A 43,696-nucleotide genomic window follows, 5' to 3' on the forward strand; every position below is an offset into this window, starting at 1 on the left:
CGGCAGCCGCCTGATCGGTGGCTTACAGGGTCGTAAGGAGGTCCGTACGCGTGAGTGACAGCTCGAAGCAGACGGATACGGCACGGGATGTAGAGATGAGTCAGTACGTGGCTGACCGCTCCCGGGTCAACGAAGACAAGATCAAACAGGACGACGAGATCCTCTCCCAGTTCGGCGACTACAGCTACGGCTGGCATGACTCCGACGCGGCCGGAGAGGCCGCCAGGAAAGGCATCGACGAGGATGTTGTCAGGGCCATATCGGCCGACAAGCACGAGCCCGAGTGGATGCTGGAGCGCCGTCTGCAGGGATACCGGTCCTTCCTGGACAAGCCCATGCCCAAGTGGGGGGTGGACCTGTCCGGTTTCGACGCACAGGACTTCAAGTACTATGTCAAGCCCCTGGATAAGCAAGCCCAGACCTGGGAGGAGCTGCCCGAGGACATCAAGAGCACATATGACAGGCTGGGCATCCCCGAGGCCGAGAAGCAGAGGCTGGTATCCGGCGTGGCCGCCCAGTACGAGTCCGAGGTGATCTACAACTCCATCAGGGATGACCTCAAGGAGCAAGGCGTCATCTTCATGGACACCGACACCGCCCTGCAGGAGCACCCGGACCTCTTCAGGAAATACTTCGGAACGGTCATTCCCGCCGATGACAACAAGTTCGCGGCCCTGAACACCGCGGCCTGGTCCGGCGGATCCTTCGTGTACGTGCCCAAGGGTGTCCACGTGGACATCCCCCTGCAGGCCTACTTCCGCATCAACACACCTAACATGGGCCAGTTCGAGCGTACGTTGATCATCGCGGACGAGGGCTCGTACGTGCACTATGTGGAAGGCTGCACGGCACCCATATATTCAACCGATTCCCTGCATGCGGCCATCGTGGAGATCGTCGTGGAGCCGCATGCTCGGGTGCGTTACACCACGGTGCAGAACTGGTCCAACAACGTATACAACCTCGTGACCCAGCGTGCCTATGTGCGCGAGGGCGGATCGATGGAATGGGTCGACGGCAACATCGGGTCCAAGGCCACGATGAAGTACCCCTCCTGCATCCTGGCTGAGCCATATGCCAGGGGAGAGACCATGTCCCTGGGATTCGCCGGCCAGGGACAATACCAGGACACGGGTGCCAAGATGATTCATCTGGCTCCGCATACGTCCTCCACCATCGTCTCCAAATCCATCTCCCGCAACCTCGGCCGGGCCGCATACCGTGGCCTGGTCAAGATAGTCAAGGGCGCCGAGCACTCCTCCTCCTCGGTGGTCTGTGATGCCCTGCTGGTGGATGACTATTCGCGTTCCGACACCTACCCGCATGTAGACGTGCGCGAGGACGATGTCACCATGTCGCATGAGGCCACGGTCTCCAAGATCTCCGAAGACCAGCTTTTCTACTTGATGAGCCGCGGCCTGAGCGAGGAGGAGGCCAGGGGCATGATTGTGCGAGGCTTCGTGGAACCCATCTCCCGTGAGCTGCCCATGGAATACGCCTTGGAGTTGAACAGATTGGTGGAGCTGCAGATGGAAGGGTCGGTCGGCTGATATGACGGACAAGGCAGAGATTCGGATACCACAGGGGTCGGTCGAGGACCCGTATGCCGCTCCGGCGCGGATGCCCTCGAGCGCGGACCGTTCCATTCGGTCCTACGATCCCGACGATTATGCGACACCCACCCGCAGGCAGGATGACTGGCGCTTCACCCCGGTCGAGCGTTTGGAGGAGTTCTTCCGGCCGTTCGAACCATCGGGGAAGACCGCGCTGACGGTCAGCGCCATGGACGGAGGTCCCCTGGATCCCGCTCAGGTCAGCGTATCGAGTGTGGAGATGGGCCAGGCGCCGACCGGCACGGTCCTCAAACCCAACGACAAGGTGTCGGCCGTGGAGTGGGCCTCAAACAGCCGGGCCCATGTCATCGAGCTGAGAGGCGAGATCAGCCGGCCGGTCCTGGTGAAGGTGGAGGGTGGTGGCCTGGAGCTCGATGCCATCCACCTGGTCATCCTGGCAGACGAGCGGGCCCATGCGGACCTGGTGGTGGAGCATGGTGGCGACGCCCGTCTGGCGGAGGGTGTGGAGATTCGCACCGGTGCCGATTCCCATATCTCCACCACCTTCATCCAGGAGTGGGGACCGACATCCAAGGAGGTGGCCAACCATCGCATCCATCTGGGAGCGGGGGCCAGCCTGCGGCATTCGGTGGTCACCCTGGGCGGCGACGTGGTCCGTATGCGCATGGACCAGGAGTTCGGCGGCGAAGGCGGGGATCTGAACATGCTGGGCATATATTTCGTGGACCCCGGCCAGCATATGGAACACCGTACGATGGTGGTGCATAACCACCCCAATTGCAGGTCGCGCGTGGTATACAAAGGCGCACTGGACGGACCCGGGGCGCACTCAACCTGGGTGGGTAACGCACTGATCCGGCCGACGGCACCGGGCACCGACTCCTACGAGCTCAACCGCAACCTGGTGTTGACGCCGGGTGCGGTGGCCGATTCCGAACCCAACCTGGAGATCGAGAACGGCGACATCATCGGTGCCGGACACGCCTCCTCGGTAGGCCGTTTCGAGGAAGAGGAGCTCTTCTACCTGGAATCGCGCGGTATCCCCGAACAGGAGGCGCGCAAGCTGGTGGTTCGGGGGTTCTTCGGCGAATTGGTCGAGGAAATCGGTATTCCCGCTGTCTCAGGTCATCTTATGGATGTCATCGACAGGCGGCTGTCCAAAGGGGAGAGCGAAGAGATGAAGCACGTTTTGGAGGGTAACTGATATGTCGACACTGGAAATCAAGGATCTGCACGTCTCCGTGGAGACCAAGGAGGGGCGCAAGCAAATCCTCAAGGGCGCCAACCTGACCGTCAACTCGGGTGAGACCCATGCGATCATGGGGCCCAACGGCTCAGGCAAGTCCACCCTGGCATACACCTTGGCCGGTCACCCAAAGTACCTTGTGGATTCTGGGCAGGCCCTGTTGGACGGTGAGGACATCCTCAGGATGACCCCTGATGAGCGTGCCAAGGCCGGGCTGTTTCTGGCCATGCAGTATCCGGTCGAGGTGTCCGGCGTGTCGATGACCAACTTCCTGCGTACCGCCAAGACGGAGATTGACGGCAAGGCGCCGGCGATTCGTACCTGGAGCAAGGAACTGGGCCAGGCCATGAAGAATTTGCGCATGGACCCCAAGTTCGCCCAGCGATCGGTCAACGAAGGCTTCTCCGGCGGCGAGAAGAAAAGGGCTGAAGTATTGCAGCTGGAACTGCTCAGACCGAAATTCGCGATTCTGGACGAGACTGATTCCGGCCTGGATGTGGACGCGCTGCGTGTGGTGTCCGAGGGGGTCAACCGGGCGAAGGAGAACACCGCCTTGGGGATCCTGATGGTCACTCATTACACCAGGATTTTGCGCTACATCAAACCGGATATCGTGCACGTATTCTCAGACGGCCGCTTCGTCAAGACCGGTGGGCCGGAATTGGCCGACGAACTGGAGGAGACCGGCTACGACCAGTACCTGCCGGAAGGTTCTGATTCGGAGTCGGCCCTGGCCTGAGGACGGTACGGCATGTAAGCCGACGTACGGACCGATGTTTCGATAAAGGAGGGATGATGGTGGATTTCACCGCGATACGGGAGCAATTCCCGATTTTGGATCAGGAGATCCACGGCCATCCCTTGGTCTATCTGGACTCGGCGGCCACGGCCCAGAAGCCGCAGGTGGTCATCGACGCCGAGTCGCGCTTCTATGAGCGGGACAATGCCGGGGTCCACCGTGGCGCCCACGAGCTGGCCGCCCGTTCCACCATGGCCTTCGAACATGCCCGGGCCAAGGTCGCCCGGCTGGTGGGCGCCCAGGCCGAAGAAGGCCAGGAGGAGATCGTCGTCACCGCCGGAGCCACGGCGTCCCTGAACCTGCTGGCCACGGCCTTCGGCAATGCATCCCAGGGGAGGGGAGGACAGGCGGCCCGACGCTTCGCCCTGGGGCCCGGCGATGAGGTGGTGGTCAGCCAGGCCGAGCATCACTCGGTCCTCCTGCCCTTCCAGGAGCTCTGTCAGCGCACCGGGGCCAGCCTCAAGTGGTTCGGCCTGGATGAGCAGGGCAGGATCCGCTCGGACACCGCCGAGCAGGTGATTGGCGAGCGGACCAAGGTTGTTGCCATAACCCACGTGTCGAATGTGACCGGAGCTATCACCGACCTGGCACCGATCGTGGAACGCGCCCACCAGGTGGGCGCCCTGGTTGTCCTGGACGCCTGCCAGTCCGTCCCCCACCTACCCATCGACCTTCACGCCCTTGATGTGGATTTCGCGGCCTGGTCGGCCCATAAAATGTACGGCCCCACCGGCGTCGGCTTCCTCTACGGGCGGCGGGAGCTCCTGGAGGCTCTGCCTCCGGCCTCCTTCGGCGGCTCCATGGTGGAGCTGGCCTTCCTGGACAAGCCCGCCCAGTACATGGCGCCTCCGGCCCGGTTCGAGGCCGGTACGCAGCCGGTCGCCCAGGTCATCGCCGCCGGTGAAGCCGCCGATTGGATGCGGGATCTGGGCATGGAGCGGGTCGCGGAACATGAGCGTGCCATCACGGCTGAGCTTTTGAACTTGAATGAGGTCGAGGGCGTACGCATCCTCGGCCCCGTGTCTCCAGAAGACCGCATCGGCACGGTCGCCTTCGATGTGGCCGGTATCCACCCCCATGATGTGGGGCAGTATGTGGATTCGCGCGGCATCGCCATTCGGACGGGTCACCACTGCGCCCAGCCGGTCCACCGGCACTTCGGCCTGTTCGCCTCCAACCGTGCCTCGGTCGGGGTCTACAACAGCATCGCCGATGCAGACGAACTCCTTGATGCGGTGCGCGGTGTCAGAGGTTTCTTCGGGGCCTGAAGAACCGGAGGGGGCATGCGGTGTCATGGCGGTCGTTGCGGTGTTTCACCTGCGGCGCACGGACTTTGGACAGGACCACAGGATGCAGGTAGGTTGGTGAACATGACAGACGATTACGGCATGAGCGAACAGGAGCTGGAGCAGATGTACCAGGAGGTCATCCTGGACGCTTCCAGGCACCCGCACGGCAGGATTGAGCTGGGCGGCCAGGACGACCCGTCCGCCTATGACGGTTCTTCCGGCGGCGCGCAGACTCTGCGGCTGGAGCACGAGTACTGCGTGCCGGCCCAGTCCCAGCAGTTCAACCCCACCTGTGGCGACACGGCAACCGTGCATGTCGAAGTCTCCGACGGCTCGGACGGCAAGCCTAACAGGATCGAACGGATTGTCTGGGACGGGCAGGGTTGTTCGATCTCGCAGGCATCGCTGTCGGTCATGGTGGACCTGGTCCAGGGGCAGAACGTCGACCAGGCCATGGCACTGGCCGCTGATTTCCATCAGCTGATGGAGTCCAGGGGTGCGGGACTGGACGACGAGGACGCGAACGAGGCGCTGGGGGATGCGGTCGCCTTTCAAGGTGTTTCGCGCTATCCCATGCGCATCAAATGCGCTCTACTGGCCTGGGAGGGCATGAAAGCGTCTGTGGCCCAGGCCCTGACGCGCATCAACGATGGGGTCGGCACAGGCCGACGGGATGAGGGGCAGTCATGAGCGAAGCAACGACGACCGCTGACAGCGGGAGCGCGACGGCCAGCGAGGCCCAGGCCGCGGCGGAGGATGCGATTCCGCTCAAGGCTGTGGACGACATAGGTCGCGCCACAGCCAAGGATGTGCGTGAGGCCCTCCACCAGGTGATCGACCCGGAGCTGGGCATCGACGTGGTGGATTTGGGCTTGGTCTACGGGGTCGAGATCGACGAGCAGGGGCGTGCCATCATCACGATGACCCTGACCACGCCAGCCTGCCCTCTGACAGGGCTGATCGAGGACGAGTGCGCTCAGATGCTGGCCGGACTGGTCGAGGAGTTCCGAATCGACTGGACCTGGTCGCCCCGGTGGAGTCTCAAGATGATCACCCCCGAAGGCAAGGAGCAGCTGGCGGCCATCGGGCTCAATATCGACAATCTGCCTATCGCCCAGTAGAACTGCCGGTGTCATTAGGCTGCCGGTGTGTCGCTCGGAATTGGAACGCTGACTGCGGTTGACCGCGAGCATCAGTCTCTGTCTTGTAATATGATGGGGTTCTCAGTGCGCCGTGACCGGCACGGCGACTGGGAAGAGAGCATACCGTATGTCAATCCTGAACGGTTGGAAACTGCACGGTAACGGGAAATCATTGGCTCCCGGCGATGTGGTGGAGCCAGATGAGCGGCTGACCTGGCCGCGGACGGCGGGGATCGGTGCCCAACATGTGATCGCCATGTTCGGTTCGACCTTCCTGGTTCCGATATTGACGGGCTTCGATCCGTCGACCACTTTGTTCTTTACAGCGCTTTCCACGGCGCTGTTTTTGTTAATGAACGCCAATAAGCTGCCATCATATCTGGGCAGCTCTTTTGGCTTCATAGCCCCGGTCATGGCAGTGACGGCAGCTCATAAGGGGCTGGCGGTCGCCTCCTTCGGCATCATGGTGACCGGCGCCCTGCTGGCGGTCATCGGCGTGGTCGTCCACTTCGCCGGTGCTCGCTGGATCGACATCGTGATGCCGCCGATGGTGACGGGCGCGATCGTGGCCATCATCGGCTTCAACCTGGCGCCCTCCGCCTGGAAGAATTTTAAGGCCGCCCCGCTCACCGCCCTGGTCACGCTACTGGCGGTCATGCTCATATCGGTTCTGTTCAAGGGGCTGATCGGACGGCTTAACATCCTGCTGGGCGTTATCGTCGGCTATATGTTTGCCGTCACACAGGGCGAGGTGGATTTCGGAGCTGTGGAAGAGGCGGCCTGGTTCGGCCTGCCCAAGTTCCACCTGCCCCAGGCGGATCCAACGGTCCTTGCCATGTTCATCCCGGTGGTCCTGGTACTGGTGGCGGAGAACATCGGCCACGTCAAGTCCGTCTCGCTGATGACCGGCCGCGACTATGACCAGCGGATTGGCACCGCGCTCATGTCCGACGGCATCGGCACTTTCTTCGCCGGTCTCGGCGGTGGCTCGGGTACGACCACCTATGCCGAGAACATCGGTGTCATGGCGGCCACCAAGGTCTACTCAACGGCGGCCTACTGGTGCGCGGCCCTGTTCGCCTTCCTGCTGAGCCTGTGCCCCAAGTTCGGCGCCATCATCAACACCATCCCCGGCGGGGTCCTGGGCGGGGTGACCACCCTGCTCTACGGCATGATCGGCATGTTGGGTGTGCGGATCTGGGTGGAGAACAAGGTTGACTTCGGCAAGACGGTCAACATGACGGTAGGCGCTGTCGTGATGATCGTCGGCATCGCCGACTTCACCTTCGCCATCCAGGGCATCTCCTTCAACGGCATCGCGATCGGCTCGGTCGCCACCCTGGTCATGTACCACGGCCTCAAGGCCATCGGCCGCGCCCGCGGCACCATCTCAGCCAACGACTACATCGAAGAGACCCCGCAGGCCTGAGCCCGCAATCTGGTTTTGGGCAGATTCGCACAGCCATCCCGCAATACCGCGGCTCATCCTGTGCGAATCTGCCCAAAAATCGTTCTCCAACCCCATCGGCCCATGCCAGCAGTCGACCTTACCGGCGTTACGGCGTTTTGGGCAGCTTCGCACACTGTCGTGATGGAGGCTGGGCACACGCTGCTCGAACCCGCCCAAGAGCGGATTGCCGGTATCGTCCTGGTACAGGAAGCGCGTCATTCAGGGACTTGAACGGTTTTGGGCAGCTTCGCACGCCTGGCTGCCGGGTTCAACGATTGACGTGTGAGAAAGTGCCCGACAGCGGTTTTGAGGGGTGTGGGAGTGGTCGGAAGTGAGTAGGGAGTAGGGAACAGACGAGAATCGGGTCGGCCGAACGGGGTCAGGATTGGGTGGCGTAGAAGGCTACGGCGGAGGAGGCGGCTACGTTGAGTGAGTCGACGCCGTGGGCCATGGGGATGCGGACCGTCAGGTCGGCGCCGGCGATGGTGGCGGGCGTCAGCCCTTCGCCCTCCGTGCCGAAGATCAGGGCCAGCCGTCCGATCCGCCCGTCGTGCAAGCGTGCCGCCAGCTCCTGCATGCTCAGTGAGTCGTCGCGTAGGGCCATGGCCACGGTAGTGAAACCCAGGTCGTGCAGCTCCTTCAGGCCGCGGCCGGGCCAGTAGTCGCTGTCGTCACCGCCGATCCGGGTCCAAGGGACCTGGAAGACCGTGCCCATCGAGACGCGCGCAGCCCGCCGGTAGAGTGGGTCGCCGCAGGAGGGCGTCACCAGGACCGCGTCCACATCGAGGGCGGCCGCCGATCGCATCAGGGCCCCCACGTTCGTATGGTCGACGATGTTTTCCATCACCGCCACCCGCTTCGCCCCCCGGCAGACCGCCTCGACCGAAGGCAGCGGCCAGCGGCGCATGGCGGAGAGCGCCCCCCGGTGCAGGCGATAGCCGGTGATCCGCTTGAGCTGGGCGGGGGAGGCCACGTAGACCGGCACATCCACACCCCAACCCTGCTCCACCTGGCGGAAGAAGGGCTCCATGCCGGCCAGCCAGGGCTCCTCCACCAGGAAGGAGATCGGTTCCACGCCCGCATCCAGGGCCCGGCCGATGACCTTGGGCGATTCGGCGATGAACAGGCCCTTGGCCGGTTCCAGACGGTTGCGCAGTTGGAGCTCGGTCAGATGCGTATAGGCGTCCAGGCGCTCATCCTCGATCGACTCCACCGGCACGATTCGCATGCTCACCCATCTCCGTTCGCTCCACAGCCGCCTGCTACGGCTCTCATCATAACCGACCCGTCCCACCCCAAGCGCCTGGGCCGGGCCAGGGTCGGTGTAGACAAAACCGGCCGGTCGGAGCGGCTTCATGACAGTATTCTAAAATAAATTGAAATTGGTGTATGGTGTAGTTCAACATTAGTGAAAGGAGGTTGTCATGGGGACCCAAGAGACCCTCTCCGCCCTGTCGGACCCTGCACGGCGGCGTATCCTGGACCTGCTGCAGGAGGGCGGGCTGGAGGCGGGCGCCATCGGCGAGCACGTCGGGCTGCAACCCTCCAAGCTCTCCTACCATCTCAAAAAGCTCAAGGAAGCCCACCTGGTCTCCGGCAGAAGGTCAGGCAACCGCATCGTCTACGAACTCAACCTGACCGCCCTGGACGAGACCATCCTCTGGCTCTACCGGCTGCGGACCGGCGCCGGCGTCGAACGGCACAAAGCCCGTGCCCGGGCGGCCGTCAAAGACTGAGGGCTGCGGACCGGCGCCGATCCATGCGATCGCTAGTGGCGGGCCCAACGCCCAACGCCCGGCCTCCCGATGCCTCCGGCAACCGGTGCGGAAGATACGGAATCATACTGAGAATCGGGCAGGCATCGTGGCACACTACTCCATGGCACACTACTCCAAAGGGGCAAAGATCCCCGAACCGTCAGCTTCCGATGCCTTTCCGGTCGGCTCCGGCCTCTTCGCTGGATGCCTCCAGGCTCCTGTGCGGCCTGATGGGCCTGTGCTTCATCGTCCTGGGCAACTTCATGCCACGGGTCAAACCCAACCATGTGTTCGGCACCCGCCTGCCCGGGGACTACGTCAGCCGGGGATCCTGGCGACGGGTGCAGCGGGCCGGGGGTTGGTCCTTCATCGCCCTGTGCGCCCTGACCCTGCTGGCGGCCCTGACCATTGACGGGGTCCGCGTCCTTGCGGCCCTCATGGCCGGTCTGCTGCTGACCGGGTTCTTCCTGGTTCCCTACAGCGCCTACGGAGGCAGGAAATACGCCGACATGGGCGGTCCCATCTGAGCGAAGGGCGGTCCGCTCGATTCGGGGGAGTGGGAAGACAGAAGGTAAAAACAAATATGGTTGTGGCCGGCGGGAAGGGTATCCCGCCGGCCACAACCGGTAATCAATCGCAGTTAGTCAGTCGGTCGATTAGTCAGTCGGCAGAGGCTCAGGCTTGCGCCTGGGCGGCGGCCAGCTGGTCCTGCTTGGCGATGGACTGGGCGATCTCGCCCTTGGGGCCCAGCTCGGGGATGAGCAGGACGAAGACCACCGAGAGCAGGAAGATCAGGCTCTCCAAGCCCAGGTTGAGCACGTAGTTGCCTCCAGCCACGGCCGAGATGATGACCGGGATGAAGAAGGCGCACAGCAGGCCGATGGTGCTGACCAGGCCGCCGGCGGAACCGGCGTACTTGCCGCGGATGTCGGGCAGGGCGAAGGGCATGGCCTGGACGATCGGCCCGTTGATGGCGCCGAAGGCACCGGAGACGAACATGATCGTCAGCAGGATGGCCAGGGTCGGGGCCTGCTGCATCATGATGACCACGGCCCAGAAGTAGGTCATGAAGCAGGCGCCTACGACGATGGTCAGGACCAGGAAGCCCTTCCACTTGCCCAGGCGGGAGCTGATGGCCGGGCCCACGATGGAGCCGATGATGGAGCCCAGGGCGGCGGCCGAAGCCACCATGCCGGCGGTCTGCGGGGTGAAGCCATTGGAGTTGATCAGCGTCTGCGGAATGAACCCGGCGAAGGCCGTGGAGGCGGCCATCGAGAAGCCGTAGCACAGGGCGACCAGCCACACGTTGCGGCTCTTGGCGGCTACGCCGAAATACTTGAGCGGCGAGTCTGTGGCGGGCGGCAGGGTCACGCCGTCAGGCGCGTCCTTGATCAGGATGATCCACATGATCGTGGCGACCGTCAGGATGATGGCGGCGATCAGGTAGGAGTTGAAGACCGAGAACATGGGGGCGACCATTTGGGCCAGGATGACGCCGACACCGGCGGATCCGAAGAAGAAGCCCATGGCCATCTGGGTCTGGTCACCGAACCAGACGCTGAAGATCTTCACCAGGTTGGAGTTCAGGGCGGCGATACCGGCCCCGAGCAGGAACATGGAGAGGACCTGCATGGGGAAGTTCAGGCCGAAGGTACGCACCCAGGCGCCGATGACGGCGACGGCCAGGCCGGCGAGCACGACCTTCTTGGGGCCGATGCGGTCGCCGTAGGTGCCCATGGGGATGCTCAGGAAGACAGCGGTGAGCATGGGCATCATCATCAGGGTCGAGAAGCCGGTCTGGCTGATCTTGAGCATGGGCATCAGGAAGACGGCCAGGGCCGATATCTGGTACTGCATATAGTTGGACAGGATGCCTACAAGGCATACGATGACCAGAATGACCCAGCGATAGGCCGGTTTTTTCATCTTTTCCATAATCGTTCGTTCTCCCTCCGCTGTCTGCAGCGGATTTCGAACCGAAGGCATGCCGCCTTCGGTTCACTCGCTCTCCAATAGGCATTCCTGGAAGGCGGGGCGCAGCATGTCGATGTTCTCCTTGTTGACATCCTGCTCGAGCTTCCAGCCGTCCTCGTTGATCACCATCGTGTGGTGGGGTTCGCCTGCGCCATAGGGCTCCCAGCTGTCGCCAACGCCGGATACGGGCTTGCCTGTGGCGGCGAAGGAGGCCCAGGCATCGGCCATCTCATCGGACAGGTGCATGGGCGGCACCTCGCCGGTCAGGGTCTTGGGCAAATCGGGCCGCTGGGTGTTGTGCATGACGAACGGGAGCTCGATCGCATGGCAGGAGCCCATGCCCGGGATCTTCGAGGCGTAGGTGAACAGGTATTCGTATGTGTCGCGGTACTGGGACTGGTATTCGGCCATCAGGTCGGTACCCACGCGGAAACCGATCTGGTTGGCATACTCCAGGTAGCTCTCGGCCTGGTCGCCCTCCGTATGGCGGCTCTTCCATTCAGACTCGTACTTGTCGGAGTCCAGCTTGCCGTCGAAGTGGAAGATGGCCTGATGGTGCCAGAAGTCGGGCATCTCGGTGGCGAAGTCCTTGAAGTAGAGCTTCCAGTAGGCGAACTCATCCTCATTGCAGCCGATCATGATGTCTATGTCCTTGGCCGCCCCGTCCTTGAAGGCCTTGAGAGGCTTCTTGGGCAGGAAGTCCCCGTCGCAGGTGGGGGCGAAGATCAGGGAGACCTCGTGGATGTGCTTGGGGAAGAACTCTTCGGTGAACTTCATCATGATGTCACCGACGGGCAGGGCAGCCATCTCCTGGGCGCTCTTGCAGCCGAGCATCTCCATGAACTCCTGGGCGTAGGGGGCTGTGGCCTCGGGCCTGTTGTAGAGCTGAATAGGGCCGGATTCGCCGATTGCACGATGGAAGAGGCCCTTGGCCGAGGGGGCAACGGACAGCAGCATGGTCGATCCGGAGCCGCAGGATTCACCGAAGAGGGTGATGTTCTCGGGGTCGCCTCCGAAATCGGCGATGTTCTCCTTGACCCAGCCGAGGGCCGCGGCCTGGTCCATGAGACCGGCGTAGCCGGACTCCTTGTATTCCGCTCCACCGGGCAGGGAGGCAAGGTTCATGAAGCCGAACAGGTTCACACGGTAGTTGAAGGTCACATAGATGACCTTGTCCCGCCTGACGATGTTGGTGCCGTCGTACATGGGATCCGATGAGCCGCCTTCGACGTATGCGCCGCCATGGATGAAGACCATGACCGGCAAGTCCTTGGACTCGCCGTCAGGACGCCAGATATTGAGTGTCAGGCAGTCCTCATTCTGCTGGCGGCGGGATGCGTACATGACCGGGTCGTACTTCTGCATGGCCGAATAACCATAGTCGGTGCAGTCATGGACACCGCCATTGGGTTCCAAAGGCTGCGGCGCCTTCCAGCGCAGGGGACCGACCGGAGGCTTGGCGAAGGGGATGCCCTTGAAGGACTGGGTGCCATCCGGGCCGTCGGCACCGACCATGGTGCCATACTTGGTGCTGACTTCTACCATCTGTTCATGCTCCTTTGTGCCTTTGTCCAGGCGTGTGTCGGGCGGACTTCCTCATCCGCCCCCTTGTAAGACAGCTACAGGTTATGCCCTTGCCTTGCACCAGGGTCAAGTCGACGCATTGCGGGTTTTTGGTGCCGTCCATGTGCATTGGGTATGCTGGAAACCATTGAATGACACTGTGTGTATGAATGCCCGTGTCGATATGCCGGGCGAGGAAACCCTTGCCTTGCACCAGGGTTGGAGGTTGTATGGAGGGGTTGCGATCCGGCAGTGAAGAGGTCATGCCCGAACCCAAGCGTCTGATCGATCGGGGTTGCTCGATCAAGGAGACCGCCAAGGTCTATGACACCACGATCGACACCCTGTACTATTACGAGCGTCTGGGCCTGGTCGTGCCGGAAAGGAACCCCGCCAACGGTTACCGAATCTATGGCCCCCACGATTTCGCCAAGCTCAATGTCATCTTCGAACTGCGGAGCATGGGCTTCAGCTTTGACCAGATGAAGCGGTATTTCGACCACCGTTCATTCAGCTCCACCATGGAACTCATGGGCTATGAGATGGACCGAATCGACCAGCAGATCGCCTATCTGAGCTCAGTCAAGGCCGGCATCTTCGACGGACTCAAGCTGTACACCCAGGCCGTCGCCCAGGCACAGGCCGATCGGATGACGATCGAGCGCAAACCCGAACGCCCATGTGCGTTGATATCAAGCGAGCTTGTCTATTACGACGACATCCCTTTCGCTTTCGCACGGTACATGGCCGACCACCACGAGAGTCTACGTGCGCTCAGGACCCTCACCTGCTACCGGGTGGACACCAGCTCCATGATCAACGGTTGCTTCCCGGCCAAAGCGATCATGCTCTATTGCGACGCAGATGACTTCCACGGCAACTACCGGCTGCCGGCGGGGCTGTACGCCGGGTACACCTTCAAGGGCTCCTTCGCCGGATGCGTGCCCGCCTACACCAAGCTCAAGGGCAAGATCGAGCGTGAAGGCTACCGGATGTGTGGCGACCCTATCGAATTCTGCCTGATCGGGGAATACGAGTCGGACGACTTCCGGGAGTATGTCAGCCGAATCGAGATCCCTGTTGAGCCGGCCGGTGAATCGGTTGGGGTTGCGCAGGGGTGAGGCCGGGCAACGGCGGACGGCTTACGCGAGCGGGCCGGTCTACGGCATATGTGTTGACGGGCTCTGGACCGGAACCATCGAGCCGGTTTCTGAGTGGTTGCCTGAGTCCTGCGATGCATAGGATTGATTGTGAACGATTGCTTTGGAAAATTGCGGAACAAAGTATACGGAAGAAAGTGTCCGGAGCGGGAGTCGAACCCGCATGCCTGTATAAAATAGGCACTAGCACCTCAAGCTAGCGCGTCTACCATTCCGCCACCCGGACGAGTGCAATGACAACATGAAGACTATAGCACCCAATGTTCCCTTTCGCATGGACAGCATGAGGGCGCGTGTCGTCCTGATGCAGGCGTTCGGCTTGGAACCGCGTCCCATGCCCCCTCCTGTCACCCCGGCTGTCACCCCGGTCGATTCGGTTTTGGGTGGATTCGAACAGCAGATGCCGGGGCTATGGGTTCTGAGTGTGCGAAAGCGCCCAAAAGCCGATCGGCACGGTGGTCGGACCGGCTGCAGGGGAGGGCTCTTCTGGGCTTGTCGCTAGGATAACCTGCATGACCGACCCTCTCTTCCTGTTTGATCCGGCATGTGACGATACGCCGGTCAAGGCCGATGAGTTCCATACCGGCTGGCGGTTGACCCTGCCTCAGCATGTGCGCCGGCACGCCTTCGCCTCCATGCGCCTGGGGGACGGCGACCGATTGCAACTGACCGATGGTGCTGGATTGCGGATCAGCGCTCGCGTCCTCGACCCCCGCGCGGGCCTGGTCGAGGTCATCAAGGTTGGACGGGAGCCCAAATCGGACCTGACCCTGACCCTGGTCCAGGCTCTGGCCAAAGGCGGCAGGGACGAGCAGGCCGTGGATATGGCCTGTCAGATTGGTGTGGATCGTGTGCTGCCCTGGCAGGCCGACCGTTCGATCGTCAAGTGGAAGGCCGGGAAGATGGAGCGTAAGTGGGGTGCCCTCCTTGATGCGGCCAGCGAACAGTCACGCAGGGTCTGGCGGCCTGTTCTGGACCCCTGCCTGACCACGAAGGGCCTCGTCGGCTACTGTGAGCGAGAGAGTGGGCCCGGCTCCATGGTCATCCTTCTCCACCAGGACGCGAACCGTACCTGGGCCCAGGTACGTCGTGGCCTGGAGCGTATGGCCGGAGCCGGTACCGAAGGGCTGCGTGTCTCGGTGATCGTCGGTCCCGAGGGTGGGGTCAGCGAGCATGAGGCCGATGCCCTGACCCATGCCGGTGCCCTGTCCACGACATTGGGCCGCAACATACTGCGGGCCTCGACGGCCGGTCCGGTGGCTCTTACGGCGGTCAGCGACGCCCTGGGGCTTTTCGACCGGTGAACCAGCGTGGGAGCACAATCCGTCCGCCTTCGGCGGTATGCAGCCGCCTTATCCGGCTTGGGCCATAAGATAAGAAGCATGGATGGGCCGTTGATCCTGCTCCGACAGGAGTGCCGGCGGCGCCAGTGAGCGAGGAGCACGCATGAGTGAGAGCACCAGGGATGAGGGCTGCCTGTTCTGCAGGATAGTGGCCGGGCAGGTTCCCAGCGAAAAGGTCTATGAGGACGGTGAACTGTATGCTTTCAAGGATGTCAACCCGAAGGCCGCGGTCCATGTCCTGATTGTTCCCAAGCGGCACTATGCGGATGTGGCCGAGCTGGCGGCGGCCGATCCCCAGCTTCTGGGACGCATGGTCCTCAAGGCCCAGGACATAGCCGATCAGGCCTTCCATGGGGCCTATCGGTTGATCTTCAACACTGGACGCGACGCAGGGCAGTCGGTGTTCCACGTCCACGCACACGTGCTGACCGGAGAGGTCATGGATGAGTAAGGCGGGCGGTGGATGGTGGCTGTGACCAAACGCGCGATCACGATTCCCTCGGGGCTTGACCCCGTGACGGTCCTGGGGCCGTCGGACTCGATCCTGCGAAGGGTGGAGAACGCCTTTCCTGAGGTCTCCATCATGGCCCGGGGCAACCGCATCCTCCTCCGGGCGTCATCCAAGGAGGCCGACGGCCAGGCTCAGCGGGCCCAGGAACTCCTGGAGACCCTCATTGACTCCGCCTACAGTGGACCTCTGAGCCCGCGGACAGTCGAGCGTTTCCTGGACCAGAACAGGCTGAACCAGGACGTGCCCACCCGGCAATCAGAGCGGTTGGCGGCGAACGCGGCCGCCGTGGGCGCTCTGCGGCTTCCTGAGCCGAAGTCCGGGCCGGACGGCCTTTTCGACCAGGAGGCACGACGTCCCCGCCAGCCAGGGGTGATCGCCTATGCGGCCGGACGCCCCGTGCGGCCGAAGACCCGTGGCCAGTCTGGCTATGTCAACGCGATCGAAACCCACACGGTCACCTTCGGCATCGGACCGGCTGGCACCGGCAAGACCTATCTGGCCGTAGCCAAAGCCGTCCAGGCTTTCCGCTCCCGACAGGTCACGCGGATCATCCTGACCCGACCAGCGGTCGAGGCCGGTGAGAATCTTGGCTTCCTGCCGGGCGGGCTCACGGAGAAGGTTGATCCCTACCTGCGCCCCCTCTACGACGCCCTTGGCGACATGCTCGGCGGCGAACGCATGCACCGGCTCATGGAGAGCGGGGCCATCGAGGTCGCGCCGCTGGCCTATATGCGCGGACGCACCCTGAACGATGCCTTCGTGATACTGGACGAGGCGCAGAACACGACCCGCCAGCAAATGAAGATGTTCCTGACCCGTCTGGGCTTCAATTCAAGAATGGTCATTACCGGGGACGTGACACAGGTCGATCTAGGTCTGCCGGCCTCGGGCCTGGTCTCGATCGAGGCAATCCTGGGCGGTGTCGACGACATCGCATTCGTCCATCTGGGCGCAGGGGACGTGGTCCGTCATCAGCTGGTCGGCAGGATCGTCCAGGCATACGACCGCTATGCGGCCTTTCAAGCCGGTGCCGGCCGGGGCCGTCACGAGGCCGTTGACGCGCAAACGGTGGAGGAGCACGCATGAGTGTGGAAGTCACGAACGAGACCCAGTGGTCGATCGAACCGAAGATATTCTCTGACCTGGGCCTGTGGGTGCTCGATCAAATGCGGGTGTCCACCATGTCCGACTTGACCATCATGTTCAATGACCCGGAGCCCATGGCGGTCCTACATGAAAGGTGGATGGGCCTGGAGGGACCGACCGATGTGATGAGCTTCCCCATGGACGAGTTGCGCCCCGGTGATGGGCTGACACTGCCCGAGGGCATCCTGGGTGACATCGTAATCTGCCCCTGGGTGGCGAATCAGCAGGCTGCGGCCGCCGGCCACACGGCCATGGAGGAGATGCTTCTGCTGACCATCCACGGATGCCTCCACCTGCTGGGCTACGACCATGCCAGCCGGGTCCAGGAGCGGCAGATGTTCGGTTTGCAACGCCAGCTCCTCCTCACCTTCCTGGCTGAGCGTCCTGGACCGATGGAACGGGCGCAGCTCCCTGCCGGTGTACCCGATGCCCTGGCCCTGTACGAGCGGGGCCAGGCGGACAGGCGAAAGTCGGGGAGCGGGCCTGATGAGCGTTGAGTTGATCGCCTCTGCGGTGGCCCTGGGGATGGCCGCCCTGCTTCTGGTCTGGCTGTCCCTGGTCATGGCTGCGGCCGAGGGCGCTGTATCCCGGGTGACCAAGTCCAGCCTGAACAACCTGGTCCTGGGCCTGCAGACGGACGGGGAACTCAGCCAGTTTTCACGTATGAAGCGCATAGACAAGGTTCATCGGGTGCAGGGCCTGATCGTGGACCGGCATGCAACCACGGGTTCATGCGCGTTCTTCCGGGTCCTGTGCAACATCATGACCGGGGTTCTGGTATCCAGTATGGCCGGGCTGCTGCGGTTGCCGGTCTGGGCCGACCTGGTCAGCGGATTCGTCTTCTCACTCCTGGTGGCGGTGATTTCGGTCAAGGCCAGGCCCCGGTTCAATGGAGCGCGAAAGCCGCTGGACATCATGCTTCGGCATGCGAGGGCGGTGGCCCTGGCGGTGGCCCTGACCCCCTTCGCCCGCCCATCCAAGGCCGAGCGGGGCGGCGCCGGACGCGACGACGACCTGTCCGACGACGAGGAGCTGGAGAAGATTCAAATCGAGCAAGGTCGGGTCATGGTGGACCAATTGGTCGAAGCCGGTGCATTCGATCCCGAGATATCCGAGATGCTCAACAGCGTCCTCACCCTGTCGACCACACTCACGCGCGAGATCATGGTGCCCCGCACGGATATGATCTGCATCGGTCAGGAGACACCGCTTGCTTCGGCGCTGAAACTGTTCTCCCGCTCCGGTTTCTCGCGTATTCCGGTAATTGGCGAGGATGTGGACGATCTCAAAGGCATCCTGTATCTCAAGGATGTAGTAAAAGCCATCGCCTTCGAGCCGGAGGCCGAGGACAGGGTGGCAGGTTCCATGGCCCGCAAGGCTGTACTGGTTCCCGAATCCAAGCCTGTCGATGACCTCTTCCATTCGATGCAGCGTACACGCCACCACCTGGCCATCGTCGTCGACGAGTATGGCGGCATCGCCGGTCTGGTAACGATCGAGGACGCCATCGAACAGATTGTCGGCGAGTTGGAGGATGAGCACGATCGGATCCAGCATGATGAGCCCCAACGTATCGGCGAGCATACATGGAAGCTTCCGGCCCGCACGCCGATCGCCGAGCTGGAGGACATTTTCGAGATTGACATTGATGAGGATGATGTGGATACGGTCTACGGTCTCTTGACGAAACTCCTGGGCTCGGTGCCGATCGTCGGGTCGTCCGCCGTGACCAGGGGTCTCAAACTGACCGCCGCCGACGCCGCGGGCCGACGCAAGAAGATCGCCACCATCATCGTGGAACCGGCTGGCGGTCCGGACCAGCGTGAAAAGACCGAAGCGGACGGCACTGGGTTGGACGAAGCCCAGGCGTAGGCTTGTAGGTCGATCCCCGGTGCCCATCGGGGATATTGGATCGCAGTGAATGCAGGGAGAGCAATCAGCATGAGTCAGACAGCCAGGGCCAGCCAGGGCGAAGTCGCCTCGGATACAACAGGAAACGCCTACCGGTCGGGTTTCGTCGCTGTCGTCGGTCGGCCCAATGTAGGTAAGTCGACCCTGATCAACGCCCTGGTGGGCCGGCAGGTGGCGATTGCCTCCTCGCGGCCCGAAACCACGCGTAAGGCCATCCGCGGTATCCTGACGACCGAGAAGGCACAGATCGTACTGGTGGACACCCCGGGCATCCACAAGCCCAGGACCCTCTTGGGAAAACGCCTGAACGAAGTGGTGCAGGATTCGCTCTCCCAGGTGGATGCGATCGCTTTCCTCCTGCCGGCGGACCAGGAGATCGGCCCCGGCGACCGCCGTATCCTGAGCCGGCTTCGCCAGGACTTCGCCAGCAAGGGCCAGGACGGTTCCTGGCACTGGAAGCTGCCCCTGATCGCAATAGTGACCAAGATAGACGAGCTGGACCGTACCGACCTGATGTCCAAGCTGGTCGAAATCACCACCTTCGCGGATTTCTCAGACATTGTGCCGGTGTCGGCGCTGGCTGTCGACAATCTGGACGAAGTCAAACGGGTGCTGGTGGATGCCATGCCGGCCGGTCCGCAGATGTATCCCGCCGGGCAGGTCAGTGAAGAGCGGCCCGAGGACACGGTCGCGGAGCTGATCCGTGGAGCCTTCCTGGAAGAGTTGGATGATGAGCTGCCCCATTCCCTGGCCGTCGTCGTCGACGATGTCGAAATGCCGGGGGAGGGGACCGAAGCCGACGGCAGGCCCAATGACAAGGCTTTGGTGCATGTCTCGATTTACGTGGAACGCGACTCTCAGAAGCCCATCATCATCGGAAGGGGAGCCGAGCATCTGGTCAGGGTCAAGAAGCGTCTGCGCACGCGCGTCAACCGGACCTTGGGGGTCAAAGCGAAATTGGACTTGCATGTCAAGGTGGCCAAGAACTGGCAAGGTGACCCCAAGCAGTTGCAGCAGCTGGGTTTCTGATTCGCCCTGGCATCCGTCTCGCGACGTGACCGGACAAGAAGGGCCCCCTCCCTCAACACCAGCAGGTTGTCGGGAAGGGGGCCCTTGTAGCTGTGGAGGGCACTGCCGCTAGGGTTTGGCGGTCTTCTTCTTGGGGGTGTACATGCGCGTGTCCAACAGGTCGCTGTAGTGGTCGATGACCTTGGGGCGGATGACCTTCATCGAGGGGGTCATCAAACCGTTGTCCTGGGAGAACTCAGCTGGCAGGATGATGAACTTGCGAACTGACTCGGCCCGTGAGACGCCTTCATTCGCCTTGTCGACGTATTCCTGGACGGCCGCCCTGACAACTGCGTTCTCTGCGGCTTCCTCCATGGGCATGGAGGCCTCCAACCCTTCCGCACCCAACCAGGAGCGCAGTGCCTGCTCGTCGAGGGTCACCAGTGCGGAGATGAAGGGTCGTTTGTCACCCAGGACAAGGGCTTGGGAGACGATTGGGGAGCGTTCGATGATCTCCTCAATGGGTCTGGGGGAAACGTTCTTTCCTCCGGCCGTGATGATCAGATCTTTCTTGCGACCGGTGATATACAGGAAACCATCGTCGCTCAGGCGGCCCAGGTCACCGGTGCCATACCAACCGTCGGCGGTGAATGCACCGGCTGTGGCCTGCGGGTTCTTGTGGTAGCGATGGAAGACGCAGGTGCCCTTGACCTGAATCTCGCCATCCTGGGCGATGCGGATGGAGAATCCAGGGAATGGTATGCCCACTGATCCGGCCCGGTAGGGTGTGCCCAGGGGGCTGAAGGCGCAGGGAGCGGTGGTTTCGGTGAGCCCATAGCCTTCGTAGACCGGGATTGTCGCACCACGGAAGAAGCCGAGCAGGGTATGGTCGAGTGGGGCACCCCCTGAGACGATCCACTTGGCGCGCCCGCCCAGAACATCACGCAGGGAGGAGTAGACCAGGGGGTCGAACGCAGCGCGACGCAGAGCGTTCTTGCGGGTGGGCCTGCCCCGGCGTGCCACATCATCCATGTAGGCCCGGGCGGCCCGGGCGGCCCGGGCGAAGACGATCCCCTTGGTGCCGTGGCCGGCTTTCTGGCTGGCCGCGTTGAAGATTTTCTCGAAGACGCGGGGTACGCCGATGACGACAGTGGGCTTGGACTCCTGCAGGTCCGCAAGGAGGTTCTTGAGCCCCTTGGAGATGTATACCTGCATGGAAGCCGAGATCACACCGTAGGAAATCGCGCGTGCGAACGTGTGCGCCTGGGGGAGGAACAGGAGGATTGACCCCTTGGGGTCATCGGTCAGGTCAGGGATGAAGGAAGTGAGATTTCGGGCCAGCGTGCAGTAGTGTTCATGGGTCATTTCCACGCCCTTTGGGGCGGCAGTGGATCCGGAGGTGTAGACGATTGAACACAGGTCGGTCTTCCTGACCTCGCGGATGCGCTCGTCGAGTTCTTCGTCGGTGACCGCCTCCCCGTAGGCTTGCAGCTCCGCGAGGGCGCCAGTCTCCAGGCAGGCGATCCGCTCAAGCGTAGGGCATTCCTCGACGGCTCCGTCGGCCTTGTCCCGCATGAGTTTGGTCTGGACCACCAGCAGGCGCGCATCCGAGTTGTTCACTATCAGCCGGATCTGCTCGGCTGAATCCGTGTCATAGATGGTCGCTATGACGCCGCCTATGGCGAGAACCGCCGCGTCGACGATGTCCCATTCGTACGAGGTCTGGCACATGAAGGCAACCGTGTCCCCCTTCTTGAAGCCAGAGTGGATCAGCCCCTTGGCTGTCGAACGGATGTCTGCGAGCACTTCGGATCCGGTGCGATAGACCCATTTGCCGTCTTCGCGGAAGTGAAGCATGGGGGCGTCCGGCTCGCGCTTGGCCCGGTGCTCGTACAGGGTGTAGACGGTCATGTCGTCGGGAATCGAGCCGGCACCGGCTGTGCGTGCGGTGAGCAGCCCTGACTTCTCGTCGATGAAGGTGGTGGTGGGGTAGCCATTGGACCAGTCATGCGTGTTCGGCAAACCGATGCCTTGATCGGCGCCCCACGAATTCGGCTCATCAATCTGTTCCAGCCGGTCGATGTCGGCCGCCTGGTCCGTGTGCCTGACGCGGGCGGTCCGTTTCGCCGCGTAGGACCTTATCGTTTCGAACAATGCCACCTCTGCTCCTTACCGCGATTCAATATTTTCCAGCCTATCCCGGCAGGTGGAGATTCATGTCGGTGGGATGACGGTTGATCGCCGGTGTATGACCCCAGGGTGTTGCCAGTGTGTCCGATATGAAAAATGCCCGGAATCCTTAGGATTCCGGGCGACCCGTGGAGCTAGGGGGATTCGAACCCCCGACCTTCTCCATGCCATGGAGACGCGCTACCAGCTGCGCCATAGCCCCGTTTTGCGAACCTTGGACAGCATACACCCTTGTGACTTGGGCGCGCAAATCAGAGTGTCGCATTGGCATGGCGGACGTTCAGCTGCGGGCCAAGCGTGGGCCGGGCCTTCCGGCCCGTCGGTCCAATCGAGATTATGATGATGGCCATGGATACTCAACAGGTGAGAGGCGCTTCGGCTGTGCCCGCCCGCCATCCGGCACCTCCAAGGCCCGACAGGGTGCATATCATCAACGGATTACCGTTGACCGCGATCGAGCGGAAACGGTTCGAGCGGGCCGCGGACGGGGTAGACCAGCGGTTCATCACCGATCCGTCCACGCGCGACAATGATGTATGGGGGGTTGAGCTCCCCATGGGTATGCGGGACGAGGCGACGGTGATCATCGGCAACCCTCCGCCGGAGCAGGTTGCCGATTGCCGACATCTGGCTTGGCTGCAGACGGCCAGCGCAGGCGTGAACGCATATGAGTCCGATGGGGTCCTTCCGGCAGGGGCCATGCTCTCAGGGGCCTCCGGTGCTCTGGGGCAGTCGGTTTCCGAACATATGTTCGCCATGATGTGGTCCCTGATGAAACGGTTGCCCCGCTACCGGGACCTGCAGGGGCGGAGCCGGTGGGAGGGGCTTGGACGGTCCCTCTCGCCGGTCGGCGCCAAGGTCCTGCTCCTGGGGACCGGTGACCTGGGTTCTCACTTCGCAAGGCTCGTGAAGTCCGTCGGCGCCCGCACGATCGGCGTGCGCAGGGATAGCCACAAACCCGCCGTGGGCGTCGACGAGATGCACGGCTTCGGCGAGTTGGACCATCTGCTTCCCGATGCGGATGTCGTGGCCATGACTCTGCCGGCTGCGGCGAACACTCACCATTTGATGGACGCACACCACCTGGCCCTGCTCAAGTCGACGGCCATTCTGATCAATGCGGGCCGTGGTGACGCAGTGGACTGCCAGGCTCTGGCCACCTGCCTGGAACAGGGTCGGATCTGGGGCGCGGGTTTGGATGTGACCGAGCCCGAGCCACTGCCGCCGGGGCACCCGCTCTGGAAGCAGGAGCGCTGTCAGATCACGCCGCATGTGGCCGGGGGAACGAATTTGGCCGTCAACGCCGATCGTATTGTGGCCATCGCGCTTGAAAACCTGCAGCGATATATGGAAGGTCGTCCCTTGAGAAACCGTGTCCGTTGAGGGGGGAGGGGGCCGACACCGATATGCCGGTGTCCGTCTCCAGGTGCCGGACGGTCACCAGTCGTTACCGGTCCTACGCCTGACCAACGCCGACCGCATACCGGCACCCTGGCATGGATGGGCCACCAGAGGCGGGGCAGACGGTGAAGCTCGACGTGTCGAATTCCCCGGACGGACTATGCTGGGAGGGTTGGCCCGGCTTCGACCGCTCCCGGCGCGAGGGGACCGGCATGGCGGTGACGAAGAATCCGAAGGGGTCCAGGGCCCATGGCGAGAGGCGGTGACGGCGATGATGAGGGTATTCAGCACCATGGGTGGGAAGATCGAACAGATAGAGAACGCCGGCAAAGGCTCCTGGGTCTGCCTATCGGACCCTACAGACGTCGAGTTGGCGGGTCTCGCCCAGGACACGGGCATCGACCTGGCCGACCTGCGCGCACCGCTGGATGATGAGGAGCGAAGCCGCGTCGACGTGGAGGACGACTACACAATGGTCATCGTCGACATCCCGACGGCCGAGGAACGTGACGGGCGGGACTTCTATGAGACAATCCCCCTGTCGATCATCGTGACCGAGGATCTGATCATCACCGTATGCATGCAGGACACGCCCCTGCTCCACCCATTCATGGAGGGCACGATCAGAGGCTTCAACACGTTCATGAAATCCCGCTTCATCCTGCAGATTCTCTACCGCAACGCCAGCATGTACCTGCGTTACCTGCGCATCATCGACCGCGAGTCCGACAAGCTGGAGCTCAAACTGCGCCATTCCATGCAGAACCGCGAGATTCTCATGCTCCTGGAGCTGAGCAAGGCCCTGGTCTACTTCGCCACCTCCCTGAAATCCAATGAAATAGTGCTGGAGAAGATGACCGGTCTTGACCGCATCAAGCAATACCCCGACGACGAGGACCTGTTGGGCGATGTGATCACCGAGAACAAGCAGGCCATCGAGATGGCCAACATATACTCCTCCGTATTGTCCGGAATGACGGACGCCTTCGGTTCCATCGTGTCCAACAACGTCAACAACGTCATGCGCATATTCACGATCATCTCCATATCCCTTTCCGTTCCTACGCTGATCTTCTCCATGTATGGCATGAACTTCCAGGACGGCATGCTCGGTATGCCCTTGAGCGGCAGGCCATGGGGCTTCATCGCCGTCGTCATCCTCTCCACGGTGCTGACCGGTTTCGTTACCTGGATCCTGACCCGCTCCCGGTTCTTCAAATGAGGCCTTACCCATGCAGGGCAGAATGGTCTTAATCACACGGCGGTTGATCGCCCTGCTCACGGTGCTGTCGTTGGCGACGGTGCTGGCGGGCTGTGGCGGTCAATCGTCGACCTATGACGTCAGCTCTATAGGACCCAAGGTCCATATCGGTGTGCTCGCCGATCAGCCCGGACTTGGGTTCACCAGGTCAGGCCAACGTTCCGGACTCGACATAGATGTAGCCAGGTACATTCTCCATGAACTGGGCTTCGTGCCCTCACAGATCGTCTGGTCGGACCTGCTTCCCGCACAGAGGGAGGAGGCATTGGAGAGCGGCCGTGTGGACATGATCCTGGCCGGCTATTCGATTACCGGACCCCGTAGCCAACGGGTCGACTTCGCGGGCCCGTATTTCATTTCCGGCCAGGACCTGTTGATACGCAAGGCCGACAGGCGGATTCGAGGAGTGGGAGACCTGGGCGGGCGCAGGGTGTGCGCGGTTGCCGGCTCCACCTCGGTCGAGGGCATCATACAGCGGGTGCCGCAGGCGCAGGTGCGCGAACGTGATCGGATCGGCGCCTGCGTTACAGCCCTGCTCAGCGGTGACGCGGACGCGGTCACCGGTGACGGCATGGCCCTGGCCGGCGCGTCGGCGGTGATGGGCGGCGGCCAGCTGGCCCTGCTTGGTGCGACGTTCACGAGTGAGCGCTACGGGGTTGCTGTCCGTCATGGGCAACCCGAGCTGGTGGCGGCCATCGACAAGGCGCTGGACCATATGATGACGGACGGTTCATGGATGCAGTCGGTTCGGAATGCCGCCTCTGGCATCGGGTTCGAGATAGACCCCAAGGCAAGCCGTCCCATACCGCCGGTCCATTGAATCGAGCCCTGAGGGCACGGAAGCGTCCACAGAGCGGACACGGACCGTGCCCGTGTCCATGTGAATGTGGATAATCAGTGCCTATGAGTGCGAACGAACACAACGGATCCCAGCAGACAGACGGTCAGAGCGGTGAGCCCGCCTTCCGTTACAACGCCGCGATGGCGCAGTCGATCGAGGGAAAATGGCAGAAGCGGTGGGATGAAGAAGGTGCGTTCTGGGCCGCCAATGTCAAGGGCGGCCTGACGGATGGTCGAGGCCGGCACGCGGAAGGCAGCGATCCATACTTCGTCATCGACATGTTCCCCTATCCCTCGGGCAAGGGTCTGCATGTGGGTCACCCCCTGGGCTATATAGCCACCGATGTCGTCTCACGCTACCATCGGATGAAGGGCGAGAATGTCCTGCATGCCATGGGCTATGACGCCTTCGGCTTGCCCGCGGAGCAGTACGCGGTGCAGACCGGGCAGCATCCCCGTGTCACGACCGAGCAGAACATCACCAACATGCGTTGGCAGCTGCACCGCATGGGGTTGAGCTTCGACGACCGTCGTTCCTTCGCTACGATCGACAACGGCTACATCCGCTGGACCCAGTGGATATTCTCGCGCATCTATGATTCCTGGTACGATTCGGATTTCAGACGCAAGGACGGTGGTCTGGGCTCGGCCCGACCGATCAGTGAGCTGGTCGCCGCCTTCAGGGACGGGTCCAGGCCCATACCGGGGCATGAATCGGACGGTTCCTCATGGAGTGAGTTGGATGCGGCAGAGCGTTCACGAATCCTGAACGATTTCCGCCTGGCCTACATCTCCACTTCGCCGGTCAATTGGTGCCCAGGTCTGGGAACGGTCCTAGCCAACGAGGAAGTCACAGCCGAAGGTCGTTCCGAGCGCGGCAATTTCCCGGTCTTCCAACGTGAGCTCAAGCAGTGGTCGATGCGGATCACCGCTTACGGCCATCGGCTGATCGAGGATCTGGGCATCCTGGACTGGCCGGAGAAGGTCAAGCTCATGCAACGCAACTGGATCGGCGAGTCGCATGGCGCTTCGGTGCGCTTCCGGGTGGAGGGCGGTGACGGCGACCAGGAGATGGAGGTGTACACCACCCGTCCAGACACCCTCTTCGGCGCCACCTTCGCGGTCGTCTCGCCGGAGCATGGCCTGCTGGAACACGTGCCCCAGGTCTGGACTGCTGACATCCCTGATTCCTGGAAAGGCGGGTATGATTCACCCGTCGAGGCCGTGGCGGCGTACCGTAGCATCGCGCAGTCCAAGACCGCCAAGGACAGGTTGAATGATGCGGGCGAAAAGACCGGCGTGTTCACAGGCCTGTATGCGGTCAATCCGATCACCGGCGCCCGCATACCGGTCTTCACCGCCGATTACGTACTTATGGACTATGGCACCGGCGCGATCATGGCCGTCCCCGGTGGAGACCAGCGTGATTACGACTTCGCCAGCAAGTACCAGCTGCCGGTCATCTATACGGTCCAGCCCCTGCCCGAATCGGGCGATGGACTGGACGACTACCGTGGAAAGGCGCCATTCGTCTCCCACGACGGCATCGTCGTCAACTCCTCGGTAGAGACCACATGGGCCAGAGGGGATGCACTGAGCCTTGACGGACTGCGGGTGGATGCGGCCATCGAAAAAGCCATAGCCTGGCTCGAGGAAGCCGGTGTGGGGGAGGGCAGGACCTCCTACCGCCTGCGCGACTGGTTGTTCTCCCGTCAACGCTACTGGGGGGAGCCCTTCCCGGTGGTTTACGATGAAGCCGGCCTGCCCCACCTGATTCCGGACGATCAATTGCCGGTCAAGCTGCCCGAGGTGCCCGACTACAGCCCCAAGACCTTCGATCCAAACGATGCCGCGTCCAATCCGGAGGCCCCCTTGAGTCGCAACGAGGACTGGGTCAAGGTCAGACTGGACCTGGGCGACGGCCCTAAAACTTACTATCGCGATACCAACACCATGCCGAACTGGGCCGGTTCATGCTGGTACTACATGCGCTACATCGACCCGACCGACAACAGGCATATGGTCGACCCGGATGAGTTCGACTATTGGCTGGGCCCCAACCACAACGCGACCGCCGGCGAGTCGGGCGGTGTGGACCTGTATGTGGGAGGTGTCGAACATGCGGTTCTGCACCTGCTATACGCACGTTTCTGGCACAAGGTCCTCTATGACCTGGGCTATGTCAGTTCGCGCGAGCCCTTCCACCGTCTCTTCAACCAGGGCATGATCCAGGCCTACGCCTACACCGACGACCGTGGCCAGTATGTGCCCGCTGCTGAAGTGGAGACGCATGAGGCGGACGGTCGAACCGATTACACCTGGCATGGGGAACACGCCAACCGTGAGTTCGGAAAGATGGGCAAGAGCCTGAAGAACATCATCACGCCAGATGATATGTACGCCACATATGGGGCAGATACATTCCGACTCTATGAGATGAGCATGGGACCCCTCGCCGAGTCGCGCCCGTGGAACACTCGTAATGTGATCGGCGGCATGCGCTTCCTGCAGCGCCTGTGGCGCAATGTGGTCGATGAGGAAAGCGGACAGGTCCGGGTGAGCGAGGAAGATCCCGACGAGGAGACCGTGAAACTCCTGCATCGGACCATCCATGACGTGACCCAGGAAATGGAAGGGATGCGACCCAACACCGCCATCTCCAAGCTGATCGTCCTCAACAATCATCTGACCGGTCTTGCGCGTGTGCCAAGAGCGGCTGTCGAGCCGCTGGTGCTCATGCTCTCGCCGATCGCGCCGCACATCAGCGAAGAGCTCTGGAGCATGCTGGGGCATGGGGAATCACTGGCCCACGCCCCCTGGCCCACTTATGAGCAGAAGTACCTGACCCGGGAGACCGTCACTGCGGTTGTGCAGGTCAAGGGCAAGGTGCGGGGCAAACTCCAGGTGAGTCCGGACATCTCCGCCGAGGAGCTACAGGCCCTTGCCCTTGCGCTTCCCGCCGTTCAGGAGCGCTTGGGCGGTCAGGATCCGCGCAAGGTGATCGTCAAGGCCCCCCGGATTGTCTCCGTTGTGCCCGCCGTCTGACGGTCAGGCACATTCGACCACATCAATCGCCAGGCCTCGGCCGAAGGACCATGACTTTGGCATGATGGGCCCATGCATGATCGAACGCAGGCAATAACTAACGGTCGTCGGTTGGTTCGGATGACGGACCCGCCTCCAAGGTTGGGTCCGCCTCCGCCCCCGCCAGGTGGACAGGACAAGCCTGGCTCCGGTTCCGATGGGCGGAGTGCTTCCAGGCGAGGGATTCGGGGAGCCCATCCCGAAGACGGATCGAACGGAAGGGCGGTCGCCACAGCTCTCGCCGCATTATCGGGTGTTCGTATCGGTGATAGCGCCCAGGATTCCATTCTCACGCGTGGAACGGAAGGTCATAGGGACCGTCCCCGAATTCTGGTCAAGCCGGTCCATGCGGTGATTGCAATACTGATTCTTACCGCAGCCCTGTGCGCCAGTCTGACCCTTTTCATTCAGCAGGCTGCCAGCATCGCCGGCATGGATGCCGGCGGGGGCATCTCGGTGACCAAGGGGGAGCAGGGGAAAGGTCACAGCAGGGCAGGGAACACCCATGCCAATGACGGCTCGGGTGCTCCTTCGCCGAAGGCTCCGGCCGCCCAACAGTCGCCGTCGGCTCCCTCCAGCGGAATGCCGGCCAATGAATTGCCGCCCGGTACGGTTGATTTGAATGCAGCGGATGCCGGCCAACTCGAAAGCATTAAGGGAATAGGACCGGTAACGGCCCGGAAAATCATCGAATACCGCAGCAAAATAGGTCGGTTCAGCTCGACGGACCAACTCCTCCAGGTTGGTGGGATCGGGCCGAAGACCTTGGAGAAGATACGACCCAAGCTGGTGGTTCAGTGAAGCCGGGGGAGCGGATGTGTCGTCCGACGGAAGACTTCGCTTTGCGGACCGGGAAAGAGGAAGCCTCGATTGGAGGATGCTGCCATGCCTTCTTGCTGCCTGGATAACCAGCCTGTCCGCCCAGACACTGTTTGAACGGTGCTGGGATCGGGATCTCGGCGCTTCGGGAGGGCAGGTCCGGCTGGGCTGGATGGGCCGGCCGGCTGACCATGCGGTCGGACATCTGGTGCCTTTGGGGTTGGCGGCCTTCGTCTGTTTGGGGGCCGCGGCCATGGTCTGGTGTGTGCGTCGACGGGATAAGCCGTCCTCTGCCATATACAGCCTCGGTCACAATGTCCGCTGGCCATGTTTGGTGCGCCGTATGCTCCCTTTGATGAGCCTCATGGCCCTGGTGTCCATGGTCGCAGGATCAGCGGCCGTGCTGTCGAGTCTGGTTGTGGTGGAGGATTCGGCTGATTGGCTCATCGGCGGCGGTAATGTGCAGGTAACTGCCAGGGTGCGCGCGCATTCTCCGACCATGGCATCCGATCTCATGGGTCAGGACTGCCGGACGGAGGTCAGCATCATACACCTGGAGGGTGCTGGCCTCTCTCTTGGTTCCAGGGCGAAGGCGCGGCTCTATGCCACAGATGACGGTTGCAATATGCGTCGGGGCGGTCTGTACCAGGTGGAGGGACAGTTGAAGTTGGCAGAAATGGGAGGAGCCAGGTATTGGCTGACGGTTCCCAAGACGTCAAGAGCGAATCGCGAGACGCCGCGCGCGGTTTCAAAGGGGCGGGTCGCTCCGATGCGTATGCTGCGGGAACCGGGGCGTATGGATGCTATGCTTTCATCAATGCAGGAGGCTTTCCTGCGGCAGACCCGATCCCTGGATGACCAAGGGCAGATCCTGGTTCCAGGACTTACCATGGGTGTGTTGGGGCAAGAGTCCTATTTGCCGCCCGACGAGAGGCCGGTCGACCGGGAGCCGCCGTCCCCGGCCTACGCGAAGCGGTTGAAGGATGCTTTCAAACGTTCAGGCATCATGCACCTTATGGCGGTCTCAGGCAGTCACTTCCTGCTTGTAGGGAGCGTGGTCGGCGTTTTGCTGCGACGTTTACGGGTGCCCCGCTGCGCGCAGACGGTGGCCTTGGTCGTCTCTTGCCTGCTCCTCGCCAGGGCCATGTACCCTTCTGATTCCGTACTCAGGGCTCAGTCCATGTGTATGGTCTCCGCACTAGCCCTGGGGTTGGGTAGAAATGGGCAGTCTGTGTCCGCCCTGTGCTGGACCGCTGTACTTACCCTGCTGGTGGAACCGCCGCTGGCACGCTCCTTCGGCTATGCGCTTTCGTGTGCCGCCGTTCTTGGGATCGCCATATGCGGCAGGCCGCTTGCCGAAGCCTGGAAAGGCCACCTGCCTTCCTTCCTCGCCCAGCCCTTGGCGACCACATTGGCCGCCCAGACCGCTACACTGCCCATCCAGGTGTTGATGTCCCCGCAGCTGCCAGCATTCTCGCCGTTGGCAAACGTCATCGTGGCTCCGTTCGTTGATACGGCCACGATCTGCGGTCTGCTTGGCCTATGCCTTGCTCTTCCCTGCCCAGCAGCCACGGCCCTCCTGGTCAGGCTGGCGTCCTGGGGGACATGGGTCATGGAACGGGCGGCGTCGCTTTTGGGGGGACCCGGGGCGGTCGTTCTTCCGTGGCCGGGTGGTCCAGGTGGTTCCTTGGCCATCCTCCTTCTGGAGTGTGCGAGTGGTCTGCTGGCACTGTCTGTCATTGTGCTCAGGAGAAGGATGGCCTTGGACTCTGACCCCGCGGTCGGGGCTGCGGCGGCCGAGGGGGCTGGGGAGTTAGGCGGCATAGCTGTGCATTACGGCATTTCGTCACGGCTGGCTGTCTGGGCCGGACAGGGATGGTCCATGCTATGTTCGCTCTCCTATGGGACTTAAGAGGCCGGACAGGGGCGCTTGTCCACCGATGCAGGGAAATTAACAGTATGACACAGGATCAGTCGGACCTTTGGCCGTTCACCATATTGGCTGGCGGGGACGCTTTCCTGGCCGAACGTACCATGAAGGATTTGCGTGGCCAGGCACTGCGCGCCCACCCACATGCTGAAGTGGTGGAGTTGGACGCCGCTGTGTGTGACCCCTATGAGTTCGACGAGGCCGTCAACCCCTCCCTGCTGTCCGATTCAGCTGTCGTGCTGGTCGATCGACTGGACGATGCCAAGGATGCGCTGGGCGCGGCCATGGTCACTTTCTGTGAGGATGCTGTCCGCGACCCGGCAGGGAGCAGCATCGTCATCTGCCGGCATTCCGGAGGCAACAAAGGCAGGCGGCTCCTGGCCGCTCTGGCGAAGTCGGGCGCCCACCAGCGCAGACTGCCGAAGATGAAGCGGCAGGATGACAGGATGGGGTTCGTCCTGGCGGAGTTCAGACGATTTGGGCGGCGAATCAAGCCGCCTGCCGCCCAGATGCTGGTGAGTGTCCTGGGGGACCGGACCGCGGAGCTTGCAGCCATGTGTGAACAGCTGTGTTTCGATTTTGACACCGATCCCATGACGCTGCCTATTGTAAGTGAATACCTGACCGACAACCCACAGGCCAGTTCCTTCAATGTGGCTGACCTGGCCTTTGAGGGCAAGGGGGCGGAGGCGATCGTGCGCATGCGCGAAGCCATCGAGCAAGGGGTGGATGTTGTCGCCATTGTCGGTGCAATGGCTTTCAAGATGCGCATCCTTGCCAAAGTCGCTGCCGCAGGTGGCGGACGTGTAAGCCCCGAGCAAGTGGGAGTGTCGTCCTGGCAGATCCGCATGAACCAGAGGCAGTTGCCCAGCTGGAGTTCCAAGGGCTTGGCTAAGGCTGTCGAAGCTGTGGCCAATGCCGACGAGCAGCGCAAGGGCAGGGGTGGCGACCCGGTGTATGCCATGGAGCAGGCGATTCGTGTCATAGCATCCAGGGGGAAATCATGATCGGTGAGGATGGAACGTCAGTGATTCGGGTCTTGGCTCCGACCGCAGAGGACATGCGGCGGATTGGGAGCAGGTTGGCGTCTCTGGTGAGGGGCGGGGACGTCATCGTCCTGTCGGGCCCGCTCGGAGCCGGCAAAACGACTTTCGCCCAGGGTTTCGGCCGTGGTTTGCATATCGCCGGCCCGATAGTCTCTCCGACCTTTACGATCGCCCGAGAGCTTGTTGGCCGGTCGTCCGGCGGAGCCCCACTGCGCTTGGTGCACGTGGATGCCTATCGGTTGGGTACGCTCGGGTTCGAACCAGGGCAGGCCAGTGCCGACACCCTACTGGACCAGTTGGAATCCCTGGGTTTGGATGAGGAATTGGACGATCCGGATGAACATACGATAGTACTGATGGAATGGGGCTCGCAAATGGCGGCGGTCCTCGCCTCCGCACGGCTTGAAGTGAGCATCGAACGCCCCCTCGAGCCTAAGCCGGTCCGTGGGAAGGACGAAGGCTGTGGGGTGCTGTCAGGTGACGGACCACGGACCGTCGTGTTCAGGGCGGTCGGGCCGGCTTGGACACAGCGGATGGACGACTTACGAAAGGCGGTGGAGGCATGAGCGGGCGAAGCGTATCGGGGCGGAAGAACGCACCAGGGGGAAGGACACTGGTAATCGACACCTCTTATGGCCTCGCCGTTGGATTGGATGGGTTTGCGCCCCTGCTCGAGGAGGACTCCCATCAGCATGTGGAGCTGCTCCTTCCCACCGTCGACCGGCTCCTCAAACAGGAGGGCCTGGCGGCAGGTGAAATCGATTCCGTCGTTGTGGGGGTAGGACCGGGTCCGTTCACCGGGCTCAGGACTGGCATCGTAGCGGCGAAAGCACTGGCCTTCGCGACCGGGGCGCGCCTATTGGGGCAGGACATCCTTTCGGCCCAGGCCGAATGGACGCATGCCCGTGCTTCGGCGACGGAAGGGGAGGGTGCAGCAGCCGTCCCCAGGCGATTGACCCTGGCCGTAAATGACGCTCGACGCCGGCAGCTCTACTTCGAGCTCTTCGATACCTCGGACTCCGCCACGGAACCATTGGGCCACCCCTTGATCGACATGGACATCGACTACCCGGACTCCCTTGTGGAACGAGTCAACCGGGCGTGTGTCGATTGTGCCGCCGCACATCCGGGCATTCCCGTGCTTGTGGATGTGGCAGGTCGTGGCGTGGACCGCTACCGGTCCGTCTGGGCAGGCCTCGACCATCCGGGACTGGTGAGTGAGGACTTGATCTTCCACGGCGGTGCGGCGGCCCTGGGGGTCTTCGTCGCGCGTGCCCGTCGTAAGGCCGGCGATCAGCCGATTGAACCCTTGTACTTGAGGCGACCCGACGTGTCGGTGCCCAACCCGCTCAAGCATGTGGTGCGTGGCTGAGATGTACCGGCAGGTGAAGGCGAGTGACTTGGATGCCTTGGTCGGCTTGGAATGTGAGATCTTCGCAGCCGATGCATGGACACGGGGGATGCTTGAACAGGAGCTTAACGCACCGGCACGCACCTACCTGGTCTACGAACAAGCAGGGGTGATCGAAGCATACGGGGGGTTCTGGTTCGACGGAGACGACGCCGAACTGATGACCATCGGTGTGCGTCGGGCACAGAGGGGCCGCGGCATCGGGTTGGGATTGCTCGAGCGGTTGGCCGTCCAAGCTCGCAGCCTGGGGGCTGCAAGGATGTTGCTGGAGGTCAGGGTGGACAATATGGCGGCCCTGGCCCTGTACCGGAGCTTCGGCTTCCGGCGTATGGGTCTGCGCAGGCGCTACTATCAACCAGATGGCGCCGACGCCTACACGATGGCCCTGGTCCTGTCGGGGGCAATCGCGAGTCCCGGTCCCATCGGTGGTGCCAGGGACAAGGCACTGAGTCCATCTTGGACGGAATTCGATTCAGCAGCGGAACAGAGCTTGAGCAGAGGGAGAGCCAATGAGTGAGCCAGTGGTCTTGGGTATTGAATCCACCTGTGATGAAACGGCGGCAGCGGTCGTCCGCGGCCGGAGCCTGGTCTCGAATGTGGTGGCCTCGTCCATGGATGAGCATGCCCGGTATGGTGGTGTCATCCCGGAAATCGCATCACGCGCCCATGCCGAGGCGTTCATTCCCGTCGTCTCGAAAGCCCTGGCTGATGCGGGCATGACGCTGGCGGACCTCGATGCGATAGCGGTATCGGCCGGCCCGGGACTGGCGGGCTGTCTGGCTGTGGGCGTCTCCGGCGCCAAGGCACTGGCCCTGGCCTGCGGCAAACCGCTCTATGGAGTCAACCATGTCATCGGACACATAGCGGTGACGCAGCTCCAGTTCGGGCCCTTTCCGCCCGATACGCTGGCCCTCATCGTCTCTGGCGGCCATACTTCGCTCCTGCACGTCAAGGATGTAGCCCGTAAGGTTGACGTGGTAGGCAGCACCCTGGATGATGCAGCGGGGGAGTGTTTCGACAAGATCGCGCGTATCCTGGGTTTCCCATACCCGGGCGGGCCCCATATCGACCGGCACGCCCAGGCCGGCGACCCTATGGCGATCAGCGTTCCGCAGGCGCTCACCAATGGCCGATCCGGGGCCCGGCACCCCTATGATTTCAGCTTCTCCGGGGTCAAGACCGCGGTGGCGCGTTGGGTGGAGACACAGCATGCCCAGGGCGGTGAGATTCCGGTCGACGACATCTGCGCCTCGTTGGCCGAATCCGTGGCCGCTGTCCTGTCCCGCAAGGCCATTGCCGCGTGCGAACGCTACGACTCCCGGACACTGATAGTCGGAGGAGGGTTCACTGCGAACTCACAGCTGCGGGCCAAGTTGTTGGAGGAAGGGGGGGAGCATGGCGTCCACGTGCGTATTCCCGAACGAAGCCTTTGCACCGACAACGGGGCCATGGTCGCCATGCTGGGTGTCAACCTGGTTGAAGCCGGTGTGCGTCCATCGGCCGGTGATTTCCCGATCGATTCGGCCATGCCCATGTCGAAGATCGTCATGTAGAAGGGCGACCCGCTGCGGAACAGGACCAAAGATTCAGCAGTGCGACCATTGCCGGTCCTGCACAGGCAGACGGGCTGATGGGGTGGCGAGCGAAGGGTTAGTGCCTCGTTTGCCGGCGACTCGCGGCGCATCTATCTGAGATGGGGTCAGACCTGGCAATTGGTTGCCTGATTCTCGCCCGCTCCATCTTGTGCGGCCACGGTGTGAAGGTCGGACGCTGCAGGCCGACACGCCAGGTTGCAGGTCGGCGACGCCGCCGCTAGAATAATTAAATTGTGTTCGGCTCACGCTGAACGCCGCATTCCCGCGTAGCTCAGTTGGCAGAGCGTCTGACTGTTAATCAGAATGTCGCTGGTTCAAGCCCAGCCGCGGGAGCTCTGGAACCCCGGTGAGAACCGGGGTTTTTGTATCGTCAGTATCGTATTTCCATTTTCATGTGAGTTCTATCACTTATCGGCATAATCACTGCTGCCGGTATTGGATTTGTAATAGCCTCGGTTTAGACCTTCCGCGGAGTTGATGACGACACCGCCGGGGTGATTCCGGTGGGATCTCCATAAGCCCACCACTGTATAAGGAGGTAGATCATGTCCGATGCAAAGAGCGCGGCCAATACGATCAACGCGGGTGATGCGGTTCTGCGGGTGCTGGAACAGTGGGGCGTTCCCCGCATCTATGGTATGCCGGGCGGCTCATTCGACTCGATGATGAACGCCATCCATGACGAGAAGGACCGGATTGACTTCATCCAGGTGCGGCACGAGGAGGGTGGGGCACTGGCCGCCTCAGCCGAGGCCAAGCTCACCGGGAGGATCGGGGTATGCTTCGGCTCGTCCGGCCCGGGCGCAGTTCATCTGCTCAACGGCCTGTACGATGCCCGGGAGGATGGGGTGCCTGTCCTGGCTCTGGTGGGTGAGGTCCCCCAGGAGTTCATGAACATCGACTTCTTCCAAGCCATGGATGAGGAGCCCATGTTCGCGGATGTGGCCGTCTTCAACCGGACCGCGACCTCCGCACAGGGTCTGCCCGCTTTGGTGGACGAGGCCATCCGACGCGCCTATAAGTACAGCGGCGTCTCCGTCATCACCATCCCCAAGGACCTGGCCTGGGCCGAGATCGAGGACCTGCCGGTCGCCACCGCCAGGAACTTCCGCCCGCCGATGCCGATTCCACCGCATCAGGATCTGATTGAGGAAGCCGTGAGGCTGGTCGAGTCGGCCGAGCGCCCACTGCTGTACTTCGGTATGGGTGCCAAGGAAGCGCACGACGAGCTGATCGGGATGTCGGAACAATTCAAGATGCCGCTCACCTCGACGTTCCCAGGCAAAGGCATCGTCGAGGACGATTACCCGGCCTACCTGCAGTCGGCCGGTCGTGTGGCCACCAAGACCGCGACAGAGGCCCAGTACACATGCGACGTGATGGTGTGGGTGGGTTCCGACAACCCCTTCGGATCGAAATTCGTGGCGCCTTCCACCAAGATCATCCAGATCGACAACGACGGCGCCAAGTTGGGCAAACGATTCCAACCCGAGGTAGCCGTCGCCATCCAGGCCGATGCCAAGCTTGCCCTGCGCTCCATGATCGAGACCGGACATGAGCAGGCATCAAAGCCTTTCTACCGGGCCTGCATCAAGAGCAAGCAGAACTGGCAGGAGTGGCTCGACTCCTTCAAGGACGACCACAGCATGCCTCTGCGTCCGGAGCCTGTCTTCAACGCGTTGAACGAGCAACTTGATGACCATGACATCATCATCCCGGACGTAGGGAATGTTGATATCAACTTCCTGCGCCTGGCAAAGATCAAGCCGACCAATAAGTGGTGCGTCTCAGGCAAGCATGCCACCATGGGATTCGCGGTACCGGCCGCTTTGGCGGCAAAGCTGGAATATCCGGATTCCACGGTCTACTCCCTGTCCGGCGATGGCGGTTTCGCCATGCTCAGTGAGGAGATCCTGGCCCAGCTCAAGTACGATGCGCCGGTCATCAACGTGGTCTTTTCCAACGAGACATTGGGATTCATCGAAGCTGAGCAGCTGGACGATTCGCACCAACCCCTCTCCGGGGTTGATCTGCCCGATACCGACTGGGCCAAAGTGGCCGAGGGCTATGGCGCGGTGGGATTCACTGTGCGCACCCCTGAGGAGGCCAGGCAGGCATTCGCTGCGGCCAAGCGAGCCACGAAGGCCTCGGTCATCGATGTCAAGCTGAGTCGCGAGCGCCCATTCGACACCCGTTACATGCGTTTCCCTGAGACCTGCAAGGATCCCAGGCAGGTCAAGGAGTTCACTGACCGCCTGCATGCCGGCCATCTGAAGTCCCTTGCCTATTGGATGGCCCAGGAAAGTAAGTGAAAGCCTGACACTGGCTGTATCCGGCCGTTGATGCAGTAGCCAGCCTCGAAGGACATGGCCATGGCAGCCGGCCGCATGGGGATTCCAGCCCCGTGCGGCCGGCTGCCGTTTGCCTGTCGAGTGTATGGTCCCACCGGGCCCTGTCTGACGTACATTCGACCACATCATCATGATCTGATTGCCCGTGCTGATTGTAGGCGCCAGAATGTTTCTCCAACCGGCGTATGGCGGTTTGGGATTGGGAGGCGATCATGCGAGCGTTCAACTGGCGAAACAGGCGGATGATCCGCGTTCATGGCCTATATGGCATCGGTAGGAAGCGAAGGTTGAAGGCTGTGTGCATGCTGATCCTGATGCTGGCTCTGTCTCTGGCACAGTCCATATCCGCACCTTCGCGGGTCTGCGCACAGTCACGTGAAGTCAATGATCAGCAGGATGGCGCGATTTGCCCATCGGCCTGGGATTGGCCCCTCGCAGGGCCTCCTCCCATTACCAAGGCGTTCGATAATCCTTCCAAGCCTTGGTTGCCGGGCCACCGGGGCATGGATATGGCAAGCCATGGGGGAGAGGATATACTCGCACCCCAGGCCGGAGTGCTATCTTTTTCGGGCAGGGTCGCGGGCAAGGATGTGGTCAGCCTCAGGGTAGGTGCGCTGACCGTCAGCTTCGAGCCCGCCACGACCAGTCTGACACCGGGCGATAAGGTGGCCCGCCGCCAGGTTTTCGCGAAGGTGCAAGGGACCTCAGACCACTGTGACGGACGCTGCCTGCACTGGGGACTTCGTAAGGGCAAACGTGCTTACCTGGATCCGGCGGGCAGGATCCATCCCCATCGAATCGTCCTCAAACCCTGAGCGTGGGTAATCAGATGGATACTAGTCACAGGCCGGCTTCGGCTGGTTTGACATAGCCGGTGTCGATCAGTGTGCTTTTCAGGTTGGAGGCCGATACGGCGATTAGGGGGAGGGAAAGGACAGGTACGTGCCGGCCCATGCGCTCCTGGTCAGAAACTCCCGGCAGCGAGGCCGGACCCTGCCCAGTGTTGAGTCTCCAGCAGGCCTCGGCCAGGGAGGCGGCCAGGCCATGGCGGTCCTCAAGGCCGGTCATCCACTGGCGGCCGTTGACTATCTCGGGGATGTTGTCGATGTATGCACCGTAACCGGTGACGATGGGCCAGCGATGCTGATCGGATGGGCTTGTGTCCTCGGCCGCACCACCGTGTCCATCGGTCTCCCCTTTCGATGCCCCAGGCGTCTTGGAGGCCTGCGGTCTGGGTACTGGATGCCGTTGCAGGTCCTTACGACCGGTCATGTTGCCGACGATGTCGCCGATTGATATCTGCGGGTTCACATCGGCCGACGAACCGGTGTATCCCATGTCGCCCAAGGCGTCCATTACACCCGATGCGATGAAGTCGTTCATGGCTATGACCCCGTCGATCCGTTGAGCGCCGGAGGAACGGGCGTCCGTTTCCAGCCGGGCGGACATCTGCTTGGCTGATGCTCCTGTGTCCGTCCCGGGGTCGAATGCCACCGCTCTCCAACTGTCCTCCCCGCTGTGAGCGTCCAGGCGTCCGGAGGGGCTGACGGCACGACCATCCTTGAAGTAGGGGGCAAGGACCTGCCAGATGCCTTTGAATGACTGTTGCGCGAAGGCTTCGGCGGATGACTCTGCGCTATCTTCGCCATGTTGATCACTGTCCGGTGAACCGCTGGGGATGAGCACCTCGATCGAGCGTGGACTGTTACTGCTGGCCTTGTCAAGTTCGAGCTTGCCTACCAGCTGTTGGGCTTGGGTGCGTCCGATCTGCTCGGCGTTGGACATATCCACCATCAGGTCGGGCACCACCTCGGCCAGGTCGCTGGACAGGAGGACGACATGCATGCCCTCGCGTTTGGCGAGTTTGAGCGACGAGACCAGTCGCCGGTATGCCTGGGCTTCCTCCTCTTTCCCTTTCATATCCTTGTCCTGGCCGTTTTCCCCGCTGGGTCGCTTCTCTCCTTGGGCTCTCGTCCTATCGGATCGACCGGATGATTCACTCGGGCGGGAATTAAGCATGGGGTAAGCGACGTAGTCCCCATACTGCCGTGCCAGGGCATCTGGCCGCGTGGCCGGTGCCACAATCAGGGTCGTCGGTTCCGCTGCGTCACCCTTTCCGGCGCGATGACCGGAGTGTGACACAACGTAGTCCTGCACCTGCCTGCTCTGCTCATCCATGCTTCTGCCGGTGGCCGAGGAGAAAGCCGATGCGGCGAATCCATGCTTACCGAGGGCTTCCTTGAGTTCTGGGGTGAAAGTTGCCCACTTGTTGATAGGGGTGTGTTGTGAGAAGGTAATGCCATCGGATGGTGTGAATACCGCAACGGAACCGCTTGCACGTGGGGCGGTTGTGGCGGTCGGGGAACCGGTTTCGGTTGGGGGTCTGGTCCCTGAGCAGGCTGCCATGCCACCCAATAGGCACAGGGTTGCCACCGCCGTAGTCAGTCTCATGGCCATTCGCTTTTTATCGCACTCCACTACGGCTCCTCGCTCCTGCACCGCCCCTGTAGGACAGACCCTGCTGACAGGACCCCATTGTATGGCCTTGCGTCCACATACGCACAAGCTGTGGTTTCGGACTTGTCGGGTGACGAACCAGGTTCCATGCTGGTGGGATTGGACTTGGTCACCAAAGGATTGCTAAGGAGAGGGAAGCATGGTGGGTGCAGAGGTTTCTAGACAGGGGGAGGGGAGATCCGGCCCGATTTCGCTGGCCGTGGTGACTTCCATACCACTTGGGTTCGGCGGCAGGGAACTCCCGGTGCGCTATGTGGATGCAGGATTCGCCGAAGGTTCGGCGAATGCCGGTCGGGCGCGCGATCTGGCCTCCCGATCGGCTTTCCTGGCCTGCAAAGCCTATGACGTGGCCCGCGGCCACTTCGATCCCGGTCAGCTGTCCGGTCTGCTTACTCCGGTATGTCTGGAGCGCCTGAAATTGTTCGCCCGAATCCTTGAGGGGTCTGGTTTCGGGCGGGTGCGAAGGCCGGACGGTGCGGTCTCCTATCCACCGATCGTGCCGGTGGATGTCGAGGTCTTCGCCGTCGGTGGAGGCCGCTTCGAGATGGTGGTGACCCTGGCTGCGCTGCACGAACGGTACCAGGCGAACGTGACGATGCAGGCCAGAGGTGAAGGATGGCTCTGTACTCTGCTTGATCTCGGCTGACGTGGGCTTTGACGGGCCCAACCCATATAGTTGAAAGTATGTTGCGTGAATACACAGTCGAGGACATGCATCCGACGACCGACAAGGACACTATATATTCCCTCCTGGCCCATCGTGTAGAACGTGATCCCCAGGATCTGATTGCCCAATGGCAGGACCCGGCCACCCGATCATGGCATGATGTCACCGCAGGGCAGATGCAGGACCGGGTCCGTCAGGTGGCCAAGGGGCTCCTGGCTCTGGGGGTACGCAAGGGTTCCATGGTGGTCATCTATTCGGCCACTTGCTACGACTGGGGTGTCACAGACTTCGCCTGCGCCGCCATCGGTGCGGTCTCGGTGCCCATCTACGAGACCGATTCGCCCAGGCAGGCCGAGCTCATTGTCAAGGATGTGGACTGTGTCATCGCTTTCGCAGGCGATGCCGGGCATGCGCAGGTGCTTGAACAGCTCCGGGACGATCTGCCGGACGTCAAATACGTCTTCAACTATGAGGCCGAGGGCCTGAACGCGGTATGTGACTTCGGCCAGTCGGTCTCCGATGATGAGTTGGATCGGGCGATAGCACAGGTCAAGGCGGACGACCTGGCCACCATCGTCTATACGTCCGGCTCCACCGGCAGTCCCAAAGGGGTCATGCTGTCGTCGCGTAACTTCACCCATATCGTTTTCGCCGGGTGGGAGGTCCTGTACCACATGCTGGCGGCACCAACCAGGCTGATGCTCTTCCTGCCACTGGCCCACTGCTTCGCCCGCTACATCCAGTATGTGGCCATCGGAGCCCAGGGTGTGGTGGGGTACGTCTCCAACACCAAGCACCTCCTGGCCGACCTGCGCACCTTCCGGCCCACATACCTGCTGGCCGTTCCCCGGGTTTTCGAAAAAGTCTATAACGCCGCCTCCCAGAAAGCGGGAACGGGCATGACCGGCAGGATCTTCGCCGGTGCCTACCAGCATTTCGTCACTTGGTCCAAGGACGATCAGGAGGGTCGAGGGCACTCCCTGGCCGCGTGCATGAAACATTCCTTCTATATGAAGGCCGTCGGCAACACGATCCAGTCTGCTCTGGGCTCAAATCTGAGCTTCCTCGCCTGCGGGGGAGCACCTATGAATGCCGAACTGGCTCACTTCTTCAATGGCATCGACGGCATCACCTTCATACAGGGCTATGGCATGACCGAGACCGCCGCTCCATGCTGTGTCAACTTCGAGGACGCCAACGAGGTCGGTTCGGTAGGACGACCGGGCCCGGGCATCACCGTGCGCCTGTCGGACGATGACGAGCTATTGGTCAAGAGCCCCTCGGTCTTCATGGGCTATTACAAGAACCCGGAATTGGATGCGACCGTCCTGGACGAGGATGGCTGGCTGCACACCGGCGATCTGGCCCGTATCGACGACCAGGGCTTCGTCTTCATCACCGGTCGCAAGAAGGACATCATCATCACGGCGGGTGGCAAGAACGTATCGCCTGCACCGATGGAGGAGACCATCTGCACTTGCCCGATCGTCTCCCAGGCTGTGGTCGTCGGGGACGGCAAGCCGTTCGTGGGAGCGGTCGTCACCCTTGATGAGGAGATGCTGGGGTCCTGGCTCAAGGCGCAGCACCTGGACGAGGCGATGACACTCGAGCAGGCCAGCCGCAATGATGCTGTGCGTGCGTTCATCCAGCAGTACGTGGACCAGGCCAATGGCGATGTCTCCCGTGCCGAGTCTGTCCGCAAGTTCATCATCCTCGACAAGGACTTCAACGAGGAGGACGGCACAATGACGCCTTCGCTCAAGGTTGTCCGTCCCAAGGTGCTCGAACGCTATGCGGAACTGATAGACCATGTGCTGTATGCACCGAAGACTACAGGGGCCAAAGCGGCGGCTCCGTCGAAGATCCGGGTCAAGACCCCCGAATCGGTGGCCCCCATGCTCAACAAGGCCAAGACATCTGTGACCGACTCCCTGGCATCCGTGACCGAACGCCTGCGCGAGGCGAAGACCGGCGACACCGGGACTGATGAAATGAATGCCGGGGAGGAACCCGACAGCGACCGTACTGAACCCGAAGCGAGGTGAGCAGGGTAGTGACAATCCGACAGATCAGGGTGGTGCCCGACCCCGTCCTGCGTACCACTTGTGAGGAAATCAAGGCAATCACGCCTGCGATACACCGTCTGGTGACCGATCTGGTTGAAACCGTGGATGATCCGGGGCGAGCGGGTCTCTCCGCCAACCAGATCGGCGTGAGTCTCAGGGCCTTCTCCTATAACATCGGGGGCAAGCTGGGCTACGTGCTCAATCCCGTGATTGTTGAAACCGAAGGCGAGCAAGTGGGGGAGGAAGGCTGCCTCTCCCTGCCCAACCTGTGGTATTCCACACGCAGGGCAGACTATGCCAAGGTCAGGGGCATGGATCTCGAAGGCAAGGAGATTACCTTGGAAGGAAGAGGCATCATGGGCCGTATGCTCCAGCACGAGTGTGACCACCTGGACGGGCACGTCTACATCGACCGCTTGGAAAAGGATGCACGGCGCGAGGCCATGCGACGCCTGAGGGGCCAGCGCTAGAACCGCATCCCCCACACCCCACCCCCCGACCGCCCCCCCCGCCCCCCCCCCCCTCCACCCCCCCCCCCCCCGCCCACCTCCCCCCACCCCACAACCGCCCCGCCCCCGCGCCCGTGGACCGGCACCCCTCCCACCACTCCCCCCCCACGCCACCCATCCGCCCGTCCACCACGCC

Annotated in this window: 37 protein-coding genes, 3 tRNA genes and 1 pseudogene; 34 read left to right on the forward strand and 7 right to left on the reverse strand. The window is 62.2% G+C overall.

The window, feature by feature from the left end:
- The first annotated feature begins 95 nt into the window (after positions 1–95).
- The 7 genes and pseudogenes from sufB (at position 96) to CRD59_RS06160 (ending at position 7,479) form a co-directional block, all read left to right on the forward strand.
- The gene (gene sufB, locus CRD59_RS06130; protein WP_113853837.1) at positions 96–1,550 is read left to right on the forward strand and encodes a Fe-S cluster assembly protein SufB; all 1,455 of its coding nucleotides are present in this window, start codon (positions 96–98) and stop codon (positions 1,548–1,550) included.
- Between the two features lies 1 nt (position 1,551).
- Positions 1,552–2,778, forward strand: coding sequence for a Fe-S cluster assembly protein SufD (gene sufD, locus CRD59_RS06135; protein ID WP_113853806.1), 1,227 nt, complete (start codon positions 1,552–1,554; stop codon positions 2,776–2,778).
- 1 nt (position 2,779) lies between these two features.
- Positions 2,780–3,559, forward strand: a complete 780-nt coding sequence (gene sufC, locus CRD59_RS06140; RefSeq protein WP_113853807.1) for a Fe-S cluster assembly ATPase SufC — start codon at positions 2,780–2,782, stop codon at positions 3,557–3,559.
- Between the two features lie 56 nt (positions 3,560–3,615).
- Positions 3,616–4,887: a cysteine desulfurase gene (locus CRD59_RS06145; RefSeq protein WP_113853839.1), complete on the forward strand. Its 1,272-nt coding sequence runs from the start codon at positions 3,616–3,618 to the stop codon at positions 4,885–4,887.
- Between the two features lie 102 nt (positions 4,888–4,989).
- Positions 4,990–5,598, forward strand: a complete 609-nt coding sequence (gene sufU / locus CRD59_RS06150) for a Fe-S cluster assembly sulfur transfer protein SufU (protein WP_113853808.1) — start codon at positions 4,990–4,992, stop codon at positions 5,596–5,598.
- 65 nt (positions 5,599–5,663) lie between these two features.
- A pseudogene (locus CRD59_RS06155) lies at positions 5,664–6,029 on the forward strand (metal-sulfur cluster assembly factor); the annotation flags it as partial.
- A 148-nt stretch (positions 6,030–6,177) separates the two neighbouring features.
- A complete protein-coding gene (locus CRD59_RS06160; RefSeq protein WP_113853810.1) occupies positions 6,178–7,479 on the forward strand; it encodes a uracil-xanthine permease family protein in 1,302 nt (433 codons plus the stop codon).
- Between the two features lie 400 nt (positions 7,480–7,879).
- Here the strand turns inward: CRD59_RS06160 and CRD59_RS06165 are convergent, their stop codons facing one another.
- The gene (locus tag CRD59_RS06165; RefSeq protein WP_113853811.1) at positions 7,880–8,728 is read right to left on the reverse strand and encodes a TrmH family RNA methyltransferase; all 849 of its coding nucleotides are present in this window, start codon (positions 8,726–8,728) and stop codon (positions 7,880–7,882) included.
- Between the two features lie 196 nt (positions 8,729–8,924).
- Here CRD59_RS06165 and CRD59_RS06170 point away from each other — a divergent pair, with 196 nt between their 5' ends.
- Positions 8,925–9,236, forward strand: a complete 312-nt coding sequence (locus CRD59_RS06170) for a metalloregulator ArsR/SmtB family transcription factor (protein WP_113853812.1) — start codon at positions 8,925–8,927, stop codon at positions 9,234–9,236.
- A gap of 191 nt (positions 9,237–9,427) precedes the next feature.
- A complete protein-coding gene (locus tag CRD59_RS06175; protein ID WP_161522289.1) occupies positions 9,428–9,784 on the forward strand; it encodes an SdpI family protein in 357 nt (118 codons plus the stop codon).
- 148 nt (positions 9,785–9,932) lie between these two features.
- On the opposite strand, the gene CRD59_RS06180 is transcribed toward CRD59_RS06175, so the two are convergent.
- Positions 9,933–11,192, reverse strand: a complete 1,260-nt coding sequence (locus CRD59_RS06180) for an MFS transporter (RefSeq protein ID WP_161522290.1) — start codon at positions 11,190–11,192, stop codon at positions 9,933–9,935.
- A gap of 63 nt (positions 11,193–11,255) precedes the next feature.
- On the reverse strand, positions 11,256–12,776 hold the full coding sequence (locus tag CRD59_RS06185; protein ID WP_113853815.1) for a carboxylesterase/lipase family protein: 1,521 nt from the start codon (positions 12,774–12,776) through the stop codon (positions 11,256–11,258).
- A gap of 248 nt (positions 12,777–13,024) precedes the next feature.
- Here CRD59_RS06185 and CRD59_RS06190 point away from each other — a divergent pair, with 248 nt between their 5' ends.
- Entirely contained in the window at positions 13,025–13,915 is an 891-nt protein-coding gene (locus tag CRD59_RS06190) for a MerR family transcriptional regulator (protein WP_161522291.1), read from the forward strand.
- Positions 13,916–14,092: 177 nt separating this feature from the next.
- On the opposite strand, the gene CRD59_RS06195 is transcribed toward CRD59_RS06190, so the two are convergent.
- Positions 14,093–14,180, reverse strand: a tRNA-Leu gene (locus CRD59_RS06195).
- Between the two features lie 286 nt (positions 14,181–14,466).
- Between CRD59_RS06195 and CRD59_RS06200 the strand changes: the two genes are divergently transcribed.
- The 6 genes from CRD59_RS06200 (at position 14,467) to era (ending at position 19,894) form a co-directional block, all read left to right on the forward strand.
- Positions 14,467–15,258 (forward strand): 16S rRNA (uracil(1498)-N(3))-methyltransferase, encoded by a 792-nt coding sequence (locus tag CRD59_RS06200; RefSeq protein ID WP_113853817.1) that lies wholly within the window; start codon positions 14,467–14,469, stop codon positions 15,256–15,258.
- A 142-nt stretch (positions 15,259–15,400) separates the two neighbouring features.
- Entirely contained in the window at positions 15,401–15,748 is a 348-nt protein-coding gene (locus CRD59_RS06205; protein ID WP_113853818.1) for a histidine triad nucleotide-binding protein, read from the forward strand.
- Between the two features lie 15 nt (positions 15,749–15,763).
- Entirely contained in the window at positions 15,764–16,894 is a 1,131-nt protein-coding gene (locus CRD59_RS06210; protein ID WP_113853840.1) for a PhoH family protein, read from the forward strand.
- The gene (gene ybeY, locus CRD59_RS06215; RefSeq protein WP_113853819.1) at positions 16,891–17,451 is read left to right on the forward strand and encodes an rRNA maturation RNase YbeY; all 561 of its coding nucleotides are present in this window, start codon (positions 16,891–16,893) and stop codon (positions 17,449–17,451) included. Before CRD59_RS06210 ends, ybeY begins: the two co-directional genes overlap by 4 nt.
- Positions 17,441–18,826: a hemolysin family protein gene (locus CRD59_RS06220; RefSeq protein WP_113853820.1), complete on the forward strand. Its 1,386-nt coding sequence runs from the start codon at positions 17,441–17,443 to the stop codon at positions 18,824–18,826. The genes ybeY and CRD59_RS06220 overlap by 11 nt, the downstream gene beginning before the upstream one ends.
- A 69-nt stretch (positions 18,827–18,895) precedes the next feature.
- Positions 18,896–19,894: a GTPase Era gene (gene era / locus CRD59_RS06225; RefSeq protein WP_113853821.1), complete on the forward strand. Its 999-nt coding sequence runs from the start codon at positions 18,896–18,898 to the stop codon at positions 19,892–19,894.
- A 108-nt stretch (positions 19,895–20,002) separates the two neighbouring features.
- Here the strand turns inward: era and CRD59_RS06230 are convergent, their stop codons facing one another.
- Together CRD59_RS06230 and CRD59_RS06235 are read right to left on the reverse strand one after the other, a co-directional pair.
- Complete coding sequence (locus CRD59_RS06230) at positions 20,003–22,033, reverse strand: AMP-dependent synthetase/ligase (protein ID WP_201736569.1); 2,031 nt, start codon at positions 22,031–22,033, stop codon at positions 20,003–20,005.
- A gap of 159 nt (positions 22,034–22,192) precedes the next feature.
- Positions 22,193–22,265 (reverse strand) — tRNA-Ala (locus CRD59_RS06235).
- Positions 22,266–22,411: 146 nt separating this feature from the next.
- Between CRD59_RS06235 and CRD59_RS06240 the strand changes: the two genes are divergently transcribed.
- The 15 genes from CRD59_RS06240 to CRD59_RS06305 all read left to right on the forward strand — a co-directional run bounded on the left by CRD59_RS06240 (position 22,412) and on the right by CRD59_RS06305 (position 38,616).
- Positions 22,412–23,446, forward strand: a complete 1,035-nt coding sequence (locus CRD59_RS06240; RefSeq protein ID WP_113853843.1) for a D-2-hydroxyacid dehydrogenase — start codon at positions 22,412–22,414, stop codon at positions 23,444–23,446.
- Positions 23,447–23,559: 113 nt separating this feature from the next.
- Positions 23,560–23,730: a hypothetical protein gene (locus CRD59_RS07965; protein ID WP_161522292.1), complete on the forward strand. Its 171-nt coding sequence runs from the start codon at positions 23,560–23,562 to the stop codon at positions 23,728–23,730.
- Positions 23,731–23,735: 5 nt separating this feature from the next.
- Positions 23,736–24,686, forward strand: coding sequence for a magnesium transporter CorA family protein (locus CRD59_RS06245; protein ID WP_113853822.1), 951 nt, complete (start codon positions 23,736–23,738; stop codon positions 24,684–24,686).
- Between the two features lie 22 nt (positions 24,687–24,708).
- The gene (locus CRD59_RS06250; RefSeq protein ID WP_161522293.1) at positions 24,709–25,545 is read left to right on the forward strand and encodes a transporter substrate-binding domain-containing protein; all 837 of its coding nucleotides are present in this window, start codon (positions 24,709–24,711) and stop codon (positions 25,543–25,545) included.
- An 83-nt stretch (positions 25,546–25,628) separates the two neighbouring features.
- A complete protein-coding gene (leuS, locus tag CRD59_RS06255; RefSeq protein WP_113853824.1) occupies positions 25,629–28,610 on the forward strand; it encodes a leucine--tRNA ligase in 2,982 nt (993 codons plus the stop codon).
- A 390-nt stretch (positions 28,611–29,000) separates the two neighbouring features.
- Positions 29,001–29,450, forward strand: a complete 450-nt coding sequence (locus tag CRD59_RS07970) for a ComEA family DNA-binding protein (protein WP_161522294.1) — start codon at positions 29,001–29,003, stop codon at positions 29,448–29,450.
- Positions 29,451–29,823: 373 nt separating this feature from the next.
- Positions 29,824–31,380, forward strand: a complete 1,557-nt coding sequence (locus tag CRD59_RS07975; RefSeq protein ID WP_161522295.1) for a ComEC/Rec2 family competence protein — start codon at positions 29,824–29,826, stop codon at positions 31,378–31,380.
- A 47-nt stretch (positions 31,381–31,427) separates the two neighbouring features.
- Positions 31,428–32,405, forward strand: a complete 978-nt coding sequence (gene holA, locus CRD59_RS06270) for a DNA polymerase III subunit delta (protein WP_113853827.1) — start codon at positions 31,428–31,430, stop codon at positions 32,403–32,405.
- Entirely contained in the window at positions 32,402–33,010 is a 609-nt protein-coding gene (tsaE, locus tag CRD59_RS06275) for a tRNA (adenosine(37)-N6)-threonylcarbamoyltransferase complex ATPase subunit type 1 TsaE (RefSeq protein ID WP_113853828.1), read from the forward strand. The genes holA and tsaE overlap by 4 nt, the downstream gene beginning before the upstream one ends.
- Complete coding sequence (gene tsaB / locus CRD59_RS06280; protein ID WP_113853829.1) at positions 33,007–33,816, forward strand: tRNA (adenosine(37)-N6)-threonylcarbamoyltransferase complex dimerization subunit type 1 TsaB; 810 nt, start codon at positions 33,007–33,009, stop codon at positions 33,814–33,816. The genes tsaE and tsaB overlap by 4 nt, the downstream gene beginning before the upstream one ends.
- A 1-nt stretch (position 33,817) precedes the next feature.
- Positions 33,818–34,372 carry a ribosomal protein S18-alanine N-acetyltransferase gene (gene rimI / locus CRD59_RS06285; RefSeq protein WP_113853830.1) on the forward strand — a complete coding sequence of 185 codons (555 nt, stop codon included), beginning with the start codon at positions 33,818–33,820 and terminating at the stop codon, positions 34,370–34,372.
- The gene (gene tsaD / locus CRD59_RS06290; RefSeq protein ID WP_113853831.1) at positions 34,365–35,408 is read left to right on the forward strand and encodes a tRNA (adenosine(37)-N6)-threonylcarbamoyltransferase complex transferase subunit TsaD; all 1,044 of its coding nucleotides are present in this window, start codon (positions 34,365–34,367) and stop codon (positions 35,406–35,408) included. Before rimI ends, tsaD begins: the two co-directional genes overlap by 8 nt.
- A gap of 302 nt (positions 35,409–35,710) precedes the next feature.
- Positions 35,711–35,783: transfer RNA gene (locus tag CRD59_RS06295), tRNA-Asn, on the forward strand.
- A gap of 212 nt (positions 35,784–35,995) precedes the next feature.
- Positions 35,996–37,762, forward strand: a complete 1,767-nt coding sequence (gene spxB, locus CRD59_RS06300) for a pyruvate oxidase (protein WP_113853832.1) — start codon at positions 35,996–35,998, stop codon at positions 37,760–37,762.
- Between the two features lie 341 nt (positions 37,763–38,103).
- Complete coding sequence (locus CRD59_RS06305; RefSeq protein ID WP_236632773.1) at positions 38,104–38,616, forward strand: M23 family metallopeptidase; 513 nt, start codon at positions 38,104–38,106, stop codon at positions 38,614–38,616.
- Between the two features lie 25 nt (positions 38,617–38,641).
- Here the strand turns inward: CRD59_RS06305 and CRD59_RS06310 are convergent, their stop codons facing one another.
- A complete protein-coding gene (locus tag CRD59_RS06310; RefSeq protein ID WP_161522296.1) occupies positions 38,642–39,721 on the reverse strand; it encodes a substrate-binding domain-containing protein in 1,080 nt (359 codons plus the stop codon).
- A gap of 736 nt (positions 39,722–40,457) precedes the next feature.
- Between CRD59_RS06310 and CRD59_RS06315 the strand changes: the two genes are divergently transcribed.
- The 3 genes from CRD59_RS06315 to def are packed head-to-tail and all read left to right on the forward strand — an operon-like array spanning position 40,458 to position 43,521.
- The gene (locus tag CRD59_RS06315) at positions 40,458–40,964 is read left to right on the forward strand and encodes a hypothetical protein (RefSeq protein ID WP_113853835.1); all 507 of its coding nucleotides are present in this window, start codon (positions 40,458–40,460) and stop codon (positions 40,962–40,964) included.
- Positions 40,965–41,002: 38 nt separating this feature from the next.
- Positions 41,003–43,030: an AMP-dependent synthetase/ligase gene (locus tag CRD59_RS06320; RefSeq protein WP_113853836.1), complete on the forward strand. Its 2,028-nt coding sequence runs from the start codon at positions 41,003–41,005 to the stop codon at positions 43,028–43,030.
- 8 nt (positions 43,031–43,038) lie between these two features.
- A complete protein-coding gene (def, locus tag CRD59_RS06325; protein WP_113853844.1) occupies positions 43,039–43,521 on the forward strand; it encodes a peptide deformylase in 483 nt (160 codons plus the stop codon).
- Positions 43,522–43,696 lie beyond the last annotated feature (175 nt).

This window comes from Bifidobacterium xylocopae (assembly GCF_003315615.1).
GTDB classification, from domain to species: Bacteria; Actinomycetota; Actinomycetes; order Actinomycetales; family Bifidobacteriaceae; genus Bombiscardovia; species Bombiscardovia xylocopae.

Bases quoted from the DNA above. Each gene is read 5' to 3' on its own strand.
- sufB (WP_113853837.1), top strand. From the start codon at position 96: ATGAGTCAGTACGTGGCTGACCGCTCCCGGGTCAACGAAGACAAGATC.
- sufD (WP_113853806.1), top strand. From the start codon at position 1,552: ATGACGGACAAGGCAGAGATTCGGATACCACAGGGGTCGGTCGAGGAC.
- sufC (WP_113853807.1), top strand. From the start codon at position 2,780: ATGTCGACACTGGAAATCAAGGATCTGCACGTCTCCGTGGAGACCAAG.
- CRD59_RS06145 (WP_113853839.1), top strand. From the start codon at position 3,616: ATGGTGGATTTCACCGCGATACGGGAGCAATTCCCGATTTTGGATCAG.
- sufU (WP_113853808.1), top strand. From the start codon at position 4,990: ATGACAGACGATTACGGCATGAGCGAACAGGAGCTGGAGCAGATGTAC.
- CRD59_RS06160 (WP_113853810.1), top strand. From the start codon at position 6,178: ATGTCAATCCTGAACGGTTGGAAACTGCACGGTAACGGGAAATCATTG.
- CRD59_RS06165 (WP_113853811.1), bottom strand. From the start codon at position 8,728: ATGCGAATCGTGCCGGTGGAGTCGATCGAGGATGAGCGCCTGGACGCC.
- CRD59_RS06170 (WP_113853812.1), top strand. From the start codon at position 8,925: ATGGGGACCCAAGAGACCCTCTCCGCCCTGTCGGACCCTGCACGGCGG.
- CRD59_RS06175 (WP_161522289.1), top strand. From the start codon at position 9,428: ATGCCTTTCCGGTCGGCTCCGGCCTCTTCGCTGGATGCCTCCAGGCTC.
- CRD59_RS06180 (WP_161522290.1), bottom strand. From the start codon at position 11,192: ATGGAAAAGATGAAAAAACCGGCCTATCGCTGGGTCATTCTGGTCATC.
- CRD59_RS06185 (WP_113853815.1), bottom strand. From the start codon at position 12,776: ATGGTAGAAGTCAGCACCAAGTATGGCACCATGGTCGGTGCCGACGGC.
- CRD59_RS06190 (WP_161522291.1), top strand. From the start codon at position 13,025: ATGGAGGGGTTGCGATCCGGCAGTGAAGAGGTCATGCCCGAACCCAAG.
- CRD59_RS06200 (WP_113853817.1), top strand. From the start codon at position 14,467: ATGACCGACCCTCTCTTCCTGTTTGATCCGGCATGTGACGATACGCCG.
- CRD59_RS06205 (WP_113853818.1), top strand. From the start codon at position 15,401: ATGAGTGAGAGCACCAGGGATGAGGGCTGCCTGTTCTGCAGGATAGTG.
- ybeY (WP_113853819.1), top strand. From the start codon at position 16,891: ATGAGTGTGGAAGTCACGAACGAGACCCAGTGGTCGATCGAACCGAAG.
- CRD59_RS06220 (WP_113853820.1), top strand. From the start codon at position 17,441: ATGAGCGTTGAGTTGATCGCCTCTGCGGTGGCCCTGGGGATGGCCGCC.
- era (WP_113853821.1), top strand. From the start codon at position 18,896: ATGAGTCAGACAGCCAGGGCCAGCCAGGGCGAAGTCGCCTCGGATACA.
- CRD59_RS06240 (WP_113853843.1), top strand. From the start codon at position 22,412: ATGGATACTCAACAGGTGAGAGGCGCTTCGGCTGTGCCCGCCCGCCAT.
- CRD59_RS07965 (WP_161522292.1), top strand. From the start codon at position 23,560: ATGGATGGGCCACCAGAGGCGGGGCAGACGGTGAAGCTCGACGTGTCG.
- CRD59_RS06245 (WP_113853822.1), top strand. From the start codon at position 23,736: ATGATGAGGGTATTCAGCACCATGGGTGGGAAGATCGAACAGATAGAG.
- CRD59_RS06250 (WP_161522293.1), top strand. From the start codon at position 24,709: ATGGTCTTAATCACACGGCGGTTGATCGCCCTGCTCACGGTGCTGTCG.
- leuS (WP_113853824.1), top strand. From the start codon at position 25,629: ATGAGTGCGAACGAACACAACGGATCCCAGCAGACAGACGGTCAGAGC.
- CRD59_RS07975 (WP_161522295.1), top strand. From the start codon at position 29,824: ATGAGCCTCATGGCCCTGGTGTCCATGGTCGCAGGATCAGCGGCCGTG.
- holA (WP_113853827.1), top strand. From the start codon at position 31,428: ATGACACAGGATCAGTCGGACCTTTGGCCGTTCACCATATTGGCTGGC.
- tsaE (WP_113853828.1), top strand. From the start codon at position 32,402: ATGATCGGTGAGGATGGAACGTCAGTGATTCGGGTCTTGGCTCCGACC.
- tsaB (WP_113853829.1), top strand. From the start codon at position 33,007: ATGAGCGGGCGAAGCGTATCGGGGCGGAAGAACGCACCAGGGGGAAGG.
- rimI (WP_113853830.1), top strand. From the start codon at position 33,818: ATGTACCGGCAGGTGAAGGCGAGTGACTTGGATGCCTTGGTCGGCTTG.
- tsaD (WP_113853831.1), top strand. From the start codon at position 34,365: ATGAGTGAGCCAGTGGTCTTGGGTATTGAATCCACCTGTGATGAAACG.
- spxB (WP_113853832.1), top strand. From the start codon at position 35,996: ATGTCCGATGCAAAGAGCGCGGCCAATACGATCAACGCGGGTGATGCG.
- CRD59_RS06305 (WP_236632773.1), top strand. From the start codon at position 38,104: ATGCTGATCCTGATGCTGGCTCTGTCTCTGGCACAGTCCATATCCGCA.
- CRD59_RS06310 (WP_161522296.1), bottom strand. From the start codon at position 39,721: ATGAAAGGGAAAGAGGAGGAAGCCCAGGCATACCGGCGACTGGTCTCG.
- CRD59_RS06315 (WP_113853835.1), top strand. From the start codon at position 40,458: ATGGTGGGTGCAGAGGTTTCTAGACAGGGGGAGGGGAGATCCGGCCCG.
- CRD59_RS06320 (WP_113853836.1), top strand. From the start codon at position 41,003: ATGTTGCGTGAATACACAGTCGAGGACATGCATCCGACGACCGACAAG.